This is a genomic window from Sulfitobacter sp. PR48, assembly GCF_028807335.1.
In the GTDB taxonomy this organism is placed as follows: Bacteria; Pseudomonadota; Alphaproteobacteria; order Rhodobacterales; family Rhodobacteraceae; genus Sulfitobacter.
The window spans coordinates 225,260-280,470 of the sequence record NZ_JARAMM010000001.1 but is presented as its reverse complement, the minus strand read 5'-3'; the positions used below and the strand labels follow the sequence as shown (position 1 = coordinate 280,470).

Below are 55,211 nucleotides of genomic sequence, written 5' to 3'. Positions count from 1 at the left end.
GGCGCGGCCCCTGCCCGATGGCCTGCGGGCCACGGCGCGGGTGTTGAAGGCGCTACCGATAAGCCACGCCGGGCTGCGCCCGATGGCGGAGGCCATCTCGACCGCCGGGGGCGTCCGCTTTGGCGCGCTGAATGACAATCTGATGCTGCGCGCGGTGCCGGGTGTCTTTGTGGCAGGGGAAATGCTGGATTGGGAGGCGCCGACAGGGGGCTATCTGATCAATGCCTGCCTCGCGACCGGGCGCTGGGCCGGGCAGCAGGCCGCAACCTGGGCCGGGGTCTGATCCGGGGTTCTTGCCACCCGACAACAGGTTCTTCCGGTTATCGAGCCGCTTTTCCGCAACGCGATGGAAAAGCACTAACGTTCCGTAAATGAAGACATGTCATTTTTGACATGTCTTCATTTGCAGGTGTGACTGCCGTCTGTGTGAATGTCGAAAGCGTGAATGCACCTTGAGGGGCCGAAGCCTTCCGCATCCGAAACGCCAGATCTTACCCCGCACCCTTTTCCTGCGCGGCCTTGAACGCGGGCCGGTCCCGCATCCGGGCGGCCCAGGCGCCCAGCTTGTCATTCAGACGCGGAAACTTCGCACCGATCGACCAGTTTACGCAGTGACAGGCCAGGATATCCGCATGGGTCATCTGGTCCCCCATCAGGAATGGCCCTTCCAGCCGCTCCGCCAGCACATCGGCCGAGCGCAACAGCTCCGCCTTCAGGCTGTCCTTGATCTCGGGCACCCGGCGGTCTTCGGGAAAAACGAAACTGTGTTTGGCGGCCGCCCAGAGAATCGCGTCGAATTCATCGACCAGCCAGAATGTCATCGCATCCTGCCGCGCCCGGGCAGGGGTGCCTGCCGGGGCCGTCAGCTTGCCATGTTTGTCGCCGAGGTAGGTCATGATCGCCACGGAATCGGTCAGGATCTCATCGCCGTCGACAAAGGCCGGAATCTTGCCCAGCGGATTGTATTTCAACGCTTCTTCGGACCGCGGCCCGGCATCCACCTGTTGGTAGTCTTCGCCCAGTTCCTCCAGCATCCACATCACCCGGAAAGCGCGGGATCTGGTCGCACCAATCACCTTGTACATCGTTGTTCCTTTCAGCGTTGAGCGCCCAGCATCGCGAGGCGGATAAAGGCGCGTTCGACCAGTGCCAGCGCCGGCGCGGTCTGCGCTGCCGAGCGCAGGGTCAGGTCGGTATCGGTCAGAACCGTCAGCGCGGTTTCCAGCTTTGCCGCACCCCAGGCCTTGGCCTGCCGCATGGCGCGGTCCCGGTCGCGCACCCCATAGACGGGCGCGCCGGGGGATGCCGCAATGCGGTAAAGGGTGCGGAAATGGCGGATCGCCATGATGGTCAGCGTCACCGGGTTCACGCCCTGTCCCTGCAACTTGCTCATCACCGGCCCGATGTCGCCCGCGCGGGCCTCGGCCACCACATGCAGGATGTCATCCACATCCGCCTCGGTCGATGTCGGCGCGCAGGCGGCAACATCCTGCCCGGTCAGGGCGGTTGGGTCATTCAGCTTGTAAAGCGACAGTTTTTCCAGGGTCTGACGGAAATCGCCGGGATCAAGCGTGCGGGCCAGTTCGCTCAGCGCGCCCATGGCATCGGGTTCGGGGCGCAGCCCGGCCTCTGCCAGCAGCCGCTCGATCTCCGCCCGGTCTGGCGGGGTGTCATAGATCGCCACCGCATAGGCATTCGGGTGGCTCTCAAAGGCTTTGCGCACCTTCGAGGTCTTCTTCAGGTCGCCCCCTGACACGACAATCTGCGCATCGCCGGGCTGCCAGTCTCCCAGCGCATCCAGCAGCGGCTTGGCGATATTGTCGTTCGCGTCCTCGACAAAGGCCGCACGCGGTCCGGGAAAGAACCCCACCGCCTTGATCGCATCCAGCAACATCGCGGGATCGCGGCGCAGCTCGGCTGCAGGGATTCGCGTCAGGCGCATTTCCTCTTCCGCATCGGGACCCAGCAGGGATTTCAGGAATTCCTGCCGTTTCAGCGCGACACGCATCGCGTCGCTGCCAAAGATCAGCAGGCCGGTCTTGCCCGCGTCCGGCTTGGCGAAATAGCTGTTGGCCTCGCGCGGGGACAGTTTCATGCGGGGATCTGCGCGGCGTAAAGCCTTGCGATGATCTGCTCGGCCAGGATGCGCATCAGGCGTTCCTGTGCATCCTGCGCGCTGGCCAGGGTTGCAACGGTTGTGCCGGTGGCGGAATAGCCGGTGAAATTCTCGACGGTGCCGGAGGTCACGATCTGGCCTGTGGTCAGATCCCGCAGGGCGAATTCCACCGCACCCAGCAGGTTGAACCGGGTTATGTTGCCCGCCGAATCGATGGCCAGCCCCTCCTCGGTCGTGGCAATCTTGACCGCCAGGCCAAAGCTTGCGGCGCTGGTACGGCCCAGCCGTTCCTCGATCTCTCGGGTCAGCAGATAGCCGTTGCGGTCATCCGGCTCATCCACCAGCACGCGGTTGCGCAAGGCGCTGCCGCTGCCGCCGGGTCCATAGACCGGCTCGAACCCGCAGGCGGCCAGCGCCAGCGGGGCAAGCAAAACGGTACGGCGGTCAAGCAACGACATTCACGATCCGTCCGGGCACAACGATGACCTTCTTCGGGGTGGCCCCATCCAGGGTTCTGATCACAGCTTCATGGGCCAGCGCGATCTTTTCAACCTCTTCTTTCGGCATATCGGCGGGCACCTGTATTTCCGCACGCCGTTTGCCGTTGATCTGGATCGGCAGGGTGACGGTATCGTCAACCAGCATTGCCGCGTCAGCCTTCGGCCAGGGGGCGGTAGCAATCAGGCCTTCGCCGTTCTGCCTGGCCCAGATGTCCTCGGCCAGATGCGGGGTCATCGGGGCCATCAGCTGCGCCAGCGTCATGATCGCTGCGCGCTGGGCGCTCTGGCCCGCCTTGGATTTCTGCAAGGTTGCCGTGAAGGCGTAGAGTTTCGCAATCGCCGCATTGAAGCCGAAACTTTCGACACCCATGGTCACGTCATGGATGGTCTTGTGCATGGCGCGCAACAGATCCTCGTCACCCTCTCCCCCGGCATCGGCATCCATCGCCGCGATCCGGTCGCTGATGTTCCAGACCCGCGACAGGTGCTTGAACGCCGCTTCGGCACCCGAGGCTGTCCATTCCACGTCCCGCTCGGGGGGGGAATCGCTCAGCACGAACCAGCGGGCAGTATCCGCGCCATAGTTCGAGATGATGTGCAGCGGGTCCACCACGTTCTTCTTGGACTTCGACATCTTGGCCGAGGGTATGATCTCGACCTCGGTGCCATCCGCGAGCCTGCCGTCGGTGACATCCTCGGGCAGGTGATAGACAGGACGGCCCCTGTCGTCGCGGGTCTGATAGATCTCATGTGTCACCATGCCTTGGGTGAACAGCGCGTCAAAGGGTTCGATGGCGCTTTCCGGCAGGTGTCCGGTGATCTGCATCGCGCGGGCAAAGAAACGTGAATAGAGCAGGTGCAGGATCGCGTGTTCGATGCCGCCGATATACTGGTCCACATTCATCCAGTATTTGGCATCTTCCATGTTTGTCGGCGTTTCGGCGCGGGGCGCGGTGAAACGGGCGAAATACCAGGAGGAATCGACAAATGTGTCCATCGTGTCGGTTTCGCGCCTCGCCGCCGCGCCACAGGACGGGCAGGCACAGTCGCGCCAGGTCGGGTGCCGGTCAAGCGGATTGCCGGGCGTGTCGAAATCCACATCATAGGGCAGTTCGATCGGCAGGTTCTCTTTCTTTTCCGGGACCACGCCGCAGCTGTCGCAATGCACCACCGGGATCGGGCAGCCCCAATACCGCTGGCGGCTGAGGCCCCAGTCGCGCAGGCGGAACTTGGTTACGCCGTGGCCCACGCCATTGTCCTCGCAAAAGCGAATCGCGGCGTCGATGGCTTCGTTGCCAGTCTGCCACTGCTCCCCCGCGAATCCGCGGTTGTAAAAGACCTTTTCGTCCTTGGCGGGCACAAAGGCCTCTTCGAGGTCTTCGGGCGCTTCCTCTGACGGCAGAAAGGTCGAAATGATCGGCAGATCGTATTTGGTCGCAAATTCAAAATCGCGCTGGTCATGGGCCGGGCAGCCGAAAATGGCCCCGGTGCCGTAATCCATAAGGATGAAGTTCGCGATATAGACCGGCAGGTCATGCGCCGTGTCAAACGGGTGGCGCACCCGGATACCGGTATCCAGGCCCAGCTTCTCGGCGGTTTCGATGGCTTCTTCGGTTGTGCCGCCCTTTCGGCACTCTGCGCAGAAGGCCGCGACATCGGCATTGTCCCGCTCCAGCGCCTTGGCAAGCGGGTGATCGGGCGAGATGCCGACAAAGGAGGCACCCATCAGCGTATCGGGGCGCGTGGTATAGACCTCGATCCGGTCATAGCCGTCCGGCGCGTCAATGGTGGAGAAGGCGAATTGCAGCCCACGCGATTTGCCGATCCAGTTGGCCTGCATCAGCTTGACCTTGGCGGGCCAGTTGTCCAACCCGTCGAGCGCCTCCAACAGTTCTTCCGAATGATCCGAGATCTTGAAGAACCATTGCGTCAGCTCGCGCCGTTCCACCAAAGCACCAGATCGCCAGCCGCGCCCCGCCTCGACCTGTTCGTTGGCCAGCACGGTCATGTCGACCGGGTCCCAGTTCACCACGGCGTTCTTGCGATAGACAAGGCCCGCATCGAGGAAATCGAGGAACAGCGCCTGCTGCTGACCATAGTATTCCGGGTCGCAGGTGGCGAATTCACGGGACCAGTCGATCGACAGGCCCAGCGGTTTCATCTGGCCGCGCATGTCGTCGATGTTGCCATAGGTCCAGTCCTTGGGATGGCCGCCGATGGCCATGGCGGCGTTTTCCGCAGGCATCCCGAAGGCGTCCCAGCCCATCGGGTGCAGCACGTTATGCCCGGTGGCGATCTTGTAGCGCGCGATCACGTCGCCCATCGTGTAGTTGCGCACATGCCCCATGTGAATCCGGCCCGAGGGGTAGGGGAACATCTCCAGCACATAATACTTGGGCCTGGAGACATCGCGGACGGCGCGGAAAATGCCATCCTTTTCCCAGGCGGATTGCCAGCGGGCTTCGATTTCGGCGGGGGTATAGCGGATCATGGCCTGTGCCTTCGTTCAAACGGACTGCGCCGGGCCGTTCATGTCACTGGGCCCGGCGCATAAGAAGTTGTGGATTGTGTTCGGGATCAGAATTTGTTGTCGGCGAGTCGCATCTCACGGGCGCGGGACAGAATGGCGTCCTCCACCGCGCGGGTGGTGGCAGTGTTCACGGTGCGTCCGCCCTGGGTTTGCAGCGCCAGGTTCAGCGACCGCGCATCAAGCGCCGGATCGTCGATCAGAACCGTCGCGCGATAGGCAGAGCCGCCGCCCGGCGGTGTGCCATAGCCTGTCACGATCACGCCTGTGAACGGGTCGATGGATTGAACAGGCAGGAAATTGAGAACCTCAAGCGAAGCTGACCAGAGGTATTTGTTCACCGAAACATTCGTGCCGGTGTTCTTGCGGTTGAAGATCGACCAGATCGTATTGTCCGGATCGGTCTCGATCACGTTGGGGTTGTTGGTGTTGCTATAGGTCGCGGCGCGCGGTGTCGCTTCCCGCCCCAGGCCACAAGCGCCGAGACTCGCAACAATAAGAAGTGCCACTGCGCCTTTGCAAACGGTCCTGTACGCCATTTCAGCTTTCCTTTGCCTGTTTGGACAATGGTCTATCCAAGTGCTGCACCATCGGCAAGGCATATGTCTGCAGCGATTCCCCTGTTGAATATGGGCTTTGTGCTCCTGGACACCCCTGAAAAGGGAGGGGCAGAGATAAAACTGTGGCAAAGCTGCACCATTGGCAGCGACATTGCCCCGGAGCGTTTCAGGCTTCTTGCAAGGAGGGGGGGGTTGGGTGCAAACACCCTTCATACCCTTTCCGGATTCCCCGGTCTGGGCATATGAATTCAAACCGAGGGAAAACTCATGAAAAAAGTTCTCTTCGCTACAACAGCCCTGGTCGCGACCGCCGGCGTTGCAGCAGCAGACGTTACATTTGGTGGTTACGGCCGCTTTGGTCTTCTGTACACCGACAACGGCGTTACAGACACAACAAACATCACAAGCCGTTTGCGTTTGATCGTGAATGCAACTGCTGAATCCGACGCTGGCGTTGTCTTCGGTGGTACAATTCACTTCGAATCCGAAGAGCGTGATGCGGCTGTCGGCACTCTGCCGGGCTTCAATGGCGCACGCTTCTTCGCCCGTTCCGGCGGCTTCGAAGTTGGTGTTGGTAACATCTACGGCGCGCTGGAGTTCATGCCTGGTCAGTACCCCATCGACCTGGGTTTGACCGGTCACTCCTATGACTACGTTGCCTACAACTTCCGTGGCGATGCTTACCAGAACGGCCAAGGCCTGGGTAGCTCGGGCTCCAACGGTATCGAAGTTCTGTACTCTGCTGGTGATCTGGCGGTCCACGTGTCCGCAACCAACCCTGCCGGTGCAAACAACGAGCGTATCGCGGGTCACATCGCATACACATGGAACGGCTGGACATTCGCTCTGGGTGCTCAGGACTCCGACTTCGTTGGTGACACTGAGTGGACAGCCACTGTTGGCGGTTCCTTCGGCCCGGCCGACGTGACACTGGCCTTCGCCGACAACGGCGTTGCTGGCGACCACTGGGTTCTGGCAGGTCGCTTTGATGTTGGCGCAGCCACAAACATCGAAGCCTACGTTGCAGATGCTGACTACTTCGCCCAAACATCCTACGGTGTTGACTTCAACCACGACATGGGTGGCGGCACATCGCTGCGCGGCGGTATCTCCAACAACAACGCCGACGTGACCATCGTTGACTTCGGTGTGCGCTTCAACTTCTAAGTTGAGCTCATATACGTGAGTTTGGGGCAGGCCTTCGGGTCTGCCCTTTTCATTTCTGCCTCTGTGTTGTTCTGTGCGCCTCAAGGCAGCAAGGGGAACATCATGGGTCTGACAGATATCACCACCAGATTGACCAGGGCAGAAGCGGATGCCGGGCGCAAAGCCGGTTCCGTCACCCTGATCGCCGTCAGCAAGGTGCAGCCGGACGCGCGGGTGCGCCATGTGCTTGAGCAGGGCCACCGCTGTTTCGGTGAAAACAAGGTGCAGGAGGCGGCGGGCAAATGGCCCGGTTTCCGCGCTGATTTTCCCGGCGTCGATCTGCACCTGATCGGGCCCCTGCAATCCAACAAGGCGCGGCAGGCAATCAATCTGTTTGACGCCATCCATTCCCTGGACCGTCCGAAACTGGCCAAGGCCCTGGCCCGCCTGGCCCAGGAAGAGGGGAAATGCCCCGATCTGTTCATCCAGGTGAACACCGGCGAAGAGCCGCAAAAGGCAGGCGTCCTGCCCGGCGATGCAGATGCCTTTGTCAAGGAATGCCGGGATCTCGATCTGCCGGTGCGGGGCCTGATGTGCATCCCCCCGGTGGATGAAGAACCCGCGCTGCATTTCGCGCTGCTGGCAAAGATCGCCGCGCGCAACGGCTTGCAGGGGCTTTCCATGGGCATGAGCAGCGATTTCGAACGCGCCGTGGCCCTGGGCGCCACCCATGTTCGCGTCGGCTCGGCCATCTTTGGAGAAAGAGTGCCGGGATAAGGCCCGAAAACCGGCTCTATAGCGTCTGACGAAATACTTGAAGCATCATGCATCCCGTAACGCGTTGAAATCTCTGATTTCAGGCAGCATTACGGGATTCAGGTTTTTCGCATGACGATCTAGGTCACGATCAACCGTGTATGCTGCCGGATCATCGGGGCAATGGCATGCAGATCGGCCCGCCGCAGGCCGATACAGCCCTCCGTCGGATAACCGGGCCTGCGCCACTGGTGGATAAAGATGGCAGAACCGCGCCCGGCAACCGCATCGGGCCAGTTCCAGCTGGTCAGGATCACCAGATCATAGAGCGGATCCGCGCGGCGCAGCACCTCGTGGCTGTGCGGATAGGGCGCACGCACCATCCTGTTGTAATCCTTGGCCGCCGGATCGTCTGACCACAGGTCCCCCGGCCCGATCGGCACCGCCCAGTTCACCGGGCAGGACAACCTGTCGGGCCGATACAGCATCCCGACAATCCGGTGGTTCCCTTTCGGGGTGGCGCCATCGCCCTCGCGCTTGTGTTCGGTCACACCACCCCTGCCGATGCTGCAGGGGTAAAGCCGCCCCTGAAACCGCAGGCCAACAGGGGTCAGGACCATGTCATCGCGGGTCATCAGCGCGGAGGCAGATCGTCGAAACAGGGCTTGCCTTCGGCCACCACATGGAAGGGCTGCGCGTCTTTCATGAAGATCGCAAATTCCGCATCACCAAAGTCTGCCGCCGGATTGTCCAATGTTCCCGCCTTGAGCACCAAGTAATCCCGGCCCGGAATCCGCGTCACGACATGTGTCCCGCAGGTGCCGCAGAACTGCCGTGTGCGCGCGCCTTCAAGGTCGTCGCGGGTGAATTCGGCGGGTGTCCCGCTGGTAAAGGCAAAGCCCTCCAGAGGCACTGCCATCGCGAAATTCGGCCCCCCACCCGAGATATACTGACATTCCCTGCAGTGGCATTGCAGCTTCCACACCGGAACGGCTGTCACCTCGTAATGCAGCGCCCCGCAATAGCATCGGCCTTTCATGGCTGTCCTTTCGCTAAAGAAGATGCCCGGACTTTGCAGCCTTGGTCGCCAGATAACCAGCGTTATGGCGGTTTTCGCCAACCTTCAGCGGCACCCGTTCGGCCACGTCGATGCCCGAGGCTTCCATCATTTCGACCTTGCGGGGGTTGTTGGTCAGCAATCGCACCGCGGAAAAGCCCATGGACCTCAGAATATCCGCCCCCAGCCGAAAATCGCGCTCGTCGTCCTCGAACCCCAGCCGGTGATTCGCCTCGACAGTGTCAAACCCCTGATCCTGCAGGGAATAGGCCCGCATCTTGTTGGCCAGCCCGATGCCGCGTCCTTCCTGATTGAGATAGAGCAATATCCCCGTCCCCGCGGCCCCCATCTGCGCAAGCGCAGCACGCAGCTGCGGGCCGCAGTCGCATTTCAGACTGCCCATCAGGTCACCGGTGAAACAGGCGGAATGCAACCGCGCGAGAACCGGTTTGGTCCGGTCGGGGCGTCCGATCTCGATGGCATAATGCTCCTCGCCGCCATCCTCGGGGCGAAAGATATGCAACCGGCCCGCTTCTGATACTTCCATCGGCAGGCGCGCATTGACGACAGGATGCAAAGGGCTGCGTTCGGCCAGCGCGGGCGTCACGGCGGCAAGATCAAGCGCCGTCAGGGAATGCCGTGCGGCAAACGCCCTGGCATCGGGCAGCGGCAGGACCAGGGCAGCGGGCAGAAGGCGCGCCGTCTTGCACAATTGCAGCGCGGCGCGATGGGCGGCCACATCACCGCCCCGTGCGCATTGCAGCGGGCCTTTCATCGGCGCGCGCAGATCGTCAGCAGGATCGGCAAGATTTTGCACCCAGACCGGCGTGGCGTCTTCCGGCAGAAGCACACGCGCCAGGTCCCCGTCATAGGCCCGCGCCTTGAGGGTCTGGGCCCGGCGCGCGGTAATCGCAAGAACCGGCTCTCCCCCCAGTGCCAGCACATCGGCCAGCCGCTGCGCGGTCAGGGTTTCTGCCGCCAGTACCAGAACAGGCTCTGCACCTTGCAGAACAATCGGGATACCCATGCGTAAATCCGCGCGCGCGCGGGCCAGTTGCTCGATAATGTCAGGGGCCAGGGCCATATTGTGTTACAACTCCGTAAGGCGATTGAAACTTAACTATGCCACATGGCCCGGAATTGAAACATTGCGGCGCTCTGCCACACGAGGCCGTGAAGCCTGCATCCCAAACCTTGTCGAACGCGTGTGCAAGGCACACCTGTAACAAAATAGTGTGGAGGTTAGAAATGGCCCAGCTCAAGAAAATCCTTCTCGTCGACGATGACGAGGACCTGCGCGAGGCGCTGAGCGAACAGTTGATCATGACCGAAGACTTTGACGTCTTCGAAGCAGGCAACGGCGCTGATGCCATGGCCCGCGCGAGGGAGGCGATCTACGATCTGGTCATCCTCGACGTCGGCCTGCCCGATACGGATGGCCGCGAACTCTGCCGGCTGATGCGCAAACAGGGTGTGAAAAGCCCGATCATGATGCTGACCGGGCACGATGGCGATGCAGATACCATCCTGGGTCTGGATGCCGGTGCCAACGATTATGTCGCGAAACCCTTCAAGTTTCCGGTCCTGCTGGCCCGCATCCGCGCGCAGCTGCGCCAGCACGAACAATCCGAAGATGCGGTGTTCCAGCTTGGCCCCTATACCTTCCGACCGGCGATGAAGATGCTGGTGACCGAAGACGACAAAAAGGTCCGCCTGACGGAAAAGGAAACCAACATCCTGAAGTTTCTCTACCGCTCGAACGACGGCGTTGTCCCGCGGGATGTCCTGCTGCACGAGGTCTGGGGCTACAACGCAGGTGTGACAACCCACACGCTGGAAACCCATATTTACCGCCTGCGCCAGAAAATTGAACCAGATCCGTCAAATGCGCGCCTTCTTGTTACCGAATCCGGCGGATACAGATTAATGAGCTGACCGCCGGAACCAAATCGGGATTTTGCGGTTACCCCTTGCGAGAGGCGGGGTTTTCATGACCCGCCCCTCGGTTTGAACCCCGAAGTTTGTGCCCGGGTATTGGCACATACCTCCCTGTTGGACTTGGCCGGGCTCCGTGCCCGGCCATTTTTTTGCGATCAAACACCGCAGGCGAATATGTCCGCCCGGGGGCCTTGATCCGGTGGCGCTCCCCCGGCCAAGCGGTTAACCTGCCCCTGGTCACTGACGGAGAACCCCATGCCATTCACCCTTGCCACCTGGAACATCAATTCGGTTCGTCTGAGAGAGGGCCTTGTCCTGAAGATGCTGGCCGAGCACGGGCCGGACGTCCTGTGTCTGCAGGAATGCAAGAGCCCGGTCGACCAGATCCCGACAGAGGCCTTCATACAGGCAGGCTATACCCACATGGTCGCGCGCGGGCAAAAGGGTTACAATGGCGTTGCCATCCTGTCCAAATTGCCGCTGCAAGATGCCGGGGACCGGGATTTCGCCGCCCTGGGCCATGCCCGCCACGTTGCCGCGCGGCTGGAAAACGGCACGACCATTCACAACTTCTACGTGCCCGCCGGCGGTGACAAACCCGACCGGACCATCAACGAGAAATTCGGCCAGAAACTGGATTACCTCGCGGAAATGCGGGACTGGTTTCATGGCGAAAAGCCGCAAAAGGCCATTCTCGTGGGCGACCTGAACATCGCCCCGCGCGAGGATGACGTATGGGATCACAAGAAACTCCTGAAGGTGGTCAGCCACACCCCGGTCGAGGTCGAGGCCCTGGGCGCCACCCAGGATGCGGGCGGCTGGGTGGACATCACCCGCCAGGACATACCGCAGGGCAATCTCTACAGCTGGTGGTCCTACCGCTCCCCCGATTGGGATGCAGCAGACAAGGGCCGCCGCCTCGATCATGTCTGGGCCACACCGGATATTTCCAGCGCCGCCCATTCCAGCCACATCCAGCGCGCCGTTCGGGGATGGGAGCAGCCCAGCGACCATGCCCCGGTTTTTGCCACCTTTGACCTTTGATTCGCGCGCCCAAGCGCTCATATAAGGTCAAATACTGCCACGCGAGGACAAGACCATGGAACTGAACCTGACCGCCAATGCCCCCGGTGCCGACCTGATCAAGGATGTCAGCGAAGCGACCTTCATGACCGACGTGGTCGAGGCCTCGCAGACAACCCCGGTGATCGTGGATTTCTGGGCCCCCTGGTGCGGCCCCTGCAAGACATTGGGCCCCCAGCTTGAGGCTGCGGTGACCGCCGCGAAAGGCGCGGTGAAGATGGCCAAGGTCAACGTGGACGAGGCGCAGATGATCGCGGGGCAGCTGCAGATCCAGTCGATCCCGACCGTCTATGCCTTTTTCAAGGGCCAGCCGATCGACGGTTTTCAGGGTGCCCTGCCGGAATCCGAGGTAAAGGCCTTTGTCGACAAGGTGATCAAGGCCGCCGGTGGCGCAGCGCCGGGTGATGCCCTGGCCGAAGCGGTGGAAGCGGCAGAAGAGATGCTGGCCGAAGGCGCGGCAACAGATGCGGCACAGACCTTTGCCGCCATCCTGGGCGAAGATCCGCAACATGCCGGTGCCTATGGCGGCATGGTCCGTGCCCATATCGCCATGGGGGAACTGGACCAGGCAGAGGCGCTGCTGAACGGTGCCCCGATCGAGATTTCCAAGGCCCCGGAACTGGAGGCCGCTTTTGCCCAGCTCGAACTGGCGCGGCAGGCGCAAAACGCAGGGCCGGTTGCCGAACTGACCGCAACAGTGGAAGCGGAACCCGACAACCATCAGGCAAGGTTCGACCTGGCCCAGGCGCTCTATGCCAAGGGCGACGCCGAACAGGCGGTCAGCCAGCTTCTCGATCTGTTCCGCCGCGACCGCGAATGGAACGACGGTGCCGCGAAAACCCAGCTTTTCACCATCTTCGACGCGCTGAAACCCAATGACCCGGTGGTCCTGAACGGACGCCGCAAACTGAGCTCGATGATATTTGCCTGATCTTGCCCGCGCGCTAAGTGCTAGGCCATGAAAAAGCAAACAGAGCTGCCAGATACCATTGCGGTCTTTCCACTGGCCGGGGCCTTGCTTCTCCCCCGTTCGCGGCTGCCCCTGCACATCTTCGAGCCGCGCTATCTGCAGATGGTTGCGGACGCGTTGAAAACCGATGGTCGGCTGATCGGGATGATCCAGCCCAATCTGGTGCCGGGTCGCGATGGGCCCGGTCTGCACAGCATCGGTTGCGCCGGGCGGATCACCCAGTTCTCCGAAACCGAGGATGGCCGCTATATGATCACACTCAGCGGCGTCTCCCGCTTCCGCATCCTGCGCGAGGTCGAGGGTTTCTGCCCCTACCGCAGATGCGACGTGAAATGGGATGGCTTTGAACGCGACCTGGGCGGGGAAGAACAGGATACAAACTTCAGCCGCAAACCCCTCATGGAACTGCTGGGCCGTTACTTTGAAACCCGCGGCCTCTCAGCCGACTGGAACACGCTGAAAGAGGCGGAGGATGAATTGCTGATCAATTCGCTTTCGATGATGCTCGACTTCGACGCAGAGGATAAACAGGCCCTGCTAGAGGCGCCGTCACTCCAGACCCGGCGCGAGACCCTGGTGACCCTGATCGAATACGCCATGCGCGGCGGCCATGACGAAGGATTGATGCAATGACCGACACTCCGACATTTGACCGCCGCATGCTGGATGCCCTGATCTGTCCGCGCAACCAGACAACGCTGGAATATGATGCGGAAAATCAGGAACTGATCTCAAGAGCCGCCGGTCTGGCCTATCCGATCCGCAACGGCATCCCGATCATGCTGATCGACGAAGCCCGCAAGCTGAGCTGACCCGCCTTCAAATCAAAGCACCCGATTTACAGCGCCCAGATTACAGGGCCCTGCCCTGCATCAACCGTGGCAATTCTCCGGTCAGGCCGGCAGCCTCGCGGATGAAACCGCGCCGCAGGCCGGGCATTGCGTTCACGGCGGCCATCCCGATGTCGCGCGCCATGCGGATCACCGGGTTGTCGTTTGAAAACAGCCGGTTGAAACTGTCGGTCGCCAGCGCAAGCGTCGTATTGTCGAATCGGCGCCATTCCTGATAGCGCGCCAGCGCCGCGTCCGAACCCGGGTCCTCGCCGCGCCGCCGGGCGTCGGCAATCACCTCTGCCAATGCCGCGACATCCCGCAGACCCGCGTTCAGCCCCTGTCCGGCAATCGGATGCACCCCATGGGCCGCATCGCCCACCAGCGCGGCGCGCGGCGCCACCATGTTCTGGGCCAGCGACAGGCTTAGCGGATAGGTATAGCGCGCCCCGGCCAGGCCGATCTCTCCCAAAAAATCGCCGATCCGGGGCCGCAACACCTCCAGATACCCCGCATCGGACAGCGCGTTGATCGCCTTGGCGGTCTCTGCCGTCTCGCTCCAGACGATGGAGGATCTGTTGCCGCTCAGCGGCAGGATGGCCAGCGGCCCGGAGGGCATGAACAGCTGATGCGCAATGCCGTTATGCGGTGCGGTATGGTCAAGCGCGCAGACCAGGGCGGTCTGGCCATAGGCCCATTCAACCCGCCCGATCCCGGCACGCCGTCCGGTACCGGTGCCCCGCCCGTCGGCTCCCACCGCCAGACGCGCCCGCAGCGTGCCGCCGCTGGCCAGCGTCAGTGTGATCCCGGTGGCCTCCGCGCTCTGGCCGATTACGGTTTCGCCATTCATCTGGCGGATGCGTTTGTCACCCTTGACGGCATCCAGCAGATGCCGCCGCAGATGCCGGTCCTCCACCATATAGCCCATCGGGCCTTCCTCGATCTCGGCATGGTCGAAATGCATGAACATCGGTGACGGCGCTTCACCCGCGCGCCCATCCGTCACCTTGATCTCCAGCATGGGCTGGGCCTGATCCGCGATCCCCTGCCAGAGGCCAAGCGCCTCCAGCATCCGGGCAGAGGACAGCGCCAGCGCATAAGACCGCCCGTCAAATCCCGCATTCCTGCGGATCTTGACCTCAAGCGTGTCGATCAATGTCACCTGCAGCCCAGAACTGGCAAGTGCCAGCGCCAGGACCGGGCCGTTCAGGCCGCCACCGATGATGGCAATGTCGGTATCGAATTCCATGCCCCTTGATATGGCGGCTGCTCGGGGATTGTCCATGTGCGCTATGGTCGCTACCGTCGGCGAAAAACAGGGGACCAAACATGCAAGACTGGCTGACCATGACCGCCGCGGATCTGGGGCGCGGCATCGGGGCGAATGAGATTGATCCGGTGGCCCTGTGCCAGACCTATCTGGACGCCATCGCAGCGCATCCCCTGCGGGACCGCATCTATGCCCGGGTCACCGCCGACCGTGCGCTGGCCGAGGCCCGCGCCGCCGCCGTCCGCGCCAAAGCGGGACAGCGGTTGTCCCCCCTCGACGGGGTGCCGATCTCCTGGAAAGACCTCTTCGACACCGCAGGCACCGAGACCGAGGCGGGCTCGAAGTTGCTGCAGGGGCGGGTGCCCGACCGCGATGCGGTCGTTCTCGCCAATGCGACTGCGGCGGGTCTGGTCTGCCTCGGCAAGACCCATATGAGCGAACTGGCCTTTTCGGGCCTGGGCCATAACCCCAGCACCGCCACGCCGCCCTGCGTCAACGACGAAGATGCCGTCTCCGGCGGATCCTCTTCGGGCGCTGCGGCTTCGGTGGCCTTCGGGCTGGCCGCCGCCGCCATCGGCTCCGACACCGGCGGATCGGTCCGGGTTCCCGCGGCCTGGAACGATCTGGTGGGCCTCAAGACAACCTCGGGCCGGCTCAGCCTGGAAGGTGTGGTTCCGCTGGCCCTGAAATTCGACACGGTCGGCCCGCTGTGCCGCTCGGTTGAGGATGCCTGCCTGCTGCTTGCTGCGCTGGAAGGGGAAAAACCCGCCGATCTGCGCCACAGCGAGCTGGAAGGGCGTCGTTTCGCGGTGCTGCGTACCGCCGCCATGGAGGATCTCCGCGAGGCACCGAAAGCGGCCTTTGAAGCGGCGATTGCCCGGCTGAAAAAAGCCGGCGCAGAGATCACCGAAATCGACATTCCCGAGGTGGCAGAGGCCATGCCGCTTAGCGGTTGTCTATATACGACAGAGGCTTACGGGCTCTGGCGCGACGTGATCGAAGCGAACCCCGACGCGATGTTCAGCGAAATTCTGGAACGGTTCCGCCTTGGAAAAGGCTTTTCCGGCCCGGATTATGTGGCCGCCTGGGCAAAGCTGGATGCATTGCGCGCAGGCTATGACGCCGCCGTTGCGGGGTTCGACGCGGTGCTGCTGCCCACAGCCGCCCTGCTGCCGCCCTCGCTTGCGAAGCTGCAGGAAGATCACGACTATTATGTTTCCGAAAATCTCTTGACCCTGCGCAACACCCGCGTTGGCAACCTGATGGGGTTATGTGCCCTCACATTGCCAACGCATACTCCCTCTTGTGGTCTGATGCTGATGTGCCCCCCATATATGGAAGAACAGCTTCTGAGGCTTGGCGCGGCGGTCAGCGAAGCGCTGGTCTGAGATTGGCCTAAATACCACAACATGCTGTGCTTGCGCCGGTTTTTCTGGACGGCAGGCAGCACCTTGGGTACTTTGAAACAAACGGGGCGATAACGATCCCGATCCGAGGCAGTTGTAATGTTTTATCCTGAGCGGTTTTCGAACCTTCCGGCCCATGCGTGGCCGCGCCTGCGCGCCCTTTTGGACGTGCACGAAGGCGGCGGGCCCTTGATCCAGATGACAATCGGTGAGCCGAAACATGCTTTCCCGGCATGGGTCACGGACAAGATTGTCGAAGCGGCGGAAGGGTTTAACAGCTATCCCCCGAACGATGGCTCGCCGCAGTTGCGCGCCTCCATCGCCGGCTGGATCAAGCGCCGCTATGGCGTGGATATGGACCCCGATACCGAGGTGATGGCGCTGAACGGCACCCGCGAGGGTCTGTACAACGCGGTGATCGCACTCTGCCCCGAAACCAAAGGGGGTCAGAAACCCGCGATCCTGATGCCGAACCCCTTCTACCAAGTCTATATGATCGGGGCGATTTCCGGCAATTCCGACCCGATCATGGTCAATGCCACCGAAAAGACCGGGCAACTGCCCGATTTCCACGGCGTCGATCCCGCGATCCTGGAGCGGACCACGGCCTGTTACATTTGTTCGCCTGCCAACCCGCAGGGCGCAGTCGCATCGCGGGATTACTGGGCCAATCTGATCGAGCTGGCCGAGAAGTACGATTTCAAGATTTTCGCCGATGAATGCTACTCGGAGATCTACCGCGACACGCCACCCGTCGGCGCAATGCAGGTGGTCGAGGAACTGGGCGCCGACCGCAACCGCGTGGTGATCTTCCACTCGTTGTCGAAACGGTCGAACCTGCCCGGCCTGCGTTCCGGCTTTGTCGCATCCGGTCCCGAGACAATTCGCGAGGTCAAGCAGCTGCGCAACTATGCGGGCGCACCGCTGCCGCTGCCCCTGCAGGCCGCCGCCGCCGCGGTCTGGGACGACGAGACCCATGTGGTCGAGAACCGGGCGCTCTACCTTGAGAAATACCATATCGCGGACCGCATCCTGGGCAATGTGCCCGGCTATGCCAGCCCCGAGGCGGGCTTCTTCCTCTGGCTTCCGGTCGAGGATGACGAGGAGGCAGCCCTGAAGCTGTGGAAAGAGACAGGCGTGAAGGTCCTGCCGGGCGGTTATCTGGCGCAGGACGTGGAAGGGGTGGAAAACCCCGGTAAAAAGTACATCCGGGTCGCCCTGGTGGCCCCCAAAGATGAAATGGCGCGCGGATTGGAACTGATCCGCGACTGCCTTTATCCGACTTGAGAACGAGGAACCGAGCAATGGCATATCAGACCCGTGGGCGTGACCCCCTGCTGGACAGCAACATGACCGAGGCGCTTGAAAAGCGTGGCAAGGAACTGTTGGGTCTGGCTCTGATCATGCTGGGCGTGATGGCCGCAATGATGATCGGCAGCTACACGCCGGACGATCCCAACTGGATGGTCTCCACCGATGCGCCGGTGCAGAACTGGATGGGCCGCATGGGGGCCTCCATCGCGGCACCGCTGTTCATGATCGTTGGCTGGGGCGCATGGGGTCTGGCCGCTATCCTGCTGTTCTGGGGGGGCCGCTTTGCATTGCATTGGGGGCAGGACCGGGCATTGGGCCGGTTGATCTTTGCACCGATTGCCGTGGCCCTTGGCTCGATCTACGCGGCGACCCTGGCACCGGGGCCGGAATGGCTCCAGACGCACAGCTTTGGCCTGGGTGGTCTGTTCGGCGATACCGTGATGGGCGCGATCCTGACAATCCTGCCGATCGGGTCGGCCTTCACCGTGAAATTCATGTCGGTCGTCATGGGGCTGGGTATCCTGGCGCTGGGCGCTTTCGTGCTCGGCTTCACCAGATCCGAACTGAACCGCATTGGCCGCTTCCTGCTGGTGGGGACAATCATGGCCTATGCCACGATGATGAACATCATGGGGCGTGGCGCATCCGGTGCCGTTCAGGCGGCCCAGACGCTGCAGGCGCGCCAATCCGAGCGGCGCGAACGTCTGCGCATCGAAGCAGAAGAGAACGCGGCCTTCGCAGCGCAGCAGGAAGCCTCGGCTATTGCCGTCCAGCGCAACATGCCCCGCGCCGAACCCGTGCTGGAGGATCATGCGCAGGCCGAACCGGCCAAGACCAGCCTGCTGGGCCGCATGCCCGGCCTGATCAAACGCCCCGACCCGATGCCGGAACCCGAGCTGGTGGAAACCTATTCCGACGCCGTGGTGGAAGAGGAAGAACCGGGCAGCGACCGGATCCGCTCCAAGATCGCCGATGTGATCAAGAACCGTGTGCGCAGCACCACTGCGGTGCACACGCCGACAACCGCACCGCTGACCCGCGGGCGGGGCAGGGGGCCTGATCCGCTGGTGTTGAAAACCGCACCCGCCACACAATTGCCGCCCGAACCGCCCCTGACATCCCAGGCGGCACAGCTCGGTCGGGCAGAACCGCCCCTGACCGCGCCGCGCCTGTCGGTCCCTGGCGTCAGCGCCGCCCCCATGGCAGCCCCGGCACCGGTGGCAGAGGACGCGCATTCATATGCGCCGATGGACGACAGCTACGATACTTATGGCGATACATATGACGAAGCTGACATCGGGACTGCCGAGGCCCTGCCGTTGCAACAGGCCGCACCGGGCGCCCCCGCCATCCCCGTGGCCGAGCCGCGCCGCGCGGTGGTGCAGCAACCGGTCCGCAAACCGGTGCAACCCTCGAAACAGGCCCAGGCCGAAGCGCAACCGACCCTGACCTTTGAAGACACCCATCCCGGTTTCGAACTGCCGCCGCTGAGCCTGCTGGAAAGCCCCGACACCGTTCAGCGCCTGCACCTCAGCGATGAGGCACTGGAAGAAAACGCCCGGATGCTGGAAACCGTACTGGACGACTATGGCGTCAAGGGAGAGATCGTCGCGGTCCGCCCCGGCCCGGTGGTCACCATGTACGAGCTGGAACCCGCGCCGGGCCTCAAGGCCAGCCGCGTGATCGGTCTGGCAGACGACATTGCACGGTCAATGGCCGCGCTCTCCGCCCGGGTTTCCACCGTGCCGGGGCGCAGCGTGATCGGCATCGAACTGCCCAACGAGAGCCGCGAAAAAGTGGTCCTGCGGGAGATCCTCTCCAGCCGCGATTTCGGGGATGGCAATCAACGCCTGCCGCTGGCGCTGGGCAAGGACATCGGTGGTGATCCCATCGTGGCCAACCTCGCCAAGATGCCTCACCTGCTGATCGCGGGGACCACCGGTTCCGGTAAATCCGTGGCCATCAACACGATGATCCTGTCGCTGCTCTACAAGCTGACCCCGCAGGAATGCCGTCTGATCATGATCGACCCCAAGATGCTGGAACTTTCCGTCTATGACGGTATCCCGCATCTGCTGTCCCCCGTCGTCACCGACCCCAAGAAGGCCGTCGTTGCGCTGAAATGGACCGTGGGCGAAATGGAAGAACGCTATCGCAAGATGTCCAAGATGGGCGTGCGCAACATCGAGGGCTACAATGGCCGCGTGCGCGACGCGCTGGCCAAGGGCGAGTTGTTCAGCCGGACCGTTCAGACCGGATTTGACGAGGACACCGGAGAGCCGATCTTCGAGACCGAGGAAACCACACCGGTCGCGTTGCCCTATATCGTCGTCATCGTGGACGAGATGGCCGACCTGATGATGGTTGCCGGCAAGGAGATCGAGGCCTGCATCCAGCGTCTTGCACAGATGGCGCGGGCCTCCGGCATTCACCTGATCATGGCGACACAGCGGCCTTCCGTCGATGTCATCACCGGCACCATCAAGGCGAACTTCCCCACCCGGATCTCCTTTCAGGTGACGTCGAAGATCGACAGCCGGACGATCCTGGGCGAAATGGGGGCCGAACAGCTTCTGGGCATGGGCGACATGCTTTATATGGCCGGCGGGGCCAAGATCACCCGCTGCCACGGCCCCTTTGTCTCGGACGAGGAGGTCGAGGAAATCGTCAACCACCTCAAGCAGTTCGGTGAACCCGATTATGTCTCCGGCGTGGTACAAGGCCCGCCCGATGACAAGGAAAGCGACATCGACGCGGTGCTGGGGCTGAACACCGGCGGCAACACCGATGGCGAGGACGCGCTTTACGACACGGCCGTGCAGGTGGTGATCAAGGACCGCAAATGTTCGACATCCTACATCCAGCGCAAGCTGGCGATCGGATACAACAAGGCCGCCCGCCTGGTGGAGCAGATGGAGGAGGAAGGTCTCGTCTCTCCTGCCAACCACGTGGGCAAACGCGAAATACTGGTGCCGGAACAGGGATAAGGCTTACCTCCTCTATGCCCTGTTTGCTACATGCGCCAACAGCCGCCGGAAACGCTCCGGCGGCTTTTTTTATAGCGTCAGACGCTATAACGATACCCGCTTTGATGGCCGGGGCTGACCGATGTGGAACCCAAAGCCCGGAACAAGCCGAAGGCGCCGGGCCATCGCCTGCCCGCCGGTCGGGTAGGCGATTTGGTGAGGCTGGGAGTGTCCCCGATGGGGCTCATCATGGTTGAGAGATAAAGTGCCATGAACATAAACCAGCATCGCCTACCCCGGGCAGGCGACGGCCCGGCTTGCGCTTCGCGTCAGGCTGGTCTTCCTTTGTGGAACACCCTACCCAAATCTGTATCACCTATCGACGAAGCAGCAGCGCACCAGCGCCGCCCCGGCGCTTCCGTCGGGATGTAAGCAGAAAACCGCGACCTGATATCGCATATCACCGGGTTCCGCCCTATCTCTGTTCCAACTGAACACACAGGAAGATCACAATGCGACTGATGAAACCCATCGTACTTGCACTTGCCCTGCTGAGCCCCGTTGCGGCCATGGCGCAAAAACTGCCGCTGAACGACATATCGGCCTATCTGAACCAGCTGCAGACGGCCAAGGGCGATTTTACCCAGATCAATGACGACGGCTCGATCAGCACCGGCACCATCTATATCAAGCGGCCCGGCAAGGTGCGGTTCGAATACAACCCGCCCGACTCCGCAATGGTGGTGGCCGGGGCAAACACCGTGGTGATCTACGACAAGAAGTCGAACCAGCCCGCAGAAAGCTATCCGCTGTCGCGCACACCGCTGTCGATCATTCTGGCCAAACAGGTGGATCTGGCCCGCGCCAATATGGTCACCGGCCACAGCTATGACGGCACCGCCACCGTGGTAACGGCACAGGATCCCGAAAACCCGCAATACGGCAATATCCAGCTGAAGTTCACCGGCAACCCGGTGGAACTGCGCCAATGGATCATCAATGATGGCAGCGGCTCTCTCACCACCGTGGTGCTGGGGGATTTGCAAACGGGCGTATCGCTGCCCAACAGCCTGTTCGACACCGGCCGTCCCGGCAGCACACCCAAAAGGTAGAAGGCAGCGGCCCCGGCATCAACCGGGGCCAATCACCTCACCGCAAGCGGCAACCCGCGATCTGCTGCTCATACATCAGCGAGCGGGCCTCGACCTTGCCCGCCACGGCGACCAGCCAGGATTTGTTGTTGTAGGTGGCCCGCGCAAATCCCGTGTGGCCTTCGTGATAGGCCAGGTACTGATTGCGCGCGTCATGCAGGGCAATGCCGTTGCGGTCGCGGGTCTGGTTCATGTACCAGCCCATGAAATCGCTGGCGTCATTGATCCTGTCCCGCTTGGCCGACCGCCGGTTCTGCGCCTTGCGGTATTCCTCCCAGGTGGCATCAAGCGCCTGAGAATACCCGAAGGCGCTTGACTGCCGCCCCATCGGGATCACGCCCAGCACGTATTTGAACGGCGTGCGCGCGTCCGACACGAACTTGCTTTCCTGGTGGATGGTGGCCATCTGCACATGCACCGGCACACCCCATTTGCGTTCCACCTTGCGGAACGCCTTGTAGTATTCGGGGCGCTCTCTGAGAATTGTACAGGCGTTGTCCAGATCATTTGGCGCAGACGATTGCCCGCCCCCGCAGGAGGCGACCATCAGTACAATTATCATAGCGCGAAGAGTTTTGCTCATTTGCCTCTCGCTTGGTCGTTTTTTTATTTTGTCACAGCATACGCTATTTTGATGCCGGATCACATCATAAATTTTACAGCAGAACCGCCAGCAAAAGCGGTAATGCGCCCACCGACATCAGTGTCGAAACCACCACCAGCCCTGCCACCGCCTGCGAATCGGCACCAACCGCGTGATGGCACGCTGGGTGACGAACCGGGGCAGGGGAAGGGCGATACAACATGAACCGGAAACCCGATAGATGCGAGGTGCAACAGTTTGTTTCCTTTGCCGTTTCATGCGTGATTGGACAAATGCCCCTTGAACCGATTACTAACGAAGGGTAGGGGCTGCAATGTTATGCTACGCACGCGCGCGAAATATCATCTCGGGCAGATTGTCCGGCACAAGAAGCACCCGTTTCGCGGGGTGATTTTTGATGTCGATCCGGAATTCGCAAATACCGATGAATGGTATGAATCGATTCCCAAGGAAAACCGCCCGGTCAAGGATCAGCCCTTCTATCACCTGCTGGCGGAAAACGATCAAAGCTACTACGTGGCCTATGTGTCGGAACAGAACCTTGTCGCGGATTATTCAGGGGAGCCGGTGGACCATCCCGATATCCCCGACCTGTTCGGCCCCTTCACCGATGGATCCTATCCGCTGCATTTCCAGCTGAACTGACGGGCCGGAAACCTCCGGCGTTAATCAATAACTATTCCACATTAGCAAAATGTTGGGTTCTCCGCGGGGAACCTCGATGCCTGTTTTGCTCAACGACGGGCACCGCAGGCGCGCCACTGGCCGCCTGCGGCGGGCCGGTCAGTACCCCAGCGCGCATCCATCCTTGCGCGGGTCGCTGGCCCCATCCAACATGCCGTCCGGGCGCATCAGGATGGCCTGCGCACCGCCAAGGGCGACATCCGGAATTTCGACCTTGTGACCCATGTCGCTCAGCTGCGCACGGATCGCATCGGGGTAACCCCGTTCCACCTTCAGCACCCCCTGATCTGTAAAGGCGCGCGGCGCGTCGATGGCGCTTTGCACATCCATGCCGAAATCCTGCAGATTCGAGGCAAAGCGCGCATGGCCACAGGGCTGATAGGCCCCGCCCATGACGCCAAAGGGCATGATCACCTTGCCATTCTCGCGGATCATGCCCGGAATGATAGTGTGCATCGGGCGCTTCCCGCCCTTCAGCTCGTTCGCATGGCCTTCCTCCAGGGTGAATCCGGCCCCCCGGTTCTGCAGCAGGATGCCGAATTTTTCCGATGCGATACCCGATCCGAAACCGTGGAAAATGGAATAGATCAGCGAGACCGCCATGCCGTCCCTGTCCACCACCGTGACATAGACGGTATCCTTGTGAACCTGTTCGGAGAGGGCAGCGGGCGAAGCCATCGCGCGCCTGGGGTCGATCAGCGCCGCCAGCCTCTGCGCGGTTTCACCCGACAGCATATGATCCAGCCGGGTGGTGTGATCCGGGTCCGCCAGGAAACGGTTCCGGGCATCATAGGCCAGCTTGGTCGCTTCGGCCTCTATGTGGATACGCTCGGCGCCAAAGGGGTCCATGCCTGCAATGTCGAACTGGTCCAGAATGTTGAGCAGCAGAAGCGCCGTTGCACCCTGGCCGTTTGGCGGATGCTCGACCACTTCGATGCCCTTGTAGGGGCCTGCAACGGGAGTGGCCGGCGTCGCGACAACCGCGGCAAAATCCTCGGCCCTGTGTACGCCGCCCAGATCGTTCAGCGCGCGCAGCATGTCCTCGGCGATTTCCCCGGTGTAGAAGGCATCTCTGCCGTCTTTGGCGATGCGCCGCAGCACTTCGGCCTGACCGGGCGCGCGGAAATTCTGGCCCACCTGCGGCGCCTTGCCGTCGATCAGATAGTAATCCCGCGCCGCACCTTTCAGCTTTTCCGTCTCGCGCGCCCAGTCGAAGGCGACGCGCGGCGCGACCGGCACCCCGGCATCAGCATAGCGGATGGCAGGGGCGAGAATCGCGTCCAGACCCGCAGTGCCGACAGTTTCCGACAGGTGGCAAAAGGCGTCGATCGCGCCGGGTATGGTCACCGCATCCGCCCCGTACAGCGGCACGGTGCTCTCCCCGCGTTGCCGCAGCAGCGCCGCATCGGCCTTTGCAGGTGCGCGCCCCGATCCGTTCAGCGCATGCACTTCGTTGCTGCCGGGCAGGGTGTAAAGAACAAAGCAATCCCCGCCGATCCCGGTCATCTGCGGTTCGCAGATGCCCAGCAGGACCCCGGCGGCAATCGCCGCATCCATCGCGTTGCCGCCACGCTCCAGCATCTCGACCGCCGTTTTGGCGGCCAGGGGGTGTGACGTGGCGCACAGGCCGTTGGCCGCAATGACAGGAGAACGTCCGGGCAGGTGAAAGTCGCGCATATGGTTTCCCAACATCAATGTTTCGCGGCAACCTAGCGCGTCGCTTCGGGACTGCCAATGTCGGGTGGGAATGATCGGGAAAGTACCTCGACGCCACGCACTGGGTGGGGGCAATTAAACGCAGCGCCGAGGGAAGCCATATGCAGCTACAAGGCGGAAAATGCCCTACAACGGTGGCGCGAATATGATCACAATAAGGCCTTTTGGCGGTCCGGGTCGTTCTCCCCTGGGTTGTCAGAGCTGCCGCTGCCACCCGCCGGTTGCGGAAATGCCTGTGCAGGCAGGCGAAACCGGTTATCCCTGCAGGTTCAGGGCAATCGCCAGCCGCAGGTCCAGAAGGTTTTCCGCGCCGATGCGGCGGTAACACACATCCTTGGCAAGGTCGCGAATCAGGAACCAGCCAAAGCCGCCTTCGGGCAGGTCCTCGATCACGGGGCTGATCGGCTGCGCATTCCCCAGCGGCGGTTTGCCGTCGGGCATGGCCTCGCCCCGGTCGATGATCCGGAAATGCAGACCGTCCCCCCTGTGGTCGCCGCGCAGGGTGATCAGGTCATCCGGCGCCGGCTCTTGCTCCGCATATGCGTGTTCGACGATGTTGTTCAGCACCTCTGCCAGCACAAGTTCTACCGTTTGCAGCTCCTCCATATCCAGTTCCAGAGGGGCCAGCGCCTGACGCACCCCTGCCAAAGCCTCGCGGACAGCGGGCTTGCTGCTTTTGAAGCGGATATCGAAAGGAAAGGGCAGGGTTTCCGGCGACAGCGCCGTGGAACTGGTCATGGCCGCCTGCTCAGGCATGTTGACCGCTCAGCGCGGCGGCAAGTGTGGGGAAGATGGCAAAGACTGAATCCATCCGTGTCAGTTTGAACACCCGGTCAACCGGGGCTGTCATGCCCGCCAGGATCAGCGACCGGTCCGGGGCAAGGAATTTCATCGTTGCCACGATCGCGCCCAGACCGCTGGAATCGATGAAGGTGACGTCGCTCAGGTCCAGAATGATGTTTTCGCCCGCTCCCTGGGCGGCCTGGCGCATCGTCTCCTTGAAATCCAGCGCAACCGCGGCATCGATCCGCTGTTCGCGCAAACCGACCACGCAGAAGTCAGCTTCTGTTTTGACGGAAACTTGCATAGACAGACCTCTAGACCCAACTGGTGAAGCCGTTAGATAGTGACCAAAGATTATCATTCGGTAACCAACGGCCGGGACAAACAGGAGAATGTGATGCGGAATGTCGTGATTTCTGGTGCGTCTCGCACCCCGATGGGCGGTTTTCAGGGGGCTTTCGCGGGCCTTACGGCGTCAGAGCTGGGGGGCCATGCCATCAGGGCCGCGCTGGAAAATGCCGGGCCCGCCGCGGTCCAGGAGGTGCTGATGGGCTGCGTCCTGCCCGCCGGACAGGGCCAGGCCCCCGCCCGCCAGGCCGGTTTCGCCGCCGGTCTGGGTCAGGACGTGCCCGCCACCACCCTGAACAAGATGTGCGGCTCGGGCATGAAGGCCGCGATGATCGCCTTTGACCAGATCGCGCTCGGCCATACCGATGTCATCGCAGCGGGCGGCATGGAAAGCATGACCAACGCGCCCTATGTGCTGCCAAAGATGCGCGGCGGCGCGCGGCTTGGCCATGGGGCGGTGATCGACCACATGTTCCTTGACGGTCTCGAAGACGCCTATGACAAGGGCCGCCTCATGGGCACCTTTGCCGAGGATTGCGCCGAGACCTATCAGTTCACCCGCGAACGTCAGGATGAATATGCTCTGGCCTCGCTGTCGCGCGCCATCGCGGCACAGGACAGCGGTGCGTTCAGCGATGAAATCGCCGTGGTCGAAGTGACCTCGCGCAGCGGCAGCACAAGCATTGCCGCCGATGAACAGCCCGCGCAGGCCCGGCCGGACAAGATCCCGCAGTTGAAACCTGCCTTCCGTCAGGGCGGCACGGTGACGGCGGCCAATTCCTCGTCGATCTCTGACGGGGCCGCCGCGCTGATCCTCGCTTCGGAAGAGGCGGCCACGGCGCAGGGGCTCAACATCCGCGCGCGCATCCTCGGCCATGCCAGCCATGCGCAGGAACCGGGTCTTTTCACCACCGCCCCGGTGCCCGCCGCGAAAAAGCTGCTGGAACGGATCGGCTGGAAGAAGGAAGACGTGGACCTGTGGGAGGTCAACGAGGCCTTTGCCGTTGTCCCCATGGCCTTCATGCACGAGATGGGGCTGGACCATGACATCGTGAACGTCAACGGCGGCGCCTGCGCGCTGGGCCATCCCATCGGTGCCTCCGGCGCGCGGATCATGGTCACGCTGCTGAACGCATTGGAAAAGCGCAACCTGCGCCGTGGCATTGCCGCGATCTGTATCGGTGGCGGCGAAGGCACTGCCATCGCCATCGAGCGCGTATGATTTCTTTTTACCATACATAATCTTGGTGGGGCCGGGCGGCGGACAGCCCCCGGCGCTCCCGTTCAAGGAAACACCCCGTGCAAGTTGACTATGACACCCTGGCCAAGACCATCGCGGCGCTGACCGAAGGCGAGGACGATGCCGTTGCCCTGATGGCCACCGTCGCCTGCGAGGTCCATCACGCCGACGACCGCTTCGACTGGACTGGCTTCTACCGCGTCACCGCGCCGGAACTGCTCAAGATCGGGCCCTATCAGGGCGGCCATGGTTGCCTGGTGATTCCGTTCTCGCGCGGGGTCTGCGGGGCGGCCGCGCGGGAAGGCAGGGTGCAGCTGGTGCCGGATGTGGATGCTTTCCCCGGTCACATCGCCTGCGCCTCGACCACGCGGTCGGAGCTGGTGTTGCCCGTCCGCGACGGCACCGGCACATTGATCGCGGTGTTCGACATCGACAGCGATCAGCCCGATGCCTTTTCGCACAAGGATGCCACCGCCCTTGGCGACATCTTGCAGTCGGTTTTCCAACAAGTGAAATAATACTGGAAAATTTCATTTCCGGGGTCTAGCGTGAAAATGGAGACGTAATTTTCACCCAAGGCATCATGCAGCACAGCGCGCCAGATTCACCCTTTTCGCTTGGAGCGGACCTGCGCGCCCTGCGCAAGAGCCGGGATCTGACTTTGACGGATCTGTCCAATGCCCTTGGCCGTTCCGTCGGCTGGCTCAGCCAGGTCGAACGGGGCATCTCTGAACCTTCGATCACCGATCTGCGCCATATCGCGGCCTGCCTGGGGGTTTCCGTCTCCATGTTGTTCCGCCATGCCGCGGCACCGGCGCATGAGGCGGGCTATGTGGTGCGCCGCGGCGCGCGGCGGCCCATCGGGTCTGATGTGGCCGGGCTGGTGGAGGAGCTGCTCTCTCCCGACCTTACGGATGATTTTGAAGTCGTCCATTCCACCTTTCAGCCCCACAGCCGCATCAAGGCGCCGGTCAGCCGACCCACCCAGGAGGTCGGATACCTTGTGTCAGGCAGGCTGGAGATCGAGATCGAGGGCACAACCCATCTGCTGAACCCCGGCGACAGCTTTCGCATCCGCGGCGAGGCGTTCCGCTGGGCCAACCCTTTCGATGCCCCCGCTGTGGCGATCTGGGTCATCGCGCCGCCGGTGTATTAGGTCGATGGCATGAGCTTTGAAACCCGGATCCTAACTGCCCTTTTCCGGCTGGTATTTGGCGCCAGACCGGGGGCAGTCTTCGACAGCCCGGTGCGCCGGGTCATGGCGCTTTGTTTCATTCTGAACGGTGTCCTGCCGGGCACCGCCACCACCCCGACAAGGAGTTGAACCATGCTCAAAGGCAGCTGCCTGTGCGGCAAGATCACTTTCACGGCAGCGCGCACGGCCCGCGATCCGGCGGCCTGCCATTGCAGCCAGTGCCGCAAGCAATCGGGCCATTACTGGGCCTCCGTGAATGTCTGGATGGAGGGGTTCAGGGTGTCCGGCCCGGTACGCTGGTACGCGGCATCTGACAGCGCCAAACGCGGCTTTTGCCCGACCTGCGGCTCCTTCCTGTTCTGGAAAAGTGAAGACGAGGACGAAATCGGCGTGGCCCTGGGTGCGCTCGACGGGGAGACCGGCCTGCATCTGGAACGGCACATCTTCACCGCCGACAAGGGCGATTACTATGACATTCCGGCCACCGGCCCACGGGAGGCAGGGGCAGATGAGTGAATTCCCCACAACCGCGCGTGTCGTCATCATTGGCGGTGGCGTCGTCGGGGCCTCGACCCTTTATCATCTGGCCAGGGCGGGCTGGACCGATTGCGTCCTGCTGGAAAAGAACGAGCTGACGGCGGGGTCCACGTGGCATGCGGCGGGCAATGTGCCGAACTTTGCGGGTTCCTGGGCGGTGATGAACATGCAGCGCTATGCCGCCGCGATGTACCGCACCCTGGGCGATGACGTGGGCTATCCGATGAACTACCACGTCACCGGCTCTGTCAGGCTGGCCCATTCGAAGGAGCGGATGCAGGAATTCGAACGTGTCGCCTCCATGGGGCAATACCAGGGGCTGGAGATGACCGTCTGCACGCCTGACGAGCTGAAGGAAAAGCATCCCTTCATGGAAACCCATGATCTGATGGGGGGGCTTTGGGACCCGCTGGACGGCGACATCGACCCGGCGCAGCTGACCCAGGCGCTGGCCAAGGGGGCGCGGGATGCGGGCGGGCGGATCGAACGCTTTTGCCCGGCCATCGGCATTGACCGCGCGGGCGACGAATGGATCGTGAAGACCCCCAAGGGTGATATCCGCTGCGAATATGTGGCCAATTGCGCGGGCTACTACGCGCAGCGCGTGGGCGAGATGTTCAAGCCCTTCGGCGGGCGCACCGTGCCGATGGTGGTCATGTCGCACCAGTATTTCCTGACCGAGCCGATTTCCGAGCTTGAGGCATGGACCAAAGAGAAGGGTCACAAGGTCCCACTGCTGCGCGACGTCGATACGTCCTATTATCTGCGGCAGGACAAGAACGGCCTGAACCTTGGCCCATACGAGCGGAACTGCAAGGCGCATTGGGTCACGCCTGATGATCCGATGCCGGAGGATTTCAGCTTTCAGCTTTACCCCGACGATCTGGAAAGGCTGGAATATTACATCGAGGACGCGATGGCGCGGGTGCCGATCCTGGGCAGTGCCGGGGTTGGCCGCAACATCAATGGTCCGATCCCCTATGCCCCTGACGGGTTGCCCATGGTGGGGCCGATGCCGGGGGTGCGGAACGCGTTCGAAGGGCATTCTTTCACCTTCGGCATTGCCCAGGGCGGGGGCGCGGGCAAGGTCTTGTCTGAATGGATCATGCATGGCCAGACAGAGCAGGACATGTGGGCGGTCGATCCGCGCCGCTACACCCATTATGCCGATCACGACTATACGCTGGCCAAGGCGCTGGAGACCTATGGCCATGAATACGCGATGCATTTCCCGCGCCATGCCTGGCCTGCGGGGCGCGACAAGAAACTGTCGTCGCTGCATTCCCGCCTGCGGGACGCGGGCGCGCAATTTGGCGCCTACAACGGCTGGGAACGGGCCAATTGGTTTGCCCAGCCGGGCGATGACACATCCGAGGAAGCGACCCAGACCTGGGACCGCAACGGCCCCTGGGCGCCCCGCATCCGCGAGGAGGTGGAAGCGGTGCGCGATCACTGCGGGATGTTGCCGATCAGCGGCTTCACCCGGCTCAGGGTCAAGGGCCCGGGTGCGCGGGATTTCATCGATGGGCTGACCGCATCGGCCCTGCCGGGGCCGGGGCGCGTCGGTCTGGCCTATTTCCCCGACGACCGGGGCCGCATCGTGACCGAGACCAGCGTGATGGTGCACGGGCCGGACGACGTGGGTCTGATCACCGCTGCCGTGGCGCAGTGGCACGACGCCGAGTACTTTCAGCGGCAGGCGCCCGCAGGCATTGCCGTGACGGACCATTCCGACGAGGTGGATTGCCTGCTGGTCACCGGCCCGAAGGCACGGGACATCCTTGCCCCGTTGACCCAGGGCCATGACCTGACGGCCCCCTGGCTGTCGGTCAGCATGGCGGGCACGGTCGCGGGGCAGGAGGCCGCGCTGCTGCGGGTGTCCTTCGCGGGCGAGTTGGGCTGGGAGCTGCATGCAGCACCCGGGGCGATGCCGCCGATCTGGGATGCGCTGCTGAGCGCGGGCGTGAAACCCTTTGGCATGTGGGCGCTGAACGCCATGCGGATCGAGAAGGGCTATCGCGCGTGGAAGGGCGACCTGTCGACGGATTACACCCTGCTTGAGGCCGGCCTTGACCGGTTCATCCGCTTTGACAAGCCGAAGGGCTTTCCCGGCAAGGCGGCTTTGCTGGCCGAAAAACAGGCAGGTGTGAAGAAACGTTTTGTCACCATGATCGTCGCGGCGGGCGATCAGGACGCGCCCTATATGTCCACGGTGATCCACAAGGGCGAGGTCGTGGGCGAGACCACCAGTGGCGACTGGGGCTACCGGCTGGGCAAATCCATCGCGCTGGGCACCATCCGCGCGGATCTTGCCGAACCCGGCACGCAGGTGCAGATCAACATCTTTGGCAAACTCTGCCCGGCGGTGGTGCAGCCGGATCAACCGCTTTGGGACCCTGAAAACGAAAGGCTGCGCGCATGAGCATCGAGACATATCTGATCTATCTGGGGGTGCTGGCCGCATTTTTCCTGACGCCGCCGGACACGAGCCAGCTGCTGATCATCTCCAATTCCCTGCGCCACGAGCTGCGGCGCAGCGCGGCCACGATTGCGGGCGACCTGTCGGCCAATGCGCTGCAGATGACGGCGGCGGCCTTTGGGCTGACCGCCATCATCGCGGCCTCTGCCGATGCGATCTGGATCATCAAATGGGGCGGCGTGGCCTATCTCGCCTGGATCGGCCTGCGTCTGATGATGACACGGGGCGGTGCGGCGGAGCCGGGTGCGGCCCGTGACGCCCGCACCGGCATCCTGTTCCGGCAGGGGTTCCTCACCTCTTCCGCCAACCCCTATGCGGTGGTCTTCTTTGGCGCGCTTTTCCCGCAGTTCATCGACCCGGCCCAGGCCGTCCTGCCGCAGCTGCTGATCCTCGGGATCACCTATCTGCTGGTCGATGGTGCGGTGCTGCTGCTGTGGGGCTGGACTGCGACACGGACACTGGGGCGCCTGCGCGCGCTCAGCGGGGTCTGGGTGAACCGGATTTCCGGCGCGATGATGATCGCCGCCGCGGCCCTGCTGGCCAGCCGCGACCTGAGCGCCGAGGCGCGGCAATGAGCGATATCACCCTTCTCGATGGCGGCATGGGCCAGGAGCTGATCCACCGCGCGGGCGACAACCCGACACCCTTGTGGTCCACCCAGGTGATGATCGACAATCCCGGCATGGTGGCCGGTGTCCACCGCGATTTCACCCGGGCCGGGGCGACGCTGGCCACCGCCAATACCTATGCCATCCACCGCGACAGGCTGGCGGGCACCCCGCTGGAAGACCGGTTCGAGGAGCTGCACAGGCTGGCGCTGGCAGAAGCGCGGGCCAGTGGCGCGCCCCGTATCGCGGGCAGCATCGGGCCGCTGATGGCCTCCTACCGGCCCGACCTGCATCCTGAGGCAGCGGCGGGTGCGGTGCATTATGCCGAGATTGCCGGGCTGCTGGCCCAAGACTGCGATCTGCTGATCTGTGAAACCGTCGCCTCGGTCACCCATGCAGAGAGTGTCCTGAAAGGGGCGGCCACAGCGGGCAGGCCCCTGTGGCTGGCCCTGACGGTCGATGACCAGGACGGCAGCAGGCTCCGCTCCGGCGAAGCGCTGTCAGAGGTGCTGCCGATTGCACGGGCGCAGGCGCAGGCGGTGCTTGTCAATTGCTCGGTGCCCGAGGCGATTGCGGCTGCGATACCGGTACTGGCGCAATCCGGCCTGCCCTTCGGGGGTTACGCCAATGGTTTCGAGCGGATCACGGAGGGGTTCCTGGCGGACAAGCCGACCGTGGACAGCCTGACCATGCGCCGCGATCTCACGCCGGAACGCTATGCGGATCATGTCATGCGCTGGGTCGATGCCGGGGCCACCATTGTCGGCGGCTGTTGCGAAGTCAGCCCCGCCCATATTGCCGAAATCGCCCGCCGCCTGCGCGCGGCGGGTCATGCCATCGTCTGAGGTCGCCTGATATGAACGCCATCCCCCGCCACGCCCGCGTCGTCATCATCGGGGGTGGCGTTATCGGCTGCTCTGTCGCCTACCACCTGACCAAGCTGGGGTGGCAGGACGTGGTGCTGCTGGAGCGCAAGCAGCTCACCTCGGGCACCACCTGGCACGCGGCGGGGCTGATCGCCCAGCTGCGCGCCAGTGCCAATATGACAAAGCTCGCGAAATATTCGCAGGAGCTTTACGGCAGCCTGCAGGAGGAAACCGGTGTTGCCACGGGGTTCAAGCGCTGCGGTTCCATCACCGTCGCCCTGACCGGCGAGCGCCGCGAGGAAATCTACCGTCAGGCGGCCATGGCCCGCGCCTTTGGCGTGGACGTGGAAGAAATCAGCGCGGCGGAGGTGAAGCAGAAATATCCGCACCTCAACATCGGGGATGTGACAGGGGCGGTATACCTCGACAAGGACGGGCAGGGCGACCCGGCCAATATCGCGCTGGCCCTGGCAAAGGGGGCGCGGCAGCGCGGCGGGCAGATCTTCGAGCGGACCCGCGCCATCGGCGTGACCCGGCAGGGCCGCCGCATCACCGGTGTCGATTGGGCACAGGACGGCGACAGCGGGCATATCGCCTGCGAGATGGTCGTGAACTGCGCCGGCATGTGGGGCCGCGAGGTGGGGCAGATGCTGGGCGTGAACGTCCCGCTGCAGGCCTGCGAACATTTCTACATCGTGACGGAGGCGATTGCGGGCCTCTCTCAGTTGCCTGTGCTGCGGGTGCCGGACGAATGCGCCTATTACAAGGAAGACGCGGGCAAGATCCTGCTGGGTGCCTTTGAACCCACAGCCAAACCCTGGGCGCTGGACGGCATCCCGGCGGATTTCGAGTTTGACCAGCTGCCCGAGGATTTCGACCATTTCGAGCCGATCCTCGAAGCGGCGGTGAACCGCATGCCGATGCTGGCGGAGGCGGGGATACATACATTTTTCAACGGGCCGGAAAGTTTTACCCCCGACGACGCCTATCACCTTGGCCTTGCGCCGGAGATGGACAATGTCTGGGTCGCTGCGGGGTTCAACTCCATCGGGATCCAGTCGGCGGGCGGTGCGGGGATGGCCCTGGCGCAATGGATGGATCAGGGCGAAAAGCCTATTGACCTCGGTGATGTCGATATCAGCCGGATGCAGCCGTTTCAGGGCAACCGCCGCTACCTGGCAGAACGGTCCACCGAAACGCTGGGCCTGCTATATGCCGATCACTACCCCTACCGGCAAAAGGCTACCGCGCGCGGCGTGCGGCGGACCCCGTTTCATGCCCATCTGCTGGCGTACGGCGCGGTCATGGGCGAACTGGCAGGCTGGGAGCGCGCCAACTGGTTCGCCGAACCGGGGCAGGACCGCACCTATCGCTACAGCTGGAAGCGGCAGAACTTCTTTGACAACGTGGCTGCCGAACATATGGCGGTGCGCGGGAATCTCGGCATGTACGACATGTCCTCCTTTGGCAAGATCCGGGTGGAGGGGCGCGATGCCATGGCCTTCCTCAACCACATCGGCGGCGGGCAATTTGACGTGCCGGCGGGCCGGATCATCTATACCCAGTTCCTGAACCCAAGGGGCGGGATCGAGGCGGATGTGACCGTCACCCGCCTGTCGGAAAGCGCCTATCTGGTGGTGACCCCCGCCGCGACACGGCTGGCGGATGAAACATGGATGCGCCGCCATCAGGGCGATTTCAACGTGGTGATCACCGATGTGACGGCGGGCGAGGGGGTGCTTGCCGTGATGGGACCGCGCGCGCGTGACCTGATGCAGGCGGTATCACCGAACGACTTTTCCAACGTGGTGAACCCCTTTGGCACCGCCCAGGAGATTGAAATTGGCATGGGGCGCGCCCGGGTGCACCGGGTGAGCTATGTGGGCGAGCTGGGCTGGGAAATCTATGTCAGCGCCGACATGGCCGCCCATGTTTTCGAGACGTTGCACGCGGCGGGACAACCGATGGGCCTTCGGCTCTGCGGCATGTATATGATGGACAGTTGCCGCATCGAAAAGGGGTTCCGCCACTTTGGTCATGACATCACATCCGAGGATCATGTGCTGGAGGCGGGGCTGGGCTTTGCCGTGAAGACTGACAAGCCAGGTTTCATCGGGCGCGACGCCGTGCTGCGCAAGCGCGAGGCCGGGCTGGACCGGCGGATGATGCAATTCCGCCTGACCGACCCCGAACCGCTGCTTTACCACAACGAACCGGTGCTGCGGGACAGCAAGATCGTCGGTTTCCTGAGTTCCGGCGCCTATGGCCATGCGCTGGGCGGCGCGATGGGCATGGGCTATGTCCCCTGTGCCGGTGAAACACCGGCTGATCTGCTGGCCTCCACCTATGAGATCGACGTGGCGGGCACCCGGGTCAGGGCGGAGGCATCGCTGAAGCCGATGTATGACCCGGCGGCTGCGCGGGCGAAAATGTAACGGGTACAAAATTAGCCTTCCCTCTGCCCTGCAGGTTGCCTACCCCTTGGAGCAAAGGACCGTTACCGATGCGCAACCCCGACAGCCTGCCGCCCCCCGCCACAAACGAAGACACGCCCCTGGGCCTTGTCTTTGCCATCACAGCCTATGGTCTGTGGGGGTTTCTGCCGCTTTACATGAAACTGCTGTCACATATCCCGGCGGCAGAAATCGTGGCGCATCGGGTCTTGTGGTCGCTGCCGATTGCCGCCGCCGTGCTGATCGTCCTGCGCCGCACCGACGCGCTGCGCGAGGCGCTGCGGTCGCCCCGGATGCTGGGCATGGGCTGCGTGACGGCGGCCCTGATCTCGATCAACTGGGGCATCTATGTCTGGGCCATCAACTCGGGCCATGCACTGGATGCGGCGCTGGGGTATTACATCAACCCGCTGTTCAGTATCTTCCTGGCAGCGGTGCTCTTGGGCGAACGGCTGAACGCCGCGCAGATGGTGGCCATTGCCCTTGCTGCCTGCGCGGTGCTGGTGCTGGCGGTCGATGCGGGGCGGATGCCCTGGGCCGCATTGGGGCTGACGATCTCCTGGGGTTTTTATGCCCTGTGCAAGAAGAGCCTGCCCATCGGTCCCAATCAGGGTTTCCTGCTGGAGGTGCTGATCCTGATCGTCCCGGCAGTGGGATACCTGGGCTACCTCGCCACCACGGGCGAAGCGCATTTCCATTTCGACGGGGGGCGCGATTTCTGGCTGCTGCTTGGCTGCGGGGTCATCACGGCGGTGCCGCTGATGATCTATGCCAACGGGGCCAAGCTGTTGCGGCTGTCCACCATCGGCATCCTGCAATATATCGCGCCGACGATGATCTTCCTCTGTGCCGTGCTGGTGTTCGAAGAACCCTTTGGCCGCGCCCGCGCCATCGCCTTTCCGATGATCTGGCTCGCGCTGGTGATCTATTCCACCGCCATGCTGCGGCAGATGCGGGCGGCGAAAGCGGGCTGACCGGTGGCAGGCGTCAGGGCCGGTTCAGGTTTTTTGCTGGGAACCCGGACCTTCGCGCAGATCACGGCGAAGGGCGGGAGGGAAGCCAACCTGTCGTGAAGCGCAAGCCGGGTGTCGCCCGACCTGGAGGGCGTTTCAAACATATGTGAGGTGCGTAGCGTCGCAACCCGCGGGCCGGTCATGGCTTGGTAGAGCGTGCAAAATCGCCCTCCTGGGGGAGGTCGGGCGATGCCCGGCTTGCGCCGGGCGGAGGCGCTTGGTGGTATGCACCGCACCAATGGCACGGAAGCTTCGTCCGCATCGCCGGACCTTGACCCACACCTCGCGTCAAAGTCCGGTCTGGGTCAGAAATGCGAGAAGACAGTGTCAGTATCGCGTGGTGCGACCCTCTGACAGGATGCAGAGAACCCGCTGCATCCTGCCAAAGAAGTTGGTCGTTCCGGTGATCAAGAACCCGGTCAGGTGTTGGGCAGCTTGGCGGTCCTCAGGTAGGGCAGAACGGTGGTGAATTCACCAAACCGGGCCTTGGCGTCGGCGTCGGACACGGTGGCAGGGATGATCACGTCATCGCCCACATTCCAGTTCGCCGGTGTGGCAACACCCTGCCCGGTGGAGGTCTGCAGCCCGTCCAGCGCGCGCAGCACTTCGGCAAAGTTGCGCCCCACGGTCATCGGATAGGTCATCGAGAGTTTCAGCTTCTTGTCCGGCCCGATGATAAAGACAGAACGCACAGTGGCGCTGTCCGCCGGGGTGCGGCCATCGGGCAGATAGGCTTCGGCAGGCAGCATGTCGAAAGCCTTGGACACCGCAAGCCCGTCATCCGCAATGATCGGGAAGCCCGCCTTTGCCCCGGCGACCTTCTCGATGTCGCCCTTCCATTTCTTGTGGTCCTCGACCCCGTCGACGCTGACCCCCAGCACCTTGGTGCCGCGTTTCTCCCATTCGTCGGCCAATTGGGCCACGGCACCGAATTCGGTGGTGCAGACGGGGGTGAAATCCTTGGGGTGGGAAAACAGGATCATCCAGTTGTCACCGACAAAATCGTGCAGAGAGATGCTGCCCTGATCGGTTTCGACGGTCAGATCGGGAATCGTGTCGTTAATGCGCAAGCCCATGTTGTCCTCCGGGTCTGTCTTCTACTTTTCCATAACGTAAGGATTAATCCGCGACATTCCATCCCCTCTCTTGCAGCACCCCGCGCGCCCTGACAAAGTGGCGCCAAACCGGACAGGGCCAGTGCTCTGCCCCGTCATAACAACGAGGAGTTTTCCAATGCTGGAGAAACGTGAGTTCTATATCAACGGTCAATGGGTCGCCCCCGCCAAGGCCAATGATTATGCCGTTATCGATCCGTCCACCGAAGAACCCTGCGCGGTGATCTCGCTGGGTGGTCAGGAAGACACCGACAAGGCCGTCGCCGCCGCCAAGGCTGCCCTGCCGGGCTGGATGGCCACATCGCCGGCCGAACGCATCGCGCTGCTGGAAAAGCTGCTGGAGGTCTACAAGACCCGCGCCGAAGACCTTGCAAAGGCCATGAGCACCGAAATGGGCGCGCCCATCGAAATGTCGCGGGCCAGCCAGGTCGGCGCAGGCACCTGGCACCTTAGCAACTTCATCAAGGCCGCAAAGGAGTTCCACTTCGAGGCGCCGCTGGGCGATCACGCCCCGAATGACCGCATCATCCGCGAGGCGGTCGGCGTGGCCGCGCTGATCACGCCCTGGAACTGGCCGATGAACCAGATCACCCTGAAAGTCGGCGCCGCCGTGGTCGCGGGCTGCACCATGGTGCTGAAACCCTCCGAGGAAAGCCCGATTGATGCGATGATCTTTGCCGAGCTGATGCATGAGGCCGGTTTCCCCAAAGGCGTCTTCAACCTGGTCAACGGTGACGGCGTCGGCGTCGGCAGCCAGCTTTCGGCGCACGAGGATGTGGACATGGTGAGCTTCACCGGTTCGACCCGCGCGGGCACCGCGATTTCCAAGGCCGCGGCGGACACGCTCAAGAAAGTGCACCTGGAACTGGGTGGCAAGGGTGCCAACATCATCTTTGCAGATGCGGATGAAAAGGCGGTCAAGCGCGGCGTGATGCACATGATGCAGAACACCGGTCAGTCCTGCAACGCGCCCAGCCGGATGCTGGTCGAGGCGAGCATCTATGACAAGACCGTGAAAGAAGCCGGTGAAGTTGCCAGCAAGATCACCGTTGGCCCGGCATCCGAAGAAGGCCGGCACATCGGCCCGGTGGTGAACGAGGTGCAGTTCAACAAGATCCAGGACCTGATCCAGAAGGGCATCGACGAGGGCGCGCGTCTGGTCGCCGGTGGCACAGGTCGGCCGGACGGGCTGAACCGCGGCTTCTTTGTCAAACCGACGGTCTTTGCCGATGTCACGCCCGACATGACCATCGCGCGTGAGGAAATCTTTGGCCCGGTCCTGTCGATCATGAAATTCGACACCGAGGAACAGGCCGTCGAGATCGCCAATGACACGGTCTATGGGCTGACCAACTATGTCCAGAGCTCCGATGGCACGCGCCGCAACAGGCTGGCACGCCGGTTGCGGTCCGGCATGGTCGAGATGAACGGCCAGGGCCGCGCGGCAGGTTCCCCCTTCGGCGGGATGAAACGCTCCGGCAACGGCCGCGAAGGCGGCATCTACGGGATCGAGGATTTCACCGAGATCAAGGCCGTCTCGGGCTGGGCTGCCGAATAGGCAGTGCCACGACGGGCGATCGGACAGGGCCACCTTCGGGTGGCCCTCAGATTGCTGACAAACCCGGAAACGGCTGCCGCCGGAGGTAAATCGTTCTTCTGCGCTCAGCGTTACGTTTTCGAACGAAGGGCCGCGCCCGAGCCTGGGAGGGCGCATTGAGACGCGCATTCGGAGCGCCTCCCTTACAAATATCAATGTTGTCAGTGTGATACGAGAAGTCACCAAAAGCGCCCTCCCGGGGGGAGGGTCGGGCGCGGCCCGGGCTTTCAGCCCGCGCCAAGGGTTGTGGCTGGCGTCGTGGAAGAACGATTTCGTTGTTTCGGGGGGAGCGGGTGCAGGAACGTGCGTTTTCAGCAGCCTCAGGGCCACCTTCGGGTGGCCCTTTTCCTTTCACGCCCATGAATGCCGAAGGCGCAGCGCCGCCGGGGGACGCCGGTTCAGCCTGCCTTGCGCTTCCATTCTTCCCAGAGGAAGGGATATGCCCAGACGCATTCGTGGGTCCGTGCCAGACCCTCGCGGATGGCGTCTCTTTCACCGTCCTGTGCGGGTGAATAGCGGTGGAACTGGACGGTCAGCCTGTCCACCCGTGCCATCAGGCCGGTGTCGATCAGGGCGGGCAGCAGATCGTATTCCCCGCCCTCGATGTTCATCTTGATGCAGGCCACGCGGTCCAGCCCCAGCGCGTCAAAGACCTCTGCCACCGGGCGCACCTCGCCCTGCACCGGGTTGCCGGAAGCGACCAGCGCAGAAGAGGCGTTTTCATCGTCGGAGAGGTCCAGCACCCCGGCGGAAGCCCCCATGGCATAGCCTTCGACGGTGACATCCTCGCGTCCTGCAAAACGATCCTGCAGGTGGCGGATGAACCTCGGGTGGGGTTCGAAACAATGGACCTTCACACCGTAAAGCGCGGTCATCCGCTCTGCCCAGTCGCCCTTGTATCCGCCGACGTCCAGCACTGTATCGCCGGGTTTCAACCCGTCGTAACGTTCAGGCGTGCCGCGCCCATGCGCGGCGTAGAATTCCCGGACCATGCGCTTGTAGGCGCGAAACTCGGGGTTGGTGGCCAGTTTCCACATCTTGTGCAACTCGCTTGAGATCGACATGCGGCGGTTCCTTTGCATCTGGCGCAGGGCGCAATCTTTATCATAGAAAGCTGGGAAGCAATGGTGAAAGGTAACCATGATCTATACCCGCCTGCACGGATTCCTCGGCAACCAGATGTTTCAATATGCGGCCGCCGCGCAGCTGGCGGCGCGTCTGGGGGTGCCGGTGGCGCTCGACCCGCGCCGGGCGGCGGCCAAGGGGCAGGGCAACCTGACCGAGATTTTCGACCTGCCGGTGGTCGCCCCCGCGCAGCTGCCCCCCGATCAGGACCGCAGGCGGCTGGCCTATGCCATCTGGCGGCTTCTGGGCCGGTCACCTCGCCTGCGCCGGGAAAAGGGGCTGGGCTATGATCCGGCTTTCGAAAACTGGGGCGATGAAAGCTATCTGCACGGGTATTGGCAGAGCGAAAAGTACTTTGCCGGGATCAGGGACCACCTGCGCAATGTCTTCACGATGGTGCCGCCCATGTCGCCCGAGAACGCCGACATGGCCCGGCAGATCGCGGCGGGGCCCTCGGTGGCGCTGCATGTGCGGCGCGGCGATTACGTGGCGCTGGGGGCAACGGCGGTCTGTGATCAGGCCTATTACGACGCGGCGCTGGCTGCGGTGACACAGGGGTTGCCGGAGGCGCCGACAGTCTTTGTCTTTTCCGATGATCCGGGCTGGGCGCGCGACAACCTGGCAGTGCCCTTCGACAAGGTGGTGGTGGACCTGAACGGGCGCGAGACCGCCCATGAGGACATGCGGCTGATGTCGCTATGCCAGCACAATGTGATCGCCAATTCCACCTTCAGCTGGTGGTCCGCATGGCTGAATGCCCATGAGGGCCGCCGCGTGGCCGCCCCGGCCCGCTGGTTTGCCAATGACCACCAGCGCAACCCTGACATCTTGCCCGAGGATTGGATTGCCATCGGCTGACGCCCCGGAGTTTTCAAAAACTCCGGTCCGAATTTTTCGAAAAATTCGGCTCCCCGCCGCCCCTAGGTCGTGTTGACATTCATTGTCGCCCACCCGCGCGAGACGGATTTTGCCGCTGGCACCCTGATGTGAGCGCAGCAATGTGATCATTGGAAGCGAACATCCGGGATGGCAGAGGCAAAATCCGCCGCGCCCCGCAGGGGTTTCGCCAAAATTGCCCATTTCTGCGTTAGGAGAGCTTGAAATAGCTGACTATTCCGCGCTCTCTTGCCTGGAACTGAGCAATTTTGGACTGAAACAGGTGGGCGACACTGAATGTCAACACGACCTAGAAAGGCGCTTTCGACCTTATTTTCGTCGACCGCCCGCCCTGCGGATGATTGAACCGCAGTTCCTCCGAATGCAGCATCAGCCGGGGATAATCCCGTGCCGGACCCGTGGCATAAAACGGGTCACCCAGGATCGGATGCCCGATGCTCAGCATATGGACCCGCAACTGGTGGCTGCGCCCGGTTCTGGGGAACATCCGCACACGGGCGGTGTCGCCCTCATCCTTGATCCGTTTCCAGTCAGTCTGCGCGGGTTTGCCGGTGTCATGGCAGACCTTTTGCAGCGGGCGGTTCGGCCAATCGACGATCAGCGGCAGGTCGATGGTGCCGGCAGGTTCCGCCGGCACGCCCCAGACCCGCGCGACATAGGTCTTGCGCGTCATCCGCTTTTCGAATTGCAGGCCAAGGTGCCGCTGCGCGTAGGGTGTCATGGCAAAGATCATCACACCGGATGTATCCCGGTCCAGCCGGTGCACCAGCAGCGCCCCGGGGAAGACCTGCTGAATGCGGGTCAGCAGGCAGTCGGCCAGATGCGGGCCCTTGCCCGGCACGCTGAGCAGGCCGCTGGGTTTGTCCACCAGCAGCACTTCGGCATCTTCATGCAGGATCACCAGCGGATCCTGCGGCGGGTCATATTCCGTTTCCATCCCTTCCCGTCTCAGATGTAGGGTGGGTTTTCAAGCCACCAGCGCAAATGAGGCCCCCATGCACCCCACCATCGAAAAAATGCAATCCGTCGTCGCCTCGGGCGACCATACTGCGATCGCGCCGATTCTGGCGGCTGATGTGACTTTCCTGCCGCCCACCTATTGGAAAACCTGGACCGGCCGCGACGCTGTTGCGGCGGTGCTGGGCCATGTCGGGCAGGTGTTCAGCGATTTCCGCTATCGCCGGGTGATGGGCGCGGGCAACGACTGGGCGCTGGAGTTTCAGTGCAGGATCGGCGAGTTTGACGCCGTTGGTGTCGATCTGATCACGCTGGGGGATGACGGGTTGATTGCCCATTTCGAAGTGGTCATGCGACCGCATAAATCCATCGGTGCGCTGCGAGACGCGATGAACGCCCGTGTGATGCAGGATCCTGCGTTTCTCAAATTCAAGGATGCGCTGTCGTGACGCGGCCTTGCGGCGCTGCTGTCAGCCCTGCTGCGGTCTCGCCCTGATCCGTGTCCGATAGATCGCGCGTCTGATTTCCCGCATCAGCTTGCCGCTGGCGCGGGTTTTCTTCTGGATGGTCGAAGCGCCCTGCATTTCGCCCACACCGCTTGGCCAGATCGTATGTATCGGCTGGCCGGTGACCCAATGCATCTGCAGCGTTGTATCCACCGGACGGTCCAGCCGTTCCGTCGCCGCCAGCAACCGCCGTGCCGCTCCCCTGCCGACAACCTGACAGACGGTCTGCAGCCCGATCACACGGGGCAGAAACAGCGCGGCACGGCCATCCTCGGCCAGCACGACCTGCCTGTGTTCGCGGTCCTTTGCGGGCAGGCGGATAAAGCTCTCCACACCCGCATGTGCCGCCACCAGGGCCATGGCCCTGTCCCAGGGTGCCGGGTCAATCACCAGATCATCCTCGGCGATCAGGACAAAGGGGTCCGGCCCCGCTGCGATCTCCTGCCAGCATTTGCGGTGGCTCAGGAAACAGCCCACCTCGCCCGGGCCCATGGCAAAAGGATAGGGCGGGGCGTGGCACTTGCCGTCCAGCACATCCGCCGCGCCGCTTTGTCGCGCCTCCTGGCCGTTAACCGCGGGCATGACCTCGGCCCCGGGCAGGACGCCCATGAGCCGCGCGACATTCTCTGCCCGGGCGCCCGGTCCGGGCATATGGATGATCAGGGATCGCATCTGTCAGGCCCTGTCTTGCCGGGGTCCGGCCTTAGTGCAGGACAACGCGGGCGCCATTCGGCACGCGGTTGGCCAGGTCGATGACATGGGCGTTGATCATGCGCACGCAGCCGTTCGACACGGCGCGGCCGACGTTTTCCGGCTGCGGCGTGCCATGAATGCGCAGCAGGGAATCCCGGTTGCCCTTGTAGAGATAAAGCGCACGCGCCCCCAGCGGGTTAGGCCCGCCACCCGGCATCCCGGCGGCGTGTTTGGCATAGATATGCGGCTCCCGGCGGATCATGTTCTTGGTTGGCGTCCAGCGCGGCCATTCTGCCTTGCGCCCCACCCGGAAGGTGCCGGAATAATAGCGCCCCTCCTTGCCGATCCCCACCGGATAGCGGACGGCCTTGCCCCCCTCCAATGTCCAGTAGAGCGCGAATTGCCCCGGATCGACATGAATTTCACCGGGTGCAAAGCCGTCCCGGATACGCACGATCCTGGCATTCTGGTGGTCCGGTATCTGATATTCCCCGGTTGCGGAGACTGCGGGCGTGGCGACCAGTGCGGCAGCACCGGTGATCAAAAGGGTGCGGCGGTTCATCAATGGCATCCGGGTCTCCTCAGGCACGACAGCTGTTTGGGCTCAACATAACCCGCCCGCGCCGGAGGGCAATTGCGGAAATCCCGACCTGGTGCCGCGCCCCGGCCCAAAGCAAAAGGCCCCCGCGCAGCGCGCGGGGGCCCAGATGGGTCCGGAAAGGAGCCGAGGATCAATCCTCGACTTTTTCCTCTTTCTTCACTTCTTCGCCGGTTTCCTGATCGACAACCTTCATCGACAGGCGCACCTTGCCGCGATCGTCAAAGCCCAGAAGTTTCACTTTCACTTCCTGGCCTTCCTTCAGCACATCCGACGGATGGTTCAGGCGGCGGTTCTCGATCTGGGACACATGCACCAGGCCATCGCGCTTGCCAAAGAAGTTCACGAAAGCACCGAAGTCCACGATCTTGACGACCGTACCGGTGTAGACCGCGCCTTCTTCCGGCTCTGCGACGATGGAGTGGATCATGTCGTAGGCTTTCTTGATCGCGTCGCCGTTGGGGCTTGCGATCTTGATGATGCCTTCGTCGTTGATGTCGACCTTGGCGCCCGACACTTCCACGATCTCGCGGATGACCTTGCCGCCGGAACCGATGACCTCACGGATTTTATCCGTCGGGATCTGCATGGTTTCGATGCGCGGTGCGTGAACGGAGAAGTCCGCCGCACCTGACAGTGCCTTGTTCATTTCGCCCAGGATGTGGATACGGCCTTCTTTCGCCTGCGCGAGGGCTTTCTCCATGATCTCGGGCGTGATGCCCGCAATCTTGATGTCCATCTGAAGCGAGGTGATGCCCGCTTCGGTCCCGGCCACCTTGAAGTCCATGTCGCCAAGGTGGTCTTCGTCACCCAGGATGTCGGAGAGGATCGCATAGGATCCGTCTTCTTCCAGGATCAGACCCATGGCCACGCCGGCCACCGCCGATTTCAGCGGCACGCCTGCATCCATCATGGACAGGGAGCCACCGCATACGGAAGCCATGGAGGATGAACCGTTGGATTCAGTGATCTCCGAGACAACGCGGATGGTGTAGGGGAAATCGGTCGATGCGGGCAGAACCGCCTGCAACGCACGCCATGCCAGCTTGCCATGGCCAATCTCGCGACGGCCCGGGCCTGCGACGCGACCGACTTCACCAACCGAGTAGGGGGGGAAGTTGTAGTGCAGCAGGAAGTTGGATTTGAAGTTGCCGTGCAGCGCGTCGATGAATTGTTCGTCATCGCCGGTGCCCAGCGTGGTCACGACCAGACCTTGCGTTTCACCCCGGGTGAACAGCGCCGAACCATGGGTCCGGGGCAGGATGCCTGTCTCGGCCACGATGTCGCGGATCTCGTCGGTCTTGCGGCCGTCGATACGTTTGCCGGTCTTGACCACGTCGCCGCGCAGGATGGAGGCTTCGAGCTTTTTCAGTGCGGAACCCAGGTTGGGATCCTCAAGCTGCTCTTCGCTCAGGCTTTCCTTGATCTTGTCGCGGGCAGCGGCAACAGCGGCTGTCCGCTCCTGCTTGTCGGCGATGGCAAAGGCGGCGCGCATGTCTTTCTCGCCCGCTTTCTTCACGGCTGCCGACAACTCGGAATAATCGACCGGCTGGAAGTCGAAGGGCTCTTTCGCCGATTCTTCTGCCAGGTCGATGATCAGGTCGATCACCGGCTGAATGCTGTCATGGGCAAATTTCACCGCACCCAGCATTTCCTCTTCGGACAGCTCATAGGCTTCGGATTCGACCATCATGACCGCATCCTTGGTCCCGGCAACCACCAGGTCGAGGCGCTGTTCGGGGTTCAGGCGCAGGTCCTGCATATCGTCCACGGTGGGGTTCAGGATGTATTCGCCATCCTCGAAACCGACGCGGCAACCGGCGATTGGACCCATGAAGGGCGCGCCGGAAATGGTCAGCGCGGCAGAGGCCGCGATCATTGCGACCATATCGGGATCATTGACCAGATCGTGGCTCAGCACGGTGCACATCACCAGCACTTCGTTCTTGAAGCCGGGGACGAAAAGCGGGCGGATCGGACGGTCGATCAGGCGCGCTGTCAGCGTTTCTTTTTCGGTCGGACGCGCTTCGCGCTTGAAGAAGCCACCCGGCACCTTGCCGGCGGCATAGTATTTTTCCTGGTAGTGGACGGTCAAAGGAAAGAAATCCTGACCGGGTTTTTGCTGACGTGCATATGTCACGTTGGCCATCACGCTGGTTTCGCCCAGTGTGGCAATCACCGACCCATCCGCCTGACGGGCCACTTTTCCTGTTTCGAGTGTGAGCGTTTCTTCGCCCCACTGCATTGATTTCGTCGTTACGTTAAACATCTACGTTTCCTGTGTTGGCCCGCGGGCCTTTGCATAGAGGGCGCATTCCCTCTGACTCCGGTATCTTCTTTATCAGGCGCTGGAGTCCGGGCGCCGGCTTTCAGATTGCGCGGGCATACAGTGTTTCAAAGGGGATGGGAAGGCATTGGATCAATGAGTTCTGGCCACCCGGACAGAATCTGAAGTTCTCTCCGCGCTTTAGGATCAATGCGCTGGACACCGGCTACGGAGCCTATCCGAGCACGGCAAAGCGTGCCTTCAGCAAGGCTTCGGCGTATTCGTCATCTGCGGTGCTGTCATAGACGACCCCGCCGCCAACATTCAGCGTGACGCGATTGTCGGGGCCACAGATCAACGTGCGGATTGCGACGCCAAAAGACATCGCACCATCCGGGGCGATCCACCCGATGGCACCGCAATAGGCGTCCCGCGCCTTCGGTTCGAGCGTGGCAAGTATCTGCATCGCACGGATTTTTGGTGCGCCCGTGATGGAACCACAGGGAAACAGCGCTTCGAAAATTTCCGATATGGTTGTGCCCGATCTGATCTGCGCGGTGATGGTAGAGGTCATCTGGTGCAGCGTATGATAGGTTTCGATGGCAAAAAGCCTGGGCACTTCTACAGTGCCAATTTGCGAAATACGGCTCATGTCATTGCGCAGAAGGTCGACGATCATCAGGTTTTCGGCCTGGTTTTTCTCTGAAGAGCGAAGCCAGTCCTTCTGCTTTTCGTCCGCACCCGGCGATGCGCCGCGCGGTGCCGTGCCTTTCATGGGGCGGGCGGTCATTTTCCCGTGTGGATCAAGATGAAAGAAAAGCTCCGGAGAACGCGACAGCAGGACAGGACCGCCCAGATCAACCAATGCGCCAAATGGCGCCGCTTGTTTCGCGCGCAAAGCCGCGTAGAGCCCGTCAATCGTGCCGGTCCGCTGCGCGGTCATCGGAAAAGTCAGATTGGCCTGATAAATGTCACCCCGGCAGATGAAATCATGCACCTTGTCGAAGGCCGCGACATAATCGTCGCGCTGCCAGTCCGGTGCCGGGATGCTCAGCGTCGCAGGGGCCTTTGCCGCTGCTAGCCGGCTTGGCTGTGGCGCATCGAAAACCCCGAATTGCAAAAGCGGCGTTTGGCGGCGGGTTGGCAGAAAATCCCGCAGTTTTGGCGACAAAAGATAGCCCAGTTCATAACTGGCGTAGCCCGCGAGCCAATGGCCCCCGGCCTGCGCATCCTCAAGCGCGGCCAGTGCCGCGGGCACATCTGACGGCTGGTCTGCGATGATGATGTGACGGGGCGCGTCAAACAGGGTGCCGTCCGGAAGTGGGCCGTGGTCAAAGACAACGCGTGCGTTTTTCATTTGTTATCTTTGATGCAGGTGCTGAACCGCAATTGGGTCAAAAGTCGGCGGCAATGCGCATATCGCGAAGCGGTCTGACAACCCTGATCGATTCCTGGTAGATCGGGTCCGCTTTATAGGCCGTCAGCTTTTCGACGCTTTCGAACTCGGCATAGACAATGACGTCAACCTCGCCGGACAATGCGTCGTTCTGGATGTTCTCCCGGACCTCAAAAAACTGGCTATGGGGAATATCGCCAAGCATTTTCAGCCCGGTCACGATGGCGGGAATATCCGATTTTTCTTTTGCGCTGAAGAAAACGATGTGGCGGATCGCTGGTCTGGATGTCATTTTTGGGCCTGCATGTGGTCTGGTGCGGATCGCATCCGGGGTGCTAATCATATTCAATCGGTCTGATCAATGCCGCGATTGAGAATGCCTGCCAGACATGAAAAAGCCGCCCCCTGCTTCCAGAGCGCGGCCTTGTCTTTTTGTAAAGCGGTCAGGCTTAGCGGCGCAGGCCCAGACGTTGGATCAGGTCCTGGTAACGGGCCTCATCCTTGCTTTTGACATAGTCCAGAAGTTTGCGGCGTGTTGCCACCATCTTGAGCAGACCACGGCGGCCGTGGTTGTCTTTCTTGTGGGTCTTGAAGTGCTCTGTCAGCGTTGCAATACGCGAGCTGAGCACGGCAACCTGTACTTCGGGCGAACCTGTGTCGCCTTCCGAAGTACCGAATTCCTTGATCAGGCGTGTCTTTTCTTCTGCAGTAATCGACATCGGGGACTCCTTCTTGAGAAAGGGTTAATCGGAATGGCGCAGGCCGGGATGTCGTCCAGCACAGGCCCATGGAGAATTCGACCCTGAATCAGATTCGGGGCCGATGGGGGCGTATATGAAAATCCCCGGGCTTTGGCAAAGGGTTATTCGCTGGCTGCTCTGTTGGGGCTGTCCGTCCCTAACCAAGGAACCCCAGACCCTGCGCGGTGCTCTGCGGGATCAGCGAGATATCGGCGGCCTCCAGCAGGCTGTTGCCCTGCAATGTCGCCATCACCTGGCTGCCCATGACGATCTGAAGCTGGCTTTCATCCTCCGGGTTCCGGACCACGGAAATCTGCGGTTCCTCTGCCCCGTCACCGCTGTCGTCCCAGACAAACAGCAGCGAATCCTCCTGCGGTTCGAAATCCAGCACCTCCGCCGGCCCGCCGCTTCCGATCCAGTCGCCCAGAACGATCTGGTCCGCCCCCTCTCCGGCGGTGACGATATCGCCCTGACCGGCGACAATCAGGTCATCACCGCCGCCACCGTTCAGATAGTCACCGTCATCGCTGTCGCCGGTTCCCGGCGCCAGGGTGCCATCCGCAATGCCCGAAAGTGTGTCGTCGCCCCAGCCGCCAAACAGGGTATCACTGCCCGCACCGCCATGCAGGGCATCGTCATCCAGGCCCCCCATCAGCGCATCGTCACCCGCCCCGCCGAACAGCCGGTCATCGCCGGCAGAGCCTTGCAGGCTGTCATTGCCTGCGTTGCCATGGATCACGTCATCATCGTTGTGTCCGGCAAGCTGGTCATCCGCAGCGCCGCCGAAAAGGTCGTCATCGCCGTCTTCGCCATGCAGCGTGTCATCGCCGATGCCCCCCTCCAGCGTGTCGTTACCGCCCGCGCCGTGCAGATCGTCATTGCCTGCGCCCCCGTCGAGGATATCGTCGCCGCCGTATCCGCCGATCTGGTCGCCGCCATCGCCGCCGATCAGCGTATCGGCACCCTCCGTTCCGGACAGGATATCGTCTCCACCCGTCTGCGAAAGGATATCGTTCCCACCTGTCTCCGACAGGATATCCTCGTCGGTATCGGAATCCCGGGCGCCGATGTCCACGTAAACAACCGCGCTGACCGCCATCAAACCCATCAAACCCGCAAGAAACATCATCGGCACACACCATCAAATCAGGGGATGGTGCAACGCGCACCACCCCCCTGAGATCATCCGGGAGAACGGCCAGCGGGTCAAAAGCAAACCGGAAAGTTGGTTAATGCGACGCTATCGCCCCGGCACTCCAACGCCATTCCTCGGGTTGCCGGGCATAGGGCAGGTAGAGCGGATGGCGCGGGTGCCCGGCCTTGGACAGGCCCAGGTGAAACAGGGGCACGGCACCGGCGCCGAGCATCCGTGCCACCTGCGGCCCCCGGTCCAGATGTGCCCCGTGGACACCCCATGCCGCGATGACATGATCGGCCCAGACCATGCCCTCGGCCAGCATCGAATCGTTTTCCGGCCCCACCGGATCATCCGCCGCACGCATGTCCCGCGGGTCGGTGGCGCGCCAGGCAAAGATGTTGGTCACCCGAAACCCGCCATAGCCCAGGTGCCGCGCGCGCCGCTCGCAGCGCTCCACCGTCGGATCGTTCTGCACTTCTGTCGCCGTGGAGGGGTTCAGCATCACGAACATCACCTTCAGGGCCGCCGCATCCCAGACCCGCGTCAGGCTGTAGCGATAGGCCTCGCAGTCGGAATAGACCGCGGTGGAGGGGGCGTCGCCCTTGGTATGGCTGCGGGTGATCATGCCTGCCTGTCAGCTTGCCCTACGCATCGCCGTCCTGCGACAGGTTGAACACCCGCGAGGGGTGCAGCTCGCCCGCCTTGAACCGGCCCACGGCAACCGCCCGACCCTCGAAAGAGGCCCAGCATTCATCGCCGTATTCGACGCCTGACGCGATCACCATGCCGGGATTGCCATTGCGCAGCCGGGTGGCGCCCTCGGCGGTGGCCTTGACCTCGGGCAGGTCGTCCAGCCCGATCTCAAGCGGTTGCAGGTGCTGGTCCAGCTCCGGCGTGCGCGCCATTTCGGTAATCTGGTCCAGGGACAGACCGTCCGCCACATCAAAGGGCCCGGACCAGATCCGGCGCAGATCGCGGACATGGCCGAGACAGCCCAGTTTCTGTCCCAGGTCACGGGCAATCGACCGCACGTATCCGCCCTTGCCGCAAACCATTTCTAGCGTGACATGATCGGCATCGGGCCGGTCGGTCAGCAACAGGCTTTCCACAAACAGGGGCCGCGCCGCCAGTTCCATCTCTTCGCCGTCCCGCGCGCGCTTGTAGGCGCGTTGCCCGTCGATCTTGACGGCGGAAAACTGCGGCGGCACCTGTTGGATGTCGCCGATAAAATCCGCCAGCGCCGCCTTGATCGCCTCGTCATCGGGGCGCAGATCGGATCTGCCCAACTCTTCGCCCTCGGCGTCATCTGTGTTCGTGGCGATGCCCAGCCGGACGGTGAACTCATAGGCCTTGAGCGCGTCGGTAATATAGGGAACCGTCTTGGTCGCTTCCCCCAGCGCAATCGCCAGCACGCCCGTGGCTTCCGGGTCCAGCGTACCGGCGTGCCCGGCCTTCCTTGCGTCCAGCGCCCAGCGGACCTTGTTCACAACGGCGGTCGACGTGGGACCTGCCGGTTTGTCCACGACCAACCAGCCGGAAATATCTCTGCCCTTGCGTTTGCGCGCCATGTCTCACCCTTCTGTTTCGCGTGCGAGCCTATACAGACAGCTGCCACCGCTGCCCAGCAGATATCTGCGCCCCGGCACCGCGGCGCCCGTCAGTACAGATGCTCAGTCTGATTCGACCACGCCGACGATGGGCCCGATCGTGGTAAAGCCCGCATCATCGCGGCCCAGACCAGGCGCGCGCAGGCGCGATACATTGCCATCGAAATAAAGCGCATTCGGCAGGCCCAGACGGTCCCGGAAAAACGTGCCGAATTCATGAAAGGTGACGGTATTGTCCGAAATCACAAAGATTGCCCGCGTGCCATCGGCCGTGGTGCCGACGCCATTGCGGATATAGCGCGACGTGCTGTTCTTCAGGAAACGCGGATGCAGCTTGCCGTCGATGACCAGCATCGGACCCGATTGGGTCGCGGACCGGCAGGCGGGTCTGGCCTTGAGAAAGGCGGTTGTTTCCATGACGTCGGCACGGGTGTCGCGGATGCAGAAGATTCCGTTCGGCAGCAGGCCGAAATTGCCGGGGCCATCGGTGCTGATCACCTCCTGCAGCTGGCGGCCATTCTCAAGGTAATAGCCAACCGGCGCGCGGTTCTCGTGGTACATGCCCGCATTCATTGCAAAGCCAAGGTGAAGCCCTCTGGCAGCAAGGGCCTTTTCCACGTTTCCGAAATGTCCGTAGGTGCTGCCGGTCTCATCCGTCAGGAACAGCTCCAGCCGCTCTTTGGTCAGGTCCACTTCGCAGATGGAATATTTATTCCCGCCATAGCTTTCCTTGCGGCAGTCCGTTGCCTGGGCAGTGCCTGCCACAAGCATCAGGCCAAGCCACAGGAGCAATCTCATCCGTCACTGTCCGGGCCGGGCGCATCGCCGGGTGCATCGGCGTCACGGCGCACCGCTTCCTGGTTCAGCATGCGGCGGGTCTCGTCCATCTGGTCAAAGGTCTCGTCCAGGCGAAACCGCAGTTCGGGGGCGAACTTCAGCGTCAGTTTCTTGGCCACCTGCCTGCGCAGCTCGCCCTTGTTGCGGGCCAGCAGCTTGATCAGCTCGTCCTGACCTTCGCCGCCCAGCGGCAGCACATAGGCCGTGGCAATCTTCAGATCGGGAGAGGTTCTGACCTCGCCCACCGTGACCGACATGCGGTTGAGGTCGGTATCGTGCACATCGCCGCGCGCCAATACCTCGGACAGCGCCCGGCGAATGGTTTCACCGACCCGCAATTGGCGTTGTGACGGGCCTGCGCCCTCGTGACTCTTGTTTCTGGACATGCCCTCCATCTAAGACGTTGCAAGGCTTTTGCCAAGGCGGCGAATGCAGGCTAAACCGGCCTGAGCAAAGGAGCGCAGATCATGGCAAAACTTCCCGGGGTCACAATTACCGGCGCCTCCGGGCGCATGGGGCAGATGTTGATCGCACAGGTGCAGGCGTCAGAAAAGCTGGCGCTGGTGGGGGCGGTCGAACGGCCCGGGCATGCCTGGGTCGGACAGGACATCGGCCTGGCCATGGGCGGTGCTGCCATCGGCGTGACGGTCAGCGATGACGCACAGGCGGCGATTTCGGCTGCCGATGTGGTGATCGACTTTACCGCGCCTGCCGCCACACTGGCCTTTTCGGCCATCGCCGCTGCGGCGGGCACGGTGCATGTGATCGGCACCACCGGCATGACCGAGGCCGAAATCGCACAGCTTGCGCCCGCTGCGGAAAAGACGGTCATCGTCCGGGCCGGCAACATGAGCCTTGGGGTCAACCTGTTGACGCAGCTGACCAAACGCGTCGCGGCGGCGCTGGACGCCGATTACGATATCGAGATCATCGAGGCGCATCACAACAAGAAGGTCGATGCGCCCTCCGGCACGGCCCTGATGCTGGGCGAGGCCGCTGCAGAGGGGCGCGGCGTGAAGCTGGCAGAGGTCTCCGACCGGGCGCGCGACGGCATCACCGGGGCGCGCCGACGCGGCGACATCGGCTTTGCCGCGATCCGGGGCGGTGACATCGTGGGCGAACATGACGTTATGTTTGCCGCCGAAGGCGAACGCATCATCCTGCGCCATGTGGCATCCGACCGTTCCGTCTTTGCCCGCGGTGCGCTCAAGGCAGCGCTTTGGGGTCTTGGCAAAGCGCCGGGGGCATATGACATGCTGGATGTTCTGGGCCTGAACGACGCCCGCTGACCCGGCGGCTTTCTGCGCGACTTCTCATCGGGGGTGAAACTTCACCTGGCCTTTCGGCGTGGTTGTACCAAATCATGCCATGAGGAGAGTACAAATGAGACCCTTTGCACCTGCATTGTCCGCGGTCCTTGTCACAATGGCCGCTCCCGCATTTGCCGATTTCCAGAAAGTCACCACCCGCAGCGATTTCATCGCGCTTGTCGGCGGCAAGACCCTGACCCGGCCGCTGGTCAAGATCCAGGTGCTGCCGGACGGCCAGATCGCCGGCAGGGGCGCGGCCTGGGCCGTGACCGGTCAATGGCAGTGGAAAGGTGAATATCTGTGCCGCAGCCTTGAATGGGGCGGCGACGATCTTGGCTACAATTGTCAGGAAGTGAAGGTGGACGGGGCGAATGTCCGCATCACCTCTGACCGTGGCACCGGGGAATCAGCAGACTTCAGCCTCCGCTAGGCGGCAGGGCCAGATCCTTGAATGGTCTGGCCCTTGAAAAGCCTGACCCTCAAAAATCCACCGCGATACCCTTTTTTTCCCAATCGCCATATCTGACCGGCTCTGGGCCCTCCCTGCCACCCAGCTCGGGCGGCAGATCCAGTGCTTCGGCGGCCTTCCGGCGTGCGGCGGCCTCGTCCAGGGCGCGCTGGGCGGCGGGGGGAATGGGTTTGGGGGCCGGATCCGGTTGCGGCGGCAGATCGGGGCCCGGTGTCGGGACCGGATCGTTCGGCGTGTCCGGGATCGGCTTTGGGGCCGGTGTGGGGTTCCGCAGGTCGGCGGGCTCTGTCATGTGATCCTCTTGAGCGGCTGCCGCCTTTGATATACGCCGCCTCATGGGCAGGGCAACCCCGGCCCCCGACCAGAAAAGGCGACGGCATGGCAGACACAGGCGTACAGGCGCGCAGAAGCGCTGTATATCTTCTGGACCAGATCCTGGGGGAAGAACCGCGCCTGATGTCGGAACTGCTCGCAGGGGGGGCGCTGGACAAACTGCCGCCCGACGACCGCGCCCGCGCCCAGCGGCTGGCCCAGGAAACCCTGCGGGGCATGGAGCGCGCCGACCGGTTGCTGCAAAAGCATGTCAAGAAATCTCCGCCCCTCACGGTGCGCAATGTGCTGCGGGTCGGCACTGTCGAACTCTGCCAGGGCGGCGCGGCACATGGGGTGGTGAACGCCATGGTGACCCTCGTCTCGCAACACCGGACATTGAGCCACCTCAAGGGGCTGACCAACGCCGTCCTGCGCAAGATCGCTGCCGAAGGGCCTGACGCCTGGGGCGTGCTGCGGGCGCCGCGGCTGCCGAAATGGCTGCGTGGCCCGCTGACCGAAGCCTGGGGCCCGGAGGCGATTGCCGCGATGGAAGTGGCGCATTTCGCCGGTGCCCCCCTCGACCTGACGGCCAAGGGCGATCCGCAGCTGCTGGCAGAGGCGACCGGTGGGGTGCTGTTGCCCACAGGTTCCGTGCGGGTGGCGGAAGCGGGCCAGGTCTCAGCCATGCCGGGATTCGCGGCGGGCGACTGGTGGGTGCAGGATGCCGCAGCGGCACTGCCCGTCCGCATCCTTGCGCCCAAAACAGGCGAACAGGTGCTGGATCTCTGTGCGGCACCGGGGGGCAAGACCATGCAACTGGCTGCCGCAGGCGCGGCGGTGACTGCCGTCGATTCCTCTGCCACCCGCATGGCGCGGCTGCGCGAAAACCTGACCCGCACGGGATTGCAGGCCGAACTGCAGACCGGGGACGCCCGCGCCGTCACCGGCTCCTTTGATGCGATTCTGCTGGATGCGCCCTGTTCCGCCACCGGCACGCTGCGGCGGCACCCGGATCTGCCCTATGCCAAGGACGGATCGGAATTTGGCGATCTGATCGAATTGCAGGCGGAGCTGCTGGACCACGCCTGGTCCCTGCTGAAACCCGGCGGGCGGCTGGTGTTCTGCACCTGCAGCCTCTTGCCTGACGAGGGGGAGGTCCAGGTCGACGAGGCGCTGGAACGGCATGGCGACATGGTGGTTGATCGCGAGGCGCTGATGGTGCCGGGGGTTGAAGCGGATTGGGTCACCTCGGAGGGCGGCCTGCGGCTGCGCCCGGATTTCTGGGCGGACCGGGGCGGGATGGATGGTTTTTATATCGTCTGCCTGCGCAAGGGCGGCTGATGGCGGATCAAGGAAAACTGCTGCGGTCCTGACGATCCCGTCCCAAAATGCGCAGACTACATCCGGACTGGCCGCGTCAGCCTGATCGCGCCGGATCGGCCGTCTGTGCCGCCCTGTGCATCTTTGCCCACACCGCCCTGTGAGCGACGACAGGCTCTGCCCTACACCGCCCTGCAAATGATGACATGTCA

Annotated in this window: 57 protein-coding genes (1 of these 57 cut by a window edge); 29 read left to right on the top strand and 28 right to left on the bottom strand. The window is 62.7% G+C overall.

The window, feature by feature from the left end:
• Positions 1 to 283, top strand: the 3' portion of a protein-coding gene (locus PVW51_RS01365; RefSeq protein WP_274573299.1) for a TIGR03862 family flavoprotein. It extends 896 nt beyond the left edge of the window; only the last 283 of its 1,179 coding nucleotides appear in the window; the start codon falls outside the window, past its left edge; its stop codon occupies positions 281 to 283.
• A gap of 208 nt (positions 284 to 491) precedes the next feature.
• Here the strand turns inward: PVW51_RS01365 and PVW51_RS01360 are convergent, their stop codons facing one another.
• The 5 genes from PVW51_RS01360 to PVW51_RS01340 form a co-directional block, all read right to left on the bottom strand.
• A complete protein-coding gene (locus tag PVW51_RS01360) occupies positions 492 to 1,085 on the bottom strand; it encodes a glutathione S-transferase family protein (RefSeq protein ID WP_274573298.1) in 594 nt (197 codons plus the stop codon).
• Positions 1,086 to 1,096: 11 nt separating this feature from the next.
• Positions 1,097 to 2,095, bottom strand: coding sequence for a DNA polymerase III subunit delta (gene holA / locus PVW51_RS01355; RefSeq protein ID WP_269363437.1), 999 nt, complete (start codon positions 2,093 to 2,095; stop codon positions 1,097 to 1,099).
• Positions 2,092 to 2,574, bottom strand: coding sequence for an LPS assembly lipoprotein LptE (lptE, locus tag PVW51_RS01350; protein ID WP_274573297.1), 483 nt, complete (start codon positions 2,572 to 2,574; stop codon positions 2,092 to 2,094). Before lptE ends, holA begins: the two co-directional genes overlap by 4 nt.
• Positions 2,561 to 5,107: a leucine--tRNA ligase gene (gene leuS, locus PVW51_RS01345; RefSeq protein WP_274573296.1), complete on the bottom strand. Its 2,547-nt coding sequence runs from the start codon at positions 5,105 to 5,107 to the stop codon at positions 2,561 to 2,563. The genes lptE and leuS overlap by 14 nt, the downstream gene beginning before the upstream one ends.
• A gap of 86 nt (positions 5,108 to 5,193) precedes the next feature.
• Complete coding sequence (locus PVW51_RS01340; protein ID WP_269363443.1) at positions 5,194 to 5,682, bottom strand: DUF3576 domain-containing protein; 489 nt, start codon at positions 5,680 to 5,682, stop codon at positions 5,194 to 5,196.
• Positions 5,683 to 5,970: 288 nt separating this feature from the next.
• Here PVW51_RS01340 and PVW51_RS01335 point away from each other — a divergent pair, with 288 nt between their 5' ends.
• Together PVW51_RS01335 and PVW51_RS01330 are read left to right on the top strand one after the other, a co-directional pair.
• The gene (locus tag PVW51_RS01335; RefSeq protein ID WP_269363445.1) at positions 5,971 to 6,870 is read left to right on the top strand and encodes a porin; all 900 of its coding nucleotides are present in this window, start codon (positions 5,971 to 5,973) and stop codon (positions 6,868 to 6,870) included.
• A gap of 102 nt (positions 6,871 to 6,972) precedes the next feature.
• Positions 6,973 to 7,626 carry a YggS family pyridoxal phosphate-dependent enzyme gene (locus PVW51_RS01330; protein WP_274573295.1) on the top strand — a complete coding sequence of 218 codons (654 nt, stop codon included), beginning with the start codon at positions 6,973 to 6,975 and terminating at the stop codon, positions 7,624 to 7,626.
• A gap of 119 nt (positions 7,627 to 7,745) precedes the next feature.
• Here the strand turns inward: PVW51_RS01330 and PVW51_RS01325 are convergent, their stop codons facing one another.
• Genes PVW51_RS01325 through ribA form a run of 3 tightly spaced genes read right to left on the bottom strand, consistent with a single transcriptional unit; the run spans position 7,746 to position 9,746 of the window.
• The gene (locus PVW51_RS01325; RefSeq protein WP_274573294.1) at positions 7,746 to 8,240 is read right to left on the bottom strand and encodes a L,D-transpeptidase family protein; all 495 of its coding nucleotides are present in this window, start codon (positions 8,238 to 8,240) and stop codon (positions 7,746 to 7,748) included.
• Positions 8,240 to 8,644, bottom strand: a complete 405-nt coding sequence (locus tag PVW51_RS01320) for a GFA family protein (RefSeq protein WP_274573293.1) — start codon at positions 8,642 to 8,644, stop codon at positions 8,240 to 8,242. Before PVW51_RS01320 ends, PVW51_RS01325 begins: the two co-directional genes overlap by 1 nt.
• Positions 8,645 to 8,657: 13 nt before the next feature.
• Positions 8,658 to 9,746 (bottom strand): GTP cyclohydrolase II, encoded by a 1,089-nt coding sequence (gene ribA, locus PVW51_RS01315; RefSeq protein ID WP_274573292.1) that lies wholly within the window; start codon positions 9,744 to 9,746, stop codon positions 8,658 to 8,660.
• Between the two features lie 164 nt (positions 9,747 to 9,910).
• Between ribA and PVW51_RS01310 the strand changes: the two genes are divergently transcribed.
• The 5 genes from PVW51_RS01310 (at position 9,911) to PVW51_RS01290 (ending at position 13,465) form a co-directional block, all read left to right on the top strand.
• Entirely contained in the window at positions 9,911 to 10,597 is a 687-nt protein-coding gene (locus PVW51_RS01310; RefSeq protein WP_114276102.1) for a response regulator transcription factor, read from the top strand.
• Positions 10,598 to 10,855: 258 nt separating this feature from the next.
• Positions 10,856 to 11,644, top strand: coding sequence for an exodeoxyribonuclease III (locus PVW51_RS01305; protein WP_274573291.1), 789 nt, complete (start codon positions 10,856 to 10,858; stop codon positions 11,642 to 11,644).
• 55 nt (positions 11,645 to 11,699) lie between these two features.
• Positions 11,700 to 12,614, top strand: coding sequence for a thioredoxin family protein (locus PVW51_RS01300; protein ID WP_269363456.1), 915 nt, complete (start codon positions 11,700 to 11,702; stop codon positions 12,612 to 12,614).
• A 27-nt stretch (positions 12,615 to 12,641) separates the two neighbouring features.
• The gene (locus tag PVW51_RS01295; protein ID WP_269363457.1) at positions 12,642 to 13,286 is read left to right on the top strand and encodes an LON peptidase substrate-binding domain-containing protein; all 645 of its coding nucleotides are present in this window, start codon (positions 12,642 to 12,644) and stop codon (positions 13,284 to 13,286) included.
• The gene (locus tag PVW51_RS01290) at positions 13,283 to 13,465 is read left to right on the top strand and encodes a Trm112 family protein (RefSeq protein WP_114276106.1); all 183 of its coding nucleotides are present in this window, start codon (positions 13,283 to 13,285) and stop codon (positions 13,463 to 13,465) included. The genes PVW51_RS01295 and PVW51_RS01290 overlap by 4 nt, the downstream gene beginning before the upstream one ends.
• Before the next feature lie 40 nt (positions 13,466 to 13,505).
• Here the strand turns inward: PVW51_RS01290 and PVW51_RS01285 are convergent, their stop codons facing one another.
• Positions 13,506 to 14,732: an FAD-dependent monooxygenase gene (locus PVW51_RS01285; RefSeq protein WP_274573290.1), complete on the bottom strand. Its 1,227-nt coding sequence runs from the start codon at positions 14,730 to 14,732 to the stop codon at positions 13,506 to 13,508.
• Positions 14,733 to 14,812: 80 nt separating this feature from the next.
• Here PVW51_RS01285 and PVW51_RS01280 point away from each other — a divergent pair, with 80 nt between their 5' ends.
• The 4 genes from PVW51_RS01280 to PVW51_RS01265 all read left to right on the top strand — a co-directional run bounded on the left by PVW51_RS01280 (position 14,813) and on the right by PVW51_RS01265 (position 21,551).
• Positions 14,813 to 16,141, top strand: coding sequence for an amidase (locus PVW51_RS01280; RefSeq protein WP_269363460.1), 1,329 nt, complete (start codon positions 14,813 to 14,815; stop codon positions 16,139 to 16,141).
• Positions 16,142 to 16,258: 117 nt separating this feature from the next.
• Complete coding sequence (locus tag PVW51_RS01275; RefSeq protein WP_269363461.1) at positions 16,259 to 17,446, top strand: aminotransferase class I/II-fold pyridoxal phosphate-dependent enzyme; 1,188 nt, start codon at positions 16,259 to 16,261, stop codon at positions 17,444 to 17,446.
• A 17-nt stretch (positions 17,447 to 17,463) separates the two neighbouring features.
• Complete coding sequence (locus PVW51_RS01270) at positions 17,464 to 20,460, top strand: DNA translocase FtsK (RefSeq protein ID WP_274573289.1); 2,997 nt, start codon at positions 17,464 to 17,466, stop codon at positions 20,458 to 20,460.
• Between the two features lie 500 nt (positions 20,461 to 20,960).
• Positions 20,961 to 21,551: a LolA family protein gene (locus PVW51_RS01265; RefSeq protein WP_443287376.1), complete on the top strand. Its 591-nt coding sequence runs from the start codon at positions 20,961 to 20,963 to the stop codon at positions 21,549 to 21,551.
• A gap of 37 nt (positions 21,552 to 21,588) precedes the next feature.
• On the opposite strand, the gene PVW51_RS01260 is transcribed toward PVW51_RS01265, so the two are convergent.
• Positions 21,589 to 22,173, bottom strand: coding sequence for a transglycosylase SLT domain-containing protein (locus PVW51_RS01260; RefSeq protein ID WP_269363465.1), 585 nt, complete (start codon positions 22,171 to 22,173; stop codon positions 21,589 to 21,591).
• Positions 22,174 to 22,512: 339 nt separating this feature from the next.
• On the opposite strand from PVW51_RS01260, the gene hspQ reads away from it, so the two are divergent.
• Complete coding sequence (gene hspQ, locus PVW51_RS01255; RefSeq protein WP_114276113.1) at positions 22,513 to 22,839, top strand: heat shock protein HspQ; 327 nt, start codon at positions 22,513 to 22,515, stop codon at positions 22,837 to 22,839.
• Positions 22,840 to 22,977: 138 nt separating this feature from the next.
• Here hspQ and PVW51_RS01250 read toward each other — a convergent pair whose 3' ends face one another.
• From PVW51_RS01250 to PVW51_RS01240, 3 genes are all read right to left on the bottom strand, one after another.
• The gene (locus PVW51_RS01250) at positions 22,978 to 24,555 is read right to left on the bottom strand and encodes a gamma-glutamyltransferase family protein (RefSeq protein WP_274573287.1); all 1,578 of its coding nucleotides are present in this window, start codon (positions 24,553 to 24,555) and stop codon (positions 22,978 to 22,980) included.
• A 294-nt stretch (positions 24,556 to 24,849) separates the two neighbouring features.
• A complete protein-coding gene (locus PVW51_RS01245; protein WP_274573286.1) occupies positions 24,850 to 25,332 on the bottom strand; it encodes an ATP-binding protein in 483 nt (160 codons plus the stop codon).
• Between the two features lie 10 nt (positions 25,333 to 25,342).
• Positions 25,343 to 25,681 (bottom strand): STAS domain-containing protein, encoded by a 339-nt coding sequence (locus PVW51_RS01240; protein WP_269363471.1) that lies wholly within the window; start codon positions 25,679 to 25,681, stop codon positions 25,343 to 25,345.
• A 93-nt stretch (positions 25,682 to 25,774) separates the two neighbouring features.
• Between PVW51_RS01240 and PVW51_RS01235 the strand changes: the two genes are divergently transcribed.
• The 10 genes from PVW51_RS01235 to rarD all read left to right on the top strand — a co-directional run bounded on the left by PVW51_RS01235 (position 25,775) and on the right by rarD (position 36,077).
• Positions 25,775 to 26,947 (top strand): thiolase family protein, encoded by a 1,173-nt coding sequence (locus PVW51_RS01235; protein WP_274573285.1) that lies wholly within the window; start codon positions 25,775 to 25,777, stop codon positions 26,945 to 26,947.
• 77 nt (positions 26,948 to 27,024) lie between these two features.
• The gene (locus PVW51_RS01230; RefSeq protein ID WP_269363476.1) at positions 27,025 to 27,483 is read left to right on the top strand and encodes a GAF domain-containing protein; all 459 of its coding nucleotides are present in this window, start codon (positions 27,025 to 27,027) and stop codon (positions 27,481 to 27,483) included.
• Between the two features lie 65 nt (positions 27,484 to 27,548).
• A complete protein-coding gene (locus PVW51_RS01225) occupies positions 27,549 to 28,121 on the top strand; it encodes a helix-turn-helix domain-containing protein (protein ID WP_269363478.1) in 573 nt (190 codons plus the stop codon).
• Positions 28,122 to 28,130: 9 nt separating this feature from the next.
• Positions 28,131 to 28,289 (top strand): hypothetical protein, encoded by a 159-nt coding sequence (locus PVW51_RS01220; protein ID WP_274573284.1) that lies wholly within the window; start codon positions 28,131 to 28,133, stop codon positions 28,287 to 28,289.
• 3 nt (positions 28,290 to 28,292) lie between these two features.
• Positions 28,293 to 28,676: a GFA family protein gene (locus PVW51_RS01215; RefSeq protein WP_269363482.1), complete on the top strand. Its 384-nt coding sequence runs from the start codon at positions 28,293 to 28,295 to the stop codon at positions 28,674 to 28,676.
• On the top strand, positions 28,669 to 31,119 hold the full coding sequence (locus PVW51_RS01210) for a GcvT family protein (protein WP_274573283.1): 2,451 nt from the start codon (positions 28,669 to 28,671) through the stop codon (positions 31,117 to 31,119). The genes PVW51_RS01215 and PVW51_RS01210 overlap by 8 nt, the downstream gene beginning before the upstream one ends.
• Entirely contained in the window at positions 31,116 to 31,751 is a 636-nt protein-coding gene (locus PVW51_RS01205; RefSeq protein WP_274573282.1) for a LysE family translocator, read from the top strand. The genes PVW51_RS01210 and PVW51_RS01205 overlap by 4 nt, the downstream gene beginning before the upstream one ends.
• A complete protein-coding gene (locus PVW51_RS01200) occupies positions 31,748 to 32,629 on the top strand; it encodes a homocysteine S-methyltransferase family protein (RefSeq protein WP_274573281.1) in 882 nt (293 codons plus the stop codon). The genes PVW51_RS01205 and PVW51_RS01200 overlap by 4 nt, the downstream gene beginning before the upstream one ends.
• Before the next feature lie 11 nt (positions 32,630 to 32,640).
• Positions 32,641 to 35,085 carry a GcvT family protein gene (locus tag PVW51_RS01195; RefSeq protein ID WP_274573280.1) on the top strand — a complete coding sequence of 815 codons (2,445 nt, stop codon included), beginning with the start codon at positions 32,641 to 32,643 and terminating at the stop codon, positions 35,083 to 35,085.
• Between the two features lie 68 nt (positions 35,086 to 35,153).
• On the top strand, positions 35,154 to 36,077 hold the full coding sequence (gene rarD / locus PVW51_RS01190) for an EamA family transporter RarD (RefSeq protein ID WP_274573279.1): 924 nt from the start codon (positions 35,154 to 35,156) through the stop codon (positions 36,075 to 36,077).
• Positions 36,078 to 36,535: 458 nt separating this feature from the next.
• Here the strand turns inward: rarD and PVW51_RS01185 are convergent, their stop codons facing one another.
• On the bottom strand, positions 36,536 to 37,192 hold the full coding sequence (locus tag PVW51_RS01185; protein ID WP_274573278.1) for a peroxiredoxin: 657 nt from the start codon (positions 37,190 to 37,192) through the stop codon (positions 36,536 to 36,538).
• A 157-nt stretch (positions 37,193 to 37,349) separates the two neighbouring features.
• Here PVW51_RS01185 and PVW51_RS01180 point away from each other — a divergent pair, with 157 nt between their 5' ends.
• Positions 37,350 to 38,789, top strand: a complete 1,440-nt coding sequence (locus PVW51_RS01180; protein WP_274573277.1) for an aldehyde dehydrogenase family protein — start codon at positions 37,350 to 37,352, stop codon at positions 38,787 to 38,789.
• 437 nt (positions 38,790 to 39,226) lie between these two features.
• Here PVW51_RS01180 and PVW51_RS01175 read toward each other — a convergent pair whose 3' ends face one another.
• Entirely contained in the window at positions 39,227 to 39,892 is a 666-nt protein-coding gene (locus PVW51_RS01175) for an FkbM family methyltransferase (RefSeq protein ID WP_274573276.1), read from the bottom strand.
• A 76-nt stretch (positions 39,893 to 39,968) separates the two neighbouring features.
• Between PVW51_RS01175 and PVW51_RS01170 the strand changes: the two genes are divergently transcribed.
• Positions 39,969 to 40,811: an alpha-1,2-fucosyltransferase gene (locus PVW51_RS01170; RefSeq protein WP_274573275.1), complete on the top strand. Its 843-nt coding sequence runs from the start codon at positions 39,969 to 39,971 to the stop codon at positions 40,809 to 40,811.
• A 328-nt stretch (positions 40,812 to 41,139) separates the two neighbouring features.
• On the opposite strand, the gene PVW51_RS01165 is transcribed toward PVW51_RS01170, so the two are convergent.
• On the bottom strand, positions 41,140 to 41,787 hold the full coding sequence (locus PVW51_RS01165; protein ID WP_274573274.1) for a pseudouridine synthase: 648 nt from the start codon (positions 41,785 to 41,787) through the stop codon (positions 41,140 to 41,142).
• Positions 41,788 to 41,845: 58 nt separating this feature from the next.
• Here PVW51_RS01165 and PVW51_RS01160 point away from each other — a divergent pair, with 58 nt between their 5' ends.
• Complete coding sequence (locus PVW51_RS01160; protein WP_274573273.1) at positions 41,846 to 42,256, top strand: nuclear transport factor 2 family protein; 411 nt, start codon at positions 41,846 to 41,848, stop codon at positions 42,254 to 42,256.
• Positions 42,257 to 42,277: 21 nt separating this feature from the next.
• Here PVW51_RS01160 and PVW51_RS01155 read toward each other — a convergent pair whose 3' ends face one another.
• The 11 genes from PVW51_RS01155 to rbfA form a co-directional block, all read right to left on the bottom strand.
• On the bottom strand, positions 42,278 to 42,985 hold the full coding sequence (locus PVW51_RS01155) for a glycosyltransferase family 25 protein (protein WP_274573272.1): 708 nt from the start codon (positions 42,983 to 42,985) through the stop codon (positions 42,278 to 42,280).
• 31 nt (positions 42,986 to 43,016) lie between these two features.
• The gene (locus tag PVW51_RS01150) at positions 43,017 to 43,577 is read right to left on the bottom strand and encodes a L,D-transpeptidase (RefSeq protein ID WP_274573271.1); all 561 of its coding nucleotides are present in this window, start codon (positions 43,575 to 43,577) and stop codon (positions 43,017 to 43,019) included.
• 160 nt (positions 43,578 to 43,737) lie between these two features.
• A complete protein-coding gene (pnp, locus tag PVW51_RS01145; protein ID WP_274573270.1) occupies positions 43,738 to 45,873 on the bottom strand; it encodes a polyribonucleotide nucleotidyltransferase in 2,136 nt (711 codons plus the stop codon).
• A gap of 232 nt (positions 45,874 to 46,105) precedes the next feature.
• Positions 46,106 to 47,227: an aminodeoxychorismate synthase component I gene (locus tag PVW51_RS01140; RefSeq protein WP_274573269.1), complete on the bottom strand. Its 1,122-nt coding sequence runs from the start codon at positions 47,225 to 47,227 to the stop codon at positions 46,106 to 46,108.
• A 37-nt stretch (positions 47,228 to 47,264) separates the two neighbouring features.
• Entirely contained in the window at positions 47,265 to 47,558 is a 294-nt protein-coding gene (locus tag PVW51_RS01135; protein ID WP_274573268.1) for a Dabb family protein, read from the bottom strand.
• A gap of 157 nt (positions 47,559 to 47,715) precedes the next feature.
• Positions 47,716 to 47,985, bottom strand: coding sequence for a 30S ribosomal protein S15 (gene rpsO / locus PVW51_RS01130; protein ID WP_269363510.1), 270 nt, complete (start codon positions 47,983 to 47,985; stop codon positions 47,716 to 47,718).
• Positions 47,986 to 48,163: 178 nt separating this feature from the next.
• Complete coding sequence (locus PVW51_RS01125) at positions 48,164 to 49,135, bottom strand: calcium-binding protein (protein ID WP_274573267.1); 972 nt, start codon at positions 49,133 to 49,135, stop codon at positions 48,164 to 48,166.
• A 100-nt stretch (positions 49,136 to 49,235) separates the two neighbouring features.
• Complete coding sequence (locus PVW51_RS01120; protein WP_274573266.1) at positions 49,236 to 49,769, bottom strand: DUF1643 domain-containing protein; 534 nt, start codon at positions 49,767 to 49,769, stop codon at positions 49,236 to 49,238.
• Positions 49,770 to 49,788: 19 nt separating this feature from the next.
• Entirely contained in the window at positions 49,789 to 50,712 is a 924-nt protein-coding gene (gene truB, locus PVW51_RS01115; RefSeq protein ID WP_274573265.1) for a tRNA pseudouridine(55) synthase TruB, read from the bottom strand.
• A 102-nt stretch (positions 50,713 to 50,814) separates the two neighbouring features.
• Entirely contained in the window at positions 50,815 to 51,549 is a 735-nt protein-coding gene (locus PVW51_RS01110) for a phosphodiester glycosidase family protein (protein ID WP_269363518.1), read from the bottom strand.
• Positions 51,546 to 51,974 carry a 30S ribosome-binding factor RbfA gene (gene rbfA / locus PVW51_RS01105; protein WP_269363519.1) on the bottom strand — a complete coding sequence of 143 codons (429 nt, stop codon included), beginning with the start codon at positions 51,972 to 51,974 and terminating at the stop codon, positions 51,546 to 51,548. Before rbfA ends, PVW51_RS01110 begins: the two co-directional genes overlap by 4 nt.
• A gap of 81 nt (positions 51,975 to 52,055) precedes the next feature.
• Here rbfA and dapB point away from each other — a divergent pair, with 81 nt between their 5' ends.
• A complete protein-coding gene (dapB, locus tag PVW51_RS01100) occupies positions 52,056 to 52,877 on the top strand; it encodes a 4-hydroxy-tetrahydrodipicolinate reductase (RefSeq protein WP_274573264.1) in 822 nt (273 codons plus the stop codon).
• A 94-nt stretch (positions 52,878 to 52,971) separates the two neighbouring features.
• Positions 52,972 to 53,328 carry a dihydrodipicolinate reductase gene (locus PVW51_RS01095; RefSeq protein WP_274573263.1) on the top strand — a complete coding sequence of 119 codons (357 nt, stop codon included), beginning with the start codon at positions 52,972 to 52,974 and terminating at the stop codon, positions 53,326 to 53,328.
• A gap of 49 nt (positions 53,329 to 53,377) precedes the next feature.
• Here PVW51_RS01095 and PVW51_RS01090 read toward each other — a convergent pair whose 3' ends face one another.
• Positions 53,378 to 53,659 (bottom strand): DUF1674 domain-containing protein, encoded by a 282-nt coding sequence (locus PVW51_RS01090; protein WP_443287260.1) that lies wholly within the window; start codon positions 53,657 to 53,659, stop codon positions 53,378 to 53,380.
• A gap of 86 nt (positions 53,660 to 53,745) precedes the next feature.
• On the opposite strand from PVW51_RS01090, the gene PVW51_RS01085 reads away from it, so the two are divergent.
• Positions 53,746 to 55,020, top strand: a complete 1,275-nt coding sequence (locus tag PVW51_RS01085; RefSeq protein WP_274573262.1) for an RsmB/NOP family class I SAM-dependent RNA methyltransferase — start codon at positions 53,746 to 53,748, stop codon at positions 55,018 to 55,020.
• Positions 55,021 to 55,211 lie beyond the last annotated feature (191 nt).

Bases quoted from the DNA above. Each gene is read 5' to 3' on its own strand.
- PVW51_RS01360 (WP_274573298.1), bottom strand. From the start codon at position 1,085: ATGTACAAGGTGATTGGTGCGACCAGATCCCGCGCTTTCCGGGTGATG.
- holA (WP_269363437.1), bottom strand. From the start codon at position 2,095: ATGAAACTGTCCCCGCGCGAGGCCAACAGCTATTTCGCCAAGCCGGAC.
- lptE (WP_274573297.1), bottom strand. From the start codon at position 2,574: ATGTCGTTGCTTGACCGCCGTACCGTTTTGCTTGCCCCGCTGGCGCTG.
- leuS (WP_274573296.1), bottom strand. From the start codon at position 5,107: ATGATCCGCTATACCCCCGCCGAAATCGAAGCCCGCTGGCAATCCGCC.
- PVW51_RS01340 (WP_269363443.1), bottom strand. From the start codon at position 5,682: ATGGCGTACAGGACCGTTTGCAAAGGCGCAGTGGCACTTCTTATTGTT.
- PVW51_RS01335 (WP_269363445.1), top strand. From the start codon at position 5,971: ATGAAAAAAGTTCTCTTCGCTACAACAGCCCTGGTCGCGACCGCCGGC.
- PVW51_RS01330 (WP_274573295.1), top strand. From the start codon at position 6,973: ATGGGTCTGACAGATATCACCACCAGATTGACCAGGGCAGAAGCGGAT.
- PVW51_RS01325 (WP_274573294.1), bottom strand. From the start codon at position 8,240: ATGACCCGCGATGACATGGTCCTGACCCCTGTTGGCCTGCGGTTTCAG.
- PVW51_RS01320 (WP_274573293.1), bottom strand. From the start codon at position 8,644: ATGAAAGGCCGATGCTATTGCGGGGCGCTGCATTACGAGGTGACAGCC.
- ribA (WP_274573292.1), bottom strand. From the start codon at position 9,746: ATGGCCCTGGCCCCTGACATTATCGAGCAACTGGCCCGCGCGCGCGCG.
- PVW51_RS01310 (WP_114276102.1), top strand. From the start codon at position 9,911: ATGGCCCAGCTCAAGAAAATCCTTCTCGTCGACGATGACGAGGACCTG.
- PVW51_RS01305 (WP_274573291.1), top strand. From the start codon at position 10,856: ATGCCATTCACCCTTGCCACCTGGAACATCAATTCGGTTCGTCTGAGA.
- PVW51_RS01300 (WP_269363456.1), top strand. From the start codon at position 11,700: ATGGAACTGAACCTGACCGCCAATGCCCCCGGTGCCGACCTGATCAAG.
- PVW51_RS01295 (WP_269363457.1), top strand. From the start codon at position 12,642: ATGAAAAAGCAAACAGAGCTGCCAGATACCATTGCGGTCTTTCCACTG.
- PVW51_RS01290 (WP_114276106.1), top strand. From the start codon at position 13,283: ATGACCGACACTCCGACATTTGACCGCCGCATGCTGGATGCCCTGATC.
- PVW51_RS01285 (WP_274573290.1), bottom strand. From the start codon at position 14,732: ATGGAATTCGATACCGACATTGCCATCATCGGTGGCGGCCTGAACGGC.
- PVW51_RS01280 (WP_269363460.1), top strand. From the start codon at position 14,813: ATGCAAGACTGGCTGACCATGACCGCCGCGGATCTGGGGCGCGGCATC.
- PVW51_RS01275 (WP_269363461.1), top strand. From the start codon at position 16,259: ATGTTTTATCCTGAGCGGTTTTCGAACCTTCCGGCCCATGCGTGGCCG.
- PVW51_RS01270 (WP_274573289.1), top strand. From the start codon at position 17,464: ATGGCATATCAGACCCGTGGGCGTGACCCCCTGCTGGACAGCAACATG.
- PVW51_RS01265 (WP_443287376.1), top strand. From the start codon at position 20,961: ATGAAACCCATCGTACTTGCACTTGCCCTGCTGAGCCCCGTTGCGGCC.
- PVW51_RS01260 (WP_269363465.1), bottom strand. From the start codon at position 22,173: ATGAGCAAAACTCTTCGCGCTATGATAATTGTACTGATGGTCGCCTCC.
- hspQ (WP_114276113.1), top strand. From the start codon at position 22,513: ATGCTACGCACGCGCGCGAAATATCATCTCGGGCAGATTGTCCGGCAC.
- PVW51_RS01250 (WP_274573287.1), bottom strand. From the start codon at position 24,555: ATGCGCGACTTTCACCTGCCCGGACGTTCTCCTGTCATTGCGGCCAAC.
- PVW51_RS01245 (WP_274573286.1), bottom strand. From the start codon at position 25,332: ATGACCAGTTCCACGGCGCTGTCGCCGGAAACCCTGCCCTTTCCTTTC.
- PVW51_RS01240 (WP_269363471.1), bottom strand. From the start codon at position 25,681: ATGCAAGTTTCCGTCAAAACAGAAGCTGACTTCTGCGTGGTCGGTTTG.
- PVW51_RS01235 (WP_274573285.1), top strand. From the start codon at position 25,775: ATGCGGAATGTCGTGATTTCTGGTGCGTCTCGCACCCCGATGGGCGGT.
- PVW51_RS01225 (WP_269363478.1), top strand. From the start codon at position 27,549: ATGCAGCACAGCGCGCCAGATTCACCCTTTTCGCTTGGAGCGGACCTG.
- PVW51_RS01220 (WP_274573284.1), top strand. From the start codon at position 28,131: ATGAGCTTTGAAACCCGGATCCTAACTGCCCTTTTCCGGCTGGTATTT.
- PVW51_RS01215 (WP_269363482.1), top strand. From the start codon at position 28,293: ATGCTCAAAGGCAGCTGCCTGTGCGGCAAGATCACTTTCACGGCAGCG.
- PVW51_RS01210 (WP_274573283.1), top strand. From the start codon at position 28,669: ATGAGTGAATTCCCCACAACCGCGCGTGTCGTCATCATTGGCGGTGGC.
- PVW51_RS01205 (WP_274573282.1), top strand. From the start codon at position 31,116: ATGAGCATCGAGACATATCTGATCTATCTGGGGGTGCTGGCCGCATTT.
- PVW51_RS01200 (WP_274573281.1), top strand. From the start codon at position 31,748: ATGAGCGATATCACCCTTCTCGATGGCGGCATGGGCCAGGAGCTGATC.
- PVW51_RS01195 (WP_274573280.1), top strand. From the start codon at position 32,641: ATGAACGCCATCCCCCGCCACGCCCGCGTCGTCATCATCGGGGGTGGC.
- rarD (WP_274573279.1), top strand. From the start codon at position 35,154: ATGCGCAACCCCGACAGCCTGCCGCCCCCCGCCACAAACGAAGACACG.
- PVW51_RS01185 (WP_274573278.1), bottom strand. From the start codon at position 37,192: ATGGGCTTGCGCATTAACGACACGATTCCCGATCTGACCGTCGAAACC.
- PVW51_RS01180 (WP_274573277.1), top strand. From the start codon at position 37,350: ATGCTGGAGAAACGTGAGTTCTATATCAACGGTCAATGGGTCGCCCCC.
- PVW51_RS01175 (WP_274573276.1), bottom strand. From the start codon at position 39,892: ATGTCGATCTCAAGCGAGTTGCACAAGATGTGGAAACTGGCCACCAAC.
- PVW51_RS01170 (WP_274573275.1), top strand. From the start codon at position 39,969: ATGATCTATACCCGCCTGCACGGATTCCTCGGCAACCAGATGTTTCAA.
- PVW51_RS01165 (WP_274573274.1), bottom strand. From the start codon at position 41,787: ATGGAAACGGAATATGACCCGCCGCAGGATCCGCTGGTGATCCTGCAT.
- PVW51_RS01160 (WP_274573273.1), top strand. From the start codon at position 41,846: ATGCACCCCACCATCGAAAAAATGCAATCCGTCGTCGCCTCGGGCGAC.
- PVW51_RS01155 (WP_274573272.1), bottom strand. From the start codon at position 42,985: ATGCGATCCCTGATCATCCATATGCCCGGACCGGGCGCCCGGGCAGAG.
- PVW51_RS01150 (WP_274573271.1), bottom strand. From the start codon at position 43,577: ATGCCATTGATGAACCGCCGCACCCTTTTGATCACCGGTGCTGCCGCA.
- pnp (WP_274573270.1), bottom strand. From the start codon at position 45,873: ATGTTTAACGTAACGACGAAATCAATGCAGTGGGGCGAAGAAACGCTC.
- PVW51_RS01140 (WP_274573269.1), bottom strand. From the start codon at position 47,227: ATGAAAAACGCACGCGTTGTCTTTGACCACGGCCCACTTCCGGACGGC.
- PVW51_RS01135 (WP_274573268.1), bottom strand. From the start codon at position 47,558: ATGACATCCAGACCAGCGATCCGCCACATCGTTTTCTTCAGCGCAAAA.
- rpsO (WP_269363510.1), bottom strand. From the start codon at position 47,985: ATGTCGATTACTGCAGAAGAAAAGACACGCCTGATCAAGGAATTCGGT.
- PVW51_RS01125 (WP_274573267.1), bottom strand. From the start codon at position 49,135: ATGATGTTTCTTGCGGGTTTGATGGGTTTGATGGCGGTCAGCGCGGTT.
- PVW51_RS01120 (WP_274573266.1), bottom strand. From the start codon at position 49,769: ATGATCACCCGCAGCCATACCAAGGGCGACGCCCCCTCCACCGCGGTC.
- truB (WP_274573265.1), bottom strand. From the start codon at position 50,712: ATGGCGCGCAAACGCAAGGGCAGAGATATTTCCGGCTGGTTGGTCGTG.
- PVW51_RS01110 (WP_269363518.1), bottom strand. From the start codon at position 51,549: ATGAGATTGCTCCTGTGGCTTGGCCTGATGCTTGTGGCAGGCACTGCC.
- rbfA (WP_269363519.1), bottom strand. From the start codon at position 51,974: ATGTCCAGAAACAAGAGTCACGAGGGCGCAGGCCCGTCACAACGCCAA.
- dapB (WP_274573264.1), top strand. From the start codon at position 52,056: ATGGCAAAACTTCCCGGGGTCACAATTACCGGCGCCTCCGGGCGCATG.
- PVW51_RS01095 (WP_274573263.1), top strand. From the start codon at position 52,972: ATGAGACCCTTTGCACCTGCATTGTCCGCGGTCCTTGTCACAATGGCC.
- PVW51_RS01090 (WP_443287260.1), bottom strand. From the start codon at position 53,659: ATGACAGAGCCCGCCGACCTGCGGAACCCCACACCGGCCCCAAAGCCG.
- PVW51_RS01085 (WP_274573262.1), top strand. From the start codon at position 53,746: ATGGCAGACACAGGCGTACAGGCGCGCAGAAGCGCTGTATATCTTCTG.